General features: G+C 68.0%; 57 protein-coding genes, 2 tRNA genes and 1 riboswitch (2 of these 60 only partly in view). Of the genes, 26 read left to right on the forward strand and 33 right to left on the reverse strand.

Annotation, left to right across the window (positions count from 1 at the left end):
• From nuoG to thiE, 13 genes are all read right to left on the reverse strand, one after another.
• Positions 1–350: the 5' end (the start) of an NADH-quinone oxidoreductase subunit NuoG gene (gene nuoG, locus EDF69_RS11295; RefSeq protein ID WP_132881998.1), read on the reverse strand. It extends 1,651 nt beyond the left edge of the window; the window shows 350 of its 2,001 coding nt (coding positions 1–350); it begins with the start codon at positions 348–350; its stop codon lies beyond the left edge, outside the window.
• Complete coding sequence (gene nuoF, locus EDF69_RS11300; RefSeq protein WP_125960043.1) at positions 350–1,654, reverse strand: NADH-quinone oxidoreductase subunit NuoF; 1,305 nt, start codon at positions 1,652–1,654, stop codon at positions 350–352. The genes nuoG and nuoF overlap by 1 nt, the downstream gene beginning before the upstream one ends.
• A gap of 2 nt (positions 1,655–1,656) precedes the next feature.
• On the reverse strand, positions 1,657–1,827 hold the full coding sequence (locus EDF69_RS11305; RefSeq protein ID WP_165284517.1) for a hypothetical protein: 171 nt from the start codon (positions 1,825–1,827) through the stop codon (positions 1,657–1,659).
• On the reverse strand, positions 1,824–2,501 hold the full coding sequence (locus EDF69_RS11310) for a complex I 24 kDa subunit family protein (protein ID WP_132881997.1): 678 nt from the start codon (positions 2,499–2,501) through the stop codon (positions 1,824–1,826). The genes EDF69_RS11305 and EDF69_RS11310 overlap by 4 nt, the downstream gene beginning before the upstream one ends.
• Positions 2,501–3,733 carry an NADH-quinone oxidoreductase subunit D gene (locus EDF69_RS11315; RefSeq protein WP_132881996.1) on the reverse strand — a complete coding sequence of 411 codons (1,233 nt, stop codon included), beginning with the start codon at positions 3,731–3,733 and terminating at the stop codon, positions 2,501–2,503. The genes EDF69_RS11310 and EDF69_RS11315 overlap by 1 nt, the downstream gene beginning before the upstream one ends.
• Positions 3,733–4,590, reverse strand: a complete 858-nt coding sequence (locus EDF69_RS11320; RefSeq protein WP_132881995.1) for an NADH-quinone oxidoreductase subunit C — start codon at positions 4,588–4,590, stop codon at positions 3,733–3,735. Before EDF69_RS11320 ends, EDF69_RS11315 begins: the two co-directional genes overlap by 1 nt.
• Positions 4,587–5,147 carry a NuoB/complex I 20 kDa subunit family protein gene (locus EDF69_RS11325; protein ID WP_317893264.1) on the reverse strand — a complete coding sequence of 187 codons (561 nt, stop codon included), beginning with the start codon at positions 5,145–5,147 and terminating at the stop codon, positions 4,587–4,589. The genes EDF69_RS11320 and EDF69_RS11325 overlap by 4 nt, the downstream gene beginning before the upstream one ends.
• 2 nt (positions 5,148–5,149) lie before the next feature.
• Complete coding sequence (gene ndhC, locus EDF69_RS11330; RefSeq protein WP_125960149.1) at positions 5,150–5,524, reverse strand: NADH-quinone oxidoreductase subunit A; 375 nt, start codon at positions 5,522–5,524, stop codon at positions 5,150–5,152.
• A gap of 289 nt (positions 5,525–5,813) precedes the next feature.
• Complete coding sequence (locus EDF69_RS11335; RefSeq protein ID WP_125960048.1) at positions 5,814–6,629, reverse strand: inositol monophosphatase family protein; 816 nt, start codon at positions 6,627–6,629, stop codon at positions 5,814–5,816.
• Positions 6,630–6,634: 5 nt separating this feature from the next.
• Complete coding sequence (locus tag EDF69_RS11340) at positions 6,635–7,039, reverse strand: hypothetical protein (protein WP_132881994.1); 405 nt, start codon at positions 7,037–7,039, stop codon at positions 6,635–6,637.
• 18 nt (positions 7,040–7,057) lie between these two features.
• Positions 7,058–7,621, reverse strand: a complete 564-nt coding sequence (efp, locus tag EDF69_RS11345; protein ID WP_125960050.1) for an elongation factor P — start codon at positions 7,619–7,621, stop codon at positions 7,058–7,060.
• Between the two features lie 69 nt (positions 7,622–7,690).
• Complete coding sequence (locus EDF69_RS11350; protein ID WP_132881993.1) at positions 7,691–8,287, reverse strand: M23 family metallopeptidase; 597 nt, start codon at positions 8,285–8,287, stop codon at positions 7,691–7,693.
• Between the two features lie 366 nt (positions 8,288–8,653).
• Positions 8,654–9,358 carry a thiamine phosphate synthase gene (thiE, locus tag EDF69_RS11355; RefSeq protein ID WP_132881992.1) on the reverse strand — a complete coding sequence of 235 codons (705 nt, stop codon included), beginning with the start codon at positions 9,356–9,358 and terminating at the stop codon, positions 8,654–8,656.
• A gap of 28 nt (positions 9,359–9,386) precedes the next feature.
• Here thiE and EDF69_RS11360 point away from each other — a divergent pair, with 28 nt between their 5' ends.
• Entirely contained in the window at positions 9,387–10,106 is a 720-nt protein-coding gene (locus tag EDF69_RS11360; protein WP_339538341.1) for a DUF72 domain-containing protein, read from the forward strand.
• Positions 10,107–10,242: 136 nt separating this feature from the next.
• Here EDF69_RS11360 and EDF69_RS11365 read toward each other — a convergent pair whose 3' ends face one another.
• Both EDF69_RS11365 and EDF69_RS11370 read right to left on the reverse strand, forming a co-directional pair.
• Complete coding sequence (locus EDF69_RS11365) at positions 10,243–10,635, reverse strand: putative quinol monooxygenase (protein WP_132881990.1); 393 nt, start codon at positions 10,633–10,635, stop codon at positions 10,243–10,245.
• Positions 10,635–11,543, reverse strand: a complete 909-nt coding sequence (locus EDF69_RS11370; protein ID WP_132881989.1) for a class I fructose-bisphosphate aldolase — start codon at positions 11,541–11,543, stop codon at positions 10,635–10,637. Before EDF69_RS11370 ends, EDF69_RS11365 begins: the two co-directional genes overlap by 1 nt.
• A gap of 154 nt (positions 11,544–11,697) precedes the next feature.
• On the opposite strand from EDF69_RS11370, the gene EDF69_RS11375 reads away from it, so the two are divergent.
• Positions 11,698–12,177: a vgr related protein gene (locus EDF69_RS11375; RefSeq protein WP_165889946.1), complete on the forward strand. Its 480-nt coding sequence runs from the start codon at positions 11,698–11,700 to the stop codon at positions 12,175–12,177.
• Positions 12,174–12,659: a hypothetical protein gene (locus tag EDF69_RS11380; RefSeq protein WP_132881987.1), complete on the forward strand. Its 486-nt coding sequence runs from the start codon at positions 12,174–12,176 to the stop codon at positions 12,657–12,659. Before EDF69_RS11375 ends, EDF69_RS11380 begins: the two co-directional genes overlap by 4 nt.
• Before the next feature lie 184 nt (positions 12,660–12,843).
• Here the strand turns inward: EDF69_RS11380 and EDF69_RS11385 are convergent, their stop codons facing one another.
• Genes EDF69_RS11385 through tkt form a run of 4 tightly spaced genes read right to left on the reverse strand, consistent with a single transcriptional unit; the run spans position 12,844 to position 17,567 of the window.
• Entirely contained in the window at positions 12,844–14,034 is a 1,191-nt protein-coding gene (locus EDF69_RS11385) for a phosphoglycerate kinase (RefSeq protein WP_132881986.1), read from the reverse strand.
• Positions 14,031–14,537, reverse strand: coding sequence for an MOSC domain-containing protein (locus tag EDF69_RS11390; protein ID WP_132882065.1), 507 nt, complete (start codon positions 14,535–14,537; stop codon positions 14,031–14,033). Before EDF69_RS11390 ends, EDF69_RS11385 begins: the two co-directional genes overlap by 4 nt.
• A 5-nt stretch (positions 14,538–14,542) precedes the next feature.
• Complete coding sequence (gene gap, locus EDF69_RS11395; protein ID WP_132881985.1) at positions 14,543–15,550, reverse strand: type I glyceraldehyde-3-phosphate dehydrogenase; 1,008 nt, start codon at positions 15,548–15,550, stop codon at positions 14,543–14,545.
• 49 nt (positions 15,551–15,599) lie between these two features.
• On the reverse strand, positions 15,600–17,567 hold the full coding sequence (gene tkt, locus EDF69_RS11400) for a transketolase (protein WP_132881984.1): 1,968 nt from the start codon (positions 17,565–17,567) through the stop codon (positions 15,600–15,602).
• 124 nt (positions 17,568–17,691) lie between these two features.
• Between tkt and EDF69_RS11405 the strand changes: the two genes are divergently transcribed.
• The 4 genes from EDF69_RS11405 to EDF69_RS11420 all read left to right on the forward strand — a co-directional run bounded on the left by EDF69_RS11405 (position 17,692) and on the right by EDF69_RS11420 (position 19,174).
• Positions 17,692–17,880 carry a hypothetical protein gene (locus EDF69_RS11405; RefSeq protein WP_132881983.1) on the forward strand — a complete coding sequence of 63 codons (189 nt, stop codon included), beginning with the start codon at positions 17,692–17,694 and terminating at the stop codon, positions 17,878–17,880.
• Complete coding sequence (locus EDF69_RS11410) at positions 17,880–18,230, forward strand: cell division protein ZapA (protein WP_132881982.1); 351 nt, start codon at positions 17,880–17,882, stop codon at positions 18,228–18,230. Before EDF69_RS11405 ends, EDF69_RS11410 begins: the two co-directional genes overlap by 1 nt.
• Before the next feature lie 180 nt (positions 18,231–18,410).
• Positions 18,411–18,965, forward strand: a complete 555-nt coding sequence (locus EDF69_RS11415) for a 5-formyltetrahydrofolate cyclo-ligase (RefSeq protein ID WP_132881981.1) — start codon at positions 18,411–18,413, stop codon at positions 18,963–18,965.
• A complete protein-coding gene (locus EDF69_RS11420) occupies positions 18,965–19,174 on the forward strand; it encodes a DUF2842 domain-containing protein (RefSeq protein WP_132881980.1) in 210 nt (69 codons plus the stop codon). Before EDF69_RS11415 ends, EDF69_RS11420 begins: the two co-directional genes overlap by 1 nt.
• A gap of 228 nt (positions 19,175–19,402) precedes the next feature.
• Here the strand turns inward: EDF69_RS11420 and EDF69_RS11425 are convergent.
• The 5 genes from EDF69_RS11425 to EDF69_RS11445 all read right to left on the reverse strand — a co-directional run bounded on the left by EDF69_RS11425 (position 19,403) and on the right by EDF69_RS11445 (position 22,521).
• Positions 19,403–19,479: transfer RNA gene (locus EDF69_RS11425), tRNA-Asp, on the reverse strand.
• Positions 19,480–19,693: 214 nt separating this feature from the next.
• Positions 19,694–19,770 (reverse strand) — tRNA-Asp (locus tag EDF69_RS11430).
• Positions 19,771–19,791: 21 nt separating this feature from the next.
• The gene (locus EDF69_RS11435; RefSeq protein WP_339538759.1) at positions 19,792–21,009 is read right to left on the reverse strand and encodes an AI-2E family transporter; all 1,218 of its coding nucleotides are present in this window, start codon (positions 21,007–21,009) and stop codon (positions 19,792–19,794) included.
• 454 nt (positions 21,010–21,463) lie between these two features.
• Positions 21,464–22,000: a hypothetical protein gene (locus EDF69_RS11440; protein WP_132881978.1), complete on the reverse strand. Its 537-nt coding sequence runs from the start codon at positions 21,998–22,000 to the stop codon at positions 21,464–21,466.
• A complete protein-coding gene (locus tag EDF69_RS11445) occupies positions 22,000–22,521 on the reverse strand; it encodes a hypothetical protein (protein ID WP_125960151.1) in 522 nt (173 codons plus the stop codon). The genes EDF69_RS11440 and EDF69_RS11445 overlap by 1 nt, the downstream gene beginning before the upstream one ends.
• A 139-nt stretch (positions 22,522–22,660) precedes the next feature.
• Here EDF69_RS11445 and EDF69_RS11450 point away from each other — a divergent pair, with 139 nt between their 5' ends.
• On the forward strand, positions 22,661–23,356 hold the full coding sequence (locus tag EDF69_RS11450) for an HAD family hydrolase (RefSeq protein ID WP_132881977.1): 696 nt from the start codon (positions 22,661–22,663) through the stop codon (positions 23,354–23,356).
• Positions 23,357–23,426: 70 nt separating this feature from the next.
• On the opposite strand, the gene EDF69_RS11455 is transcribed toward EDF69_RS11450, so the two are convergent.
• A complete protein-coding gene (locus EDF69_RS11455; protein ID WP_132881976.1) occupies positions 23,427–25,253 on the reverse strand; it encodes a DUF885 domain-containing protein in 1,827 nt (608 codons plus the stop codon).
• A 33-nt stretch (positions 25,254–25,286) separates the two neighbouring features.
• Here EDF69_RS11455 and EDF69_RS11460 point away from each other — a divergent pair, with 33 nt between their 5' ends.
• A complete protein-coding gene (locus EDF69_RS11460; RefSeq protein WP_132881975.1) occupies positions 25,287–26,090 on the forward strand; it encodes a DUF2490 domain-containing protein in 804 nt (267 codons plus the stop codon).
• 63 nt (positions 26,091–26,153) lie between these two features.
• Here the strand turns inward: EDF69_RS11460 and uvrB are convergent, their stop codons facing one another.
• Entirely contained in the window at positions 26,154–28,346 is a 2,193-nt protein-coding gene (uvrB, locus tag EDF69_RS11465; protein ID WP_132881974.1) for an excinuclease ABC subunit UvrB, read from the reverse strand.
• A 158-nt stretch (positions 28,347–28,504) separates the two neighbouring features.
• On the opposite strand from uvrB, the gene EDF69_RS11470 reads away from it, so the two are divergent.
• The 3 genes from EDF69_RS11470 to EDF69_RS11480 all read left to right on the forward strand — a co-directional run bounded on the left by EDF69_RS11470 (position 28,505) and on the right by EDF69_RS11480 (position 31,567).
• A complete protein-coding gene (locus EDF69_RS11470) occupies positions 28,505–29,317 on the forward strand; it encodes a ferredoxin--NADP reductase (protein ID WP_132881973.1) in 813 nt (270 codons plus the stop codon).
• 166 nt (positions 29,318–29,483) lie between these two features.
• Positions 29,484–29,594: riboswitch (SAM-I-IV-variant riboswitch) on the forward strand.
• Between the two features lie 42 nt (positions 29,595–29,636).
• Positions 29,637–30,701: a threonine aldolase family protein gene (locus EDF69_RS11475; protein ID WP_132881972.1), complete on the forward strand. Its 1,065-nt coding sequence runs from the start codon at positions 29,637–29,639 to the stop codon at positions 30,699–30,701.
• Between the two features lie 98 nt (positions 30,702–30,799).
• A complete protein-coding gene (locus EDF69_RS11480; protein ID WP_125960075.1) occupies positions 30,800–31,567 on the forward strand; it encodes an SDR family NAD(P)-dependent oxidoreductase in 768 nt (255 codons plus the stop codon).
• Between the two features lie 144 nt (positions 31,568–31,711).
• Here EDF69_RS11480 and EDF69_RS11485 read toward each other — a convergent pair whose 3' ends face one another.
• Positions 31,712–33,232 carry a fumarate hydratase gene (locus EDF69_RS11485; RefSeq protein ID WP_132881971.1) on the reverse strand — a complete coding sequence of 507 codons (1,521 nt, stop codon included), beginning with the start codon at positions 33,230–33,232 and terminating at the stop codon, positions 31,712–31,714.
• Positions 33,233–33,348: 116 nt separating this feature from the next.
• Between EDF69_RS11485 and ligA the strand changes: the two genes are divergently transcribed.
• From ligA to EDF69_RS11515, 6 genes are all read left to right on the forward strand, one after another.
• Positions 33,349–35,478, forward strand: coding sequence for an NAD-dependent DNA ligase LigA (gene ligA / locus EDF69_RS11490; protein WP_132881970.1), 2,130 nt, complete (start codon positions 33,349–33,351; stop codon positions 35,476–35,478).
• A 160-nt stretch (positions 35,479–35,638) separates the two neighbouring features.
• Positions 35,639–38,164 (forward strand): TonB-dependent receptor, encoded by a 2,526-nt coding sequence (locus tag EDF69_RS11495; RefSeq protein ID WP_132881969.1) that lies wholly within the window; start codon positions 35,639–35,641, stop codon positions 38,162–38,164.
• Between the two features lie 134 nt (positions 38,165–38,298).
• Complete coding sequence (locus tag EDF69_RS11500) at positions 38,299–39,408, forward strand: sensor histidine kinase (RefSeq protein WP_125960079.1); 1,110 nt, start codon at positions 38,299–38,301, stop codon at positions 39,406–39,408.
• Positions 39,405–40,211 carry a LytR/AlgR family response regulator transcription factor gene (locus EDF69_RS11505; protein WP_125960080.1) on the forward strand — a complete coding sequence of 269 codons (807 nt, stop codon included), beginning with the start codon at positions 39,405–39,407 and terminating at the stop codon, positions 40,209–40,211. The genes EDF69_RS11500 and EDF69_RS11505 overlap by 4 nt, the downstream gene beginning before the upstream one ends.
• Before the next feature lie 74 nt (positions 40,212–40,285).
• Positions 40,286–40,747, forward strand: coding sequence for a hypothetical protein (locus EDF69_RS11510; RefSeq protein ID WP_132881968.1), 462 nt, complete (start codon positions 40,286–40,288; stop codon positions 40,745–40,747).
• A complete protein-coding gene (locus tag EDF69_RS11515) occupies positions 40,744–41,049 on the forward strand; it encodes a transcriptional regulator (protein ID WP_132881967.1) in 306 nt (101 codons plus the stop codon). The genes EDF69_RS11510 and EDF69_RS11515 overlap by 4 nt, the downstream gene beginning before the upstream one ends.
• A 35-nt stretch (positions 41,050–41,084) precedes the next feature.
• Here the strand turns inward: EDF69_RS11515 and EDF69_RS11520 are convergent, their stop codons facing one another.
• The 4 genes from EDF69_RS11520 to EDF69_RS11535 form a co-directional block, all read right to left on the reverse strand.
• Positions 41,085–41,363, reverse strand: a complete 279-nt coding sequence (locus EDF69_RS11520) for a DUF3297 family protein (RefSeq protein ID WP_132881966.1) — start codon at positions 41,361–41,363, stop codon at positions 41,085–41,087.
• 91 nt (positions 41,364–41,454) lie between these two features.
• Positions 41,455–41,886, reverse strand: a complete 432-nt coding sequence (locus EDF69_RS11525) for a hypothetical protein (protein WP_132881965.1) — start codon at positions 41,884–41,886, stop codon at positions 41,455–41,457.
• Between the two features lie 204 nt (positions 41,887–42,090).
• Entirely contained in the window at positions 42,091–43,929 is a 1,839-nt protein-coding gene (gene typA / locus EDF69_RS11530; protein ID WP_125960085.1) for a translational GTPase TypA, read from the reverse strand.
• A gap of 81 nt (positions 43,930–44,010) precedes the next feature.
• Positions 44,011–44,964: a hypothetical protein gene (locus tag EDF69_RS11535; RefSeq protein ID WP_132881964.1), complete on the reverse strand. Its 954-nt coding sequence runs from the start codon at positions 44,962–44,964 to the stop codon at positions 44,011–44,013.
• A gap of 91 nt (positions 44,965–45,055) precedes the next feature.
• Between EDF69_RS11535 and EDF69_RS11540 the strand changes: the two genes are divergently transcribed.
• The 4 genes from EDF69_RS11540 (at position 45,056) to EDF69_RS11555 (ending at position 48,752) form a co-directional block, all read left to right on the forward strand.
• A complete protein-coding gene (locus tag EDF69_RS11540) occupies positions 45,056–46,249 on the forward strand; it encodes a toxic anion resistance protein (protein ID WP_132881963.1) in 1,194 nt (397 codons plus the stop codon).
• Between the two features lie 9 nt (positions 46,250–46,258).
• Entirely contained in the window at positions 46,259–46,969 is a 711-nt protein-coding gene (locus tag EDF69_RS11545; protein ID WP_132881962.1) for a hypothetical protein, read from the forward strand.
• A gap of 65 nt (positions 46,970–47,034) precedes the next feature.
• Positions 47,035–47,454, forward strand: a complete 420-nt coding sequence (locus EDF69_RS11550; protein ID WP_132881961.1) for a VOC family protein — start codon at positions 47,035–47,037, stop codon at positions 47,452–47,454.
• A gap of 59 nt (positions 47,455–47,513) precedes the next feature.
• Positions 47,514–48,752 (forward strand): MFS transporter, encoded by a 1,239-nt coding sequence (locus EDF69_RS11555; protein ID WP_339538358.1) that lies wholly within the window; start codon positions 47,514–47,516, stop codon positions 48,750–48,752.
• A 196-nt stretch (positions 48,753–48,948) separates the two neighbouring features.
• Here the strand turns inward: EDF69_RS11555 and EDF69_RS11560 are convergent, their stop codons facing one another.
• Positions 48,949–50,697 carry a class I adenylate-forming enzyme family protein gene (locus tag EDF69_RS11560; protein WP_339538360.1) on the reverse strand — a complete coding sequence of 583 codons (1,749 nt, stop codon included), beginning with the start codon at positions 50,695–50,697 and terminating at the stop codon, positions 48,949–48,951.
• Positions 50,698–50,811: 114 nt separating this feature from the next.
• Here EDF69_RS11560 and EDF69_RS11565 point away from each other — a divergent pair, with 114 nt between their 5' ends.
• On the forward strand, positions 50,812–51,681 hold the full coding sequence (locus EDF69_RS11565) for an acyl-CoA thioesterase (RefSeq protein WP_132881959.1): 870 nt from the start codon (positions 50,812–50,814) through the stop codon (positions 51,679–51,681).
• Positions 51,682–51,895: 214 nt separating this feature from the next.
• On the opposite strand, the gene EDF69_RS11570 is transcribed toward EDF69_RS11565, so the two are convergent.
• A complete protein-coding gene (locus EDF69_RS11570; RefSeq protein ID WP_132881958.1) occupies positions 51,896–52,897 on the reverse strand; it encodes a phosphotransferase family protein in 1,002 nt (333 codons plus the stop codon).
• Between the two features lie 205 nt (positions 52,898–53,102).
• Between EDF69_RS11570 and EDF69_RS11575 the strand changes: the two genes are divergently transcribed.
• From EDF69_RS11575 to EDF69_RS11585, 3 genes are all read left to right on the forward strand, one after another.
• Complete coding sequence (locus EDF69_RS11575; RefSeq protein WP_132881957.1) at positions 53,103–53,798, forward strand: glutathione S-transferase N-terminal domain-containing protein; 696 nt, start codon at positions 53,103–53,105, stop codon at positions 53,796–53,798.
• Between the two features lie 121 nt (positions 53,799–53,919).
• Positions 53,920–54,453, forward strand: coding sequence for an EF-hand domain-containing protein (locus EDF69_RS11580; RefSeq protein ID WP_132881956.1), 534 nt, complete (start codon positions 53,920–53,922; stop codon positions 54,451–54,453).
• A gap of 83 nt (positions 54,454–54,536) precedes the next feature.
• Positions 54,537–55,110 carry the 5' portion of a response regulator gene (locus tag EDF69_RS11585; RefSeq protein ID WP_132881955.1) on the forward strand. It continues 146 nt past the right edge of the window, so only the first 574 of its 720 coding nucleotides appear in the window; the start codon lies at positions 54,537–54,539; its stop codon lies beyond the right edge, outside the window.

The following is a 55,110-nucleotide window of genomic DNA, read 5'->3' on the forward strand; positions in this document are numbered from 1 at the left end:
TAGGCGACCGACTGGTCCTGCAGGTCGCACTCGCCACCCTGATCGCAGATCGGGCAGTCGAGCGGATGGTTGATGAGCAGGAACTCCATCACGCCTTCGCGCGCGGCCTTCACCATTGCGCTGTCGGTGCGGACTTCCTGGCCGTCGGCGGCCGGAAGCGCACACGACGCCTGCGGCTTGGGCGGCCCGGGCTTCACCTCGACGAGGCACATGCGGCAGTTGCCGGCGATCGACAGGCGTTCGTGGTAGCAGAAGCGCGGGATTTCCTTGCCCGCGATCTCGCACGCCTGGAGCACCGTGGCGCCCTGGGGGACCTCTACTTCGATCCCGTCTACTTTGAGCTTCGGCATTACTCGGCAGCTTCCATCATCGGTTCCAGCCCGCCGCCGCGCTTCTCGAGGATGCGGCGTTCGATTTCGGGGCGGAAGTGTCGGATCAAGCCCTGGATCGGCCATGCCGCCGCGTCGCCGAGCGCGCAGATGGTATGGCCTTCGACCTGCTTGGTGACCTGTTGCAGCGTGTCGATCTCGGAAATGTCGGCGTCGCCGGTGCGTAGCCGCTCCATCACGCGCCACATCCAGCCCGTGCCCTCACGGCAGGGCGTGCACTGGCCGCAGCTCTCGTGCTTGTAGAAGTACGACAGGCGGCTGATCGCGCGGACGATGTCGGTGGACTTGTCCATGACGATGATCGCCGCGGTGCCGAGGCCCGAGCCGAGCGCCTTCAGGCCATCGAAGTCCATCGGCGCGTCCATGATCTGCGCCGCCGGCACCAGCGGCACGGACGAGCCGCCCGGGATCACCGCGAGCAGATTGTCCCACCCGCCGCGGATGCCGCCGCAATGCGTCTCGATCAGTTCGCGGAAGGAGATCGACATCGCCTCCTCCACCACGCACGGACGGTTCACATGGCCGCTGATCTGGAAGAGCTTGGTGCCCTTGTTGTTCTCGTTGCCGAAGCTGGAGAACCACTCGGGACCGCGCCGCAGGATCGTCGGCGCGACCGCGATCGACTCCACGTTGTTGACCGTGGTCGGGCAGCCATAGAGACCGGCCCCTGCCGGGAACGGCGGCTTCAGGCGCGGCTGGCCCTTCTTGCCTTCCAGACTTTCCAGCATCGCGGTCTCTTCGCCGCAGATGTAGGCGCCGGCGCCGCGGTGCACGAAGACGTCGAAGTCATAGCCCGAGCCGCAGGCGTTCTTGCCGACCAGGCCGCGGGCGTACGCCTCGGCCACGGCTGCGAACAGCGTCTCTGCCTCACGGATATATTCGCCGCGGATGTAGATGTAGGCGGCGCGCGCGCGCATCGCGAAGCCCGCGACCAGCGCGCCCTCGATCAGCTTGTGCGGATCGTGGCGGATGATCTCGCGGTCCTTGCACGAGCCGGGCTCGGACTCGTCGGCGTTGATGACCAGGAAGCTCGGCCGTTCCGGCGTCGGGTTCTTGGGCATGAAGCTCCACTTCATGCCGGTCGGGAAGCCTGCGCCCCCGCGCCCGCGCAGGCCCGACGCCTTGATGCGATCGATGATCACATCCGGGCCGAGCTGGAGCAGCGCCTTGGTGTTGTCCCAGTCGCCGCGCTTGATCGCTGCGTCCAGGTTCCACGGCTGGAAGCCGTAGACGTTGGTGAAGATACGGTCCTTGTCCGCGAGCACGGTCAGCGCCCCTTCCCGATAAGCTTTTCGGCCAGCAAATAGGCCACAACCGCCACGCCGATCGCGATCAGGACGCCGATCAGCTTCAGCGCCCCCACGAACAGCTGCAACAGCACCCAGAGCGCCACGAACCCGACGAGGATCGCCAGGATCAGGGATCCCAGCGCCTTCACGCCGCCGAACCCCATTCGCCGCGATAGTCGTGGTTCTCAGTCACCATCGCCTGGAGCGAGGTCGGCCCGCCTTCCGGCGCGCTCGCCTGACGCTCGATCTGCGGACCGGGCTTCGGGGTCTCACCCCGGGCCAGCGCGTCCAGGATCGCGACGGTCTTGTCGTAGTCGAGATCTTCGAAGTTATCGTCGTTGATCTGGACCATCGGCGCGTTGGCGCAGGTGCCCAGGCACTCGACCTCGGTCAGCGTGAACAGGCCGTCCGGCGTGGTCTTGCCCTTGGCGAGGCCGCGGTTCTTGCAGGCCGCGAGCACGTCGTCCGACCCGCGCAGCATGCACGGCGTCGTGCCGCAGACCTGCACATGGTAGCGGCCGACGGGCGCCAGGTTGAACATGGTGTAGAAGGTCGCGACCTCGAACACGCGGATATAGGCGACGCCGATCTCGCGCGCGACGAACTCGATCACCGGGACCGGCAGCCAGCCCCGGGTGTTCGTCTCCTCGCCGACCTGGCGCTGCGCCAGGTCGAGGAACGGGATCGAGGCCGACTGCTCGCGGCCCGCCGGATAGCGCGACAGGATCTCGCGCGCCTTTTCAGCGTTCTTCTCGTTCCACGCGAAACTGCCCCAGCGTGCGCGGGTCTCTGCCTCGTCCGGGATATGGGGTGCGTCAGCCATCAGCGGTCACATTCACCAAAAACAATGTCCATCGCGCCCAGGATGGCGGTCGTGTCGGCGAGCATGTGCCCCTTCGACATGAAGTCCATCGCCTGGAGGTGGCTGAACGCGGTCGGGCGGATCTTGCACCGGTACGGCTTGTTGGTGCCGTCGGAGACCAGATACACGCCGAACTCGCCCTTGGGGCTCTCGGTCGCGACATAGACTTCGCCGGCGGGCACGTGGAAGCCCTCGGTGAAATATTTGAAGTGGTGGATGAGCGCTTCCATCGAGCGCTTCATCTCGCCACGCTTCGGCGGCGCGACCTTACGGTCGAGGCTGAGCGTCGGGCCTTCCGGCATTTCGGCCAGGCACTGCTTCATGATGCGCGCCGATTGGCGCACCTCTTCCACGCGGACCATGAACCGGTCGTAGCAGTCGCCCCGCGTGCCGACCGGCACGTCGAAGTTCATGCGACCGTAGACGTCATAGGGCTGCGACTTGCGCAGATCCCACGGCAGGCCCGCGGCGCGGATCATCGGACCCGAGAAGCCCCACTTGAGGGCGTCTTCGCGGCTGACGATCGCGATGTCGACGTTGCGCTGCTTGAAGATGCGGTTTTCAGCCACCAGGCTGATCGCATCCTCGAAAAGGCGCGGCAGGCGGGTGTCTAGCCACTCGGCGATGTCGGTCAGGAGCTTCAGCGGCACGTCCTGGCGCACGCCGCCGGGGCGGAAATAGTTCGCATGCATGCGCGCGCCCGAGGCACGCTCATAGAAGTTCATGCAGTCTTCGCGCAGCTCGAACAGCCACAGGTTGGGCGTCATCGCGCCCACGTCCATGATGTGCGAACCGAGGTTCAGCATGTGGTTCTTGATGCGGGTCAGCTCCGCGAAGAACACGCGGAGGTACTGCGCACGCAGCGGCACCTCGAGGTCGAGCAGCTTCTCGATCGCGAGCACATAGCTGTGCTCCATGCACATCGGCGAGCAGTAATCGAGCCGGTCGAAGTACGGGATCGACTGCAGATAGGTCTTGTGCTCGATGAACTTTTCAGTCCCGCGATGCAGCAGGCCGACGTGCGGGTCGACCCGCTCGACGATCTCGCCGTCGAGCTCCATCACGAGACGCAGCACGCCGTGCGCGGCCGGGTGCTGGGGCCCGAAGTTGATCGTGTAGTTCTGGATCTCGACATCGCCGGTCGACGTATGATCGTCGGCGCGATGGTCGAGCTGGTCGAGATACTCAGCCATTACTGGTTCTGCCCTTCGCCCTTGGACGGAATCACATCCGGATCCTTGGGCTTTTCCTCCGGCTTGTTGCCCGGATCGGACTTGCCGACGCCGGTCTGCGCGGGAGAGTCGGTGACCTTCGCCTCCGGCGCGTTCGGCGGCGAATCCTTCTTGTCGTCGTCGGCGCGGCGCACCTGCTCGGCCGTCACCGGCGAGGGCGCCCCCTTGGCCTGCGGCAGCGCCGCCTTGTGCTCGCCCGCAGGTGCCGCCTTCTCGTCACCCGGAAGGACGTATTCGGCGCCTTCCCACGGGCTCATGAAGTCGAAGCTGCGGAAGTCCTGCGCCAGCTGCACCGGCTCATAGACCACGCGCTTGGCGGCTTCGGAATAACGCACCTCGGCGAAGCCGGAGAGCGGGAAGTCCTTGCGCTGCGGGTGGCCGCGGAAGCCATAGTCCGTCAGGATGCGGCGCAGGTCGAGGTTGCCCCCGAAGATCACGCCGTACATGTCGAACACTTCGCGCTCGAGCCAGCCCGCGACGGGCCAGATGCCCGTCACCGACGGCACCGGCTGCACCTCGTCGGTGCGCACGCGCACGCGGAGGCGGTGGTTCCGGGTGACCGAGAGCAGGTGGTAGCAGACGTCGAACCGCTCGACGCGCGAGGGATAGTCGACGCCGGCGATTTCCATCAGCTGCTGATATTCGAGGCCCGACGTGTCGCGCAGCGCGATCATCGCCGGCACGAGCTGGTCGCGCTCGACCAGCAGCGTCACTTCGCCGACGAGATCCTGCGCCTCGAGCAGCGCCGCGCCCAGGGCCGCGGTCGCCGTCTCGATGACGCCGTCGTTGGCGGCATAGGCAGGTGCGGGCGCCCTCACCGTTCGATGCTCCCCGAACGGCGGATCTTCCGCTGCAGCTGCATGACGCCGTAGAGCAGCGCCTCTGCGGTCGGCGGGCAGCCAGGGACGTAGATGTCCACGGGCACCACGCGATCGCAGCCGCGCACGACGCTGTAGCTATAGTGGTAATAGCCGCCGCCGTTGGCGCACGATCCCATCGAGATCACGTACTTCGGCTCCGACATCTGGTCGTACACGCGGCGCAGCGCCGGGGCCATCTTGTTGCACAAGGTGCCCGCGACGATCATCACGTCCGACTGGCGCGGGGATGCGCGCGGAGCCGCGCCGAAGCGCTCCATGTCATAGCGCGGCATGTTGACGTGGATCATTTCGACCGCGCAGCATGCGAGGCCAAAGGTCATCCACCACAAGCTGCCGGTGCGTGCCCAATGGAACAGGTCTTCGGTCGAGGTGACAAGGAAACCCTTGTCGGTCAGCTCGCCGTTCAGGTCGTCGAAGAAGCGCTGGTCCGGCGCGACGTGCGCGCCGGGGGCCAGGGCGTTCTGCTCACCGAAAGCGGCAGGCGACGGGTTCAGTTCTACTCCCAATCCAACGCTCCCATCTTCCACGCGTACACGAGGCCCAGCGCCAGTTCGCCGATGAAGATCATCATGGAGATCCATGCCGTCCAACCGAGGTCGAACACCGACACTGCCCAGGGATATAGGAACGCCGCCTCCAGATCGAAGACGATGAAGAGGATCGCCACCAGATAAAAGCGGACGTCGTACTGACTGCGCGAGTCCTCGAACGCGGGGAAACCGCACTCATATTCCGAGAGCTTCTCGGCATTGGGCTTGTCCGCGCCGGTGAGGCGCGAAACGAGGATCGGCAGCGCCACGAAGGCACCGGACAGGAGAAGCGCGATCCCAAGGAAAATCAGGATCGGCAGATATTGCGATAGGTCGACCAAGGTCATCTCGCGGTTGCGGAATGCTGAGGGGCTTCTAGGCGCATGACCCGGAGGCATCAAGGCGCAAACCCCTTGAGAATCGCTCGCAATTAGGCTCTGCTATGCGCTGGAACCCGCTTGCCGCGGCCACGCGCGGCGCCGCCCGCGGCCAAGCGGCGCGGACGGTGCGGAGCGGGACAAGATTTGTAACGAAACGCGGCGTCAGCCTGCCCTGCAACCGGACGGCGGGACGAATCGCACAGGGGCCGCGAGGAGGCGGCGGAACGCACGAGGTTCCGCCGCGATCCGGTCAGCGCAGGGCGCCTGCGACCAGCTTGTGAAGGCGCGAGTGAAGCGCGTCGTTGGCGGCCAGCACTTCGCGCTTGATGAAGGCGCGGTCAGCACCCTTGAAGTCGGTCACGAAGCCGCCGGCCTCACGCACCAGCAGGATGCCGGCGGCGATGTCCCAGGGCTGGAGGCCGGATTCCCAATAGCCGTCGAAGCGGCCGGCAGCGACCCAGGCCAGGTCGAGCGCGGCGGAACCGAAGCGGCGGATGCCGGCGACCTCGGGTGCGACCGCACCGAAGATGCGGCTCCACTCGGCGAAATTGCCGTGGCCCATGAAGGGAATGCCGGTCGCGATCAGCGACTCGGTCAGGTCGCGGCGTGCCGAGACGCGCAGCCGCTGGTCCTGGTGCCAGGCGCCCCGGCCCTTTTCGGCCCAGAAGCTCTCGTCCGTGATCGGCTGATAGACGAGCGCGGTGGTGATTTCCGGCTGGCCGCCGGCGCCGTTCGGCTCCTCGACCGCGATCGAAATCGCGAAGTGCGGGATGCCGTGGAGGAAGTTGCTGGTGCCGTCGAGCGGATCGATGATCCAGCGCGGCTTGGTGGGATCGCCTTCGATCTTGCCGCCTTCTTCCAACAGGAAGCCCCAGTCGGGACGCGCCTTGCGCAGTTCCTCGACCAGCGTCTGTTCGGCGCGCTTGTCGGCGACCGAGACGAAATCGGCCGGGCCCTTGCGGCTGACCTGGAGGTTCTGGACCTCGCCGAAGTCGCGACGCAGGCGGGGCCCCGCCTTGCGCGCGGCGCGCTCCATGACCGTGAAGAGGCCGGAATGTGCAACCATGATGTTTAGCGTCCCTGGGGCTTCTTGGCAGCCGGCGCGGCGCCGGGAGGCGCTTCGCGCACGCCGCACACGGCCGCGACCGCCGAGAGGCGATCGGTCGTGTTGGACGCGTTCAGCTTGTCCTTGTTCTTGTTGAGCATCTCGGTCGTGCGCAGGCTGATCTCGGCCAGCGGCGCGCGATAGATGCAGGCGAAGAGCGCGCTCTTCACCTGTTCGGGCACCTTGTCCGACTGGAGCCCGCCGATCATCGCAGCAAGCGTCTTGGAAGCGTTCTCCACCTCCTCGCGGGAGGGCTGGCCGGCGGCAGGCTTGGCAGCCGCGGGCTTGGCACCGCTCTTCGCCTTTTGCGCCGAGGCGCCGGGGCTCAGGACCAGGGCGGCCGCGGCCGCGAGGGGGAGGAGAAGCTTCATACGCGTTACTCTCGTTGCTCAGTCCGCGCGGCGGACGTAGGTCTGCTCGTACACGTCAACCACGATGCGGGTTCCGCTGGCGATGTGCGGCGGCACCATGACGCGCACGCCATTGTCCAGCACGGCCGGCTTGTAGGACGACGAGGCGGTCTGCCCCTTCACCACCGCGTCCGCCTCGACGATCGTGGCTTCGATCGTATCGGGCAGCTGAACGCTGATCGCTTCCTCGTCGTAGAGTTCCATCACGACGTCCATGCCATCCTGAAGGAAGGCGGCTGCGTCGCCCAGGAGGTCGCGCGGGAGCGAAACCTGGTCATAGGTTTCCTTGTCCATGAAGACGAGCATGTCGCCTTCCGGGTACAGGAACTGGAAGTCCTTGGTGTCGAGGCGCACGCGCTCCACCGTCTCTGCCGAGCGGAAGCGGACGTTGTTCTTGCGGCCGTCGCGCAGGTTCTTGAGTTCCACCTGCATGTAGGCGCCGCCCTTGCCAGGCTGGGTGTGCTGGATCTTCACCGCACGCCAGATGCCGCCTTCATATTCGATGATGTTGCCGGGACGGATGTCGACGCCGCTGATCTTCATGCTGGAACCTGTGGTGGAAAGAGCCAAGGGCCGGCGACGCAAGTCGCCCGGGCCACGATGCGCGCGGCTTTAGCCGCCGCCACCGGTTCCGGCAAGCAGCGGATAGGGGTTGAGCGGCGTGCCCTGGTGCCAGCGCTCGCCCGGCGCCATGTGCTTCACCGCGAAGTGGAGGTGGGGACCGTCCGGGCTGGCGTTGCCGGTGGAGCCGACGGTGCCGATCCCCTGCCCCCGGCGCACCAGCTGCCCTTCCTGCAAGCCGGGGGCATAGGCGTCGAGGTGCGCGTAATAGTCGACGTGCGCGCCATCGGCGGTGCGGATGTAGATGGTGTGACCGCCAGCGGCGCTGTCGAACAGCTTCTCGATGCGGCCCCCGCGGGCGGCGAGCACGGGCGTGCCGCGGGGCGCCATGATGTCGATCGCCTGGTGCTCGCGCGCGCCGCCGTCGCGGCTCTGGTCCCACGTGTCGACGAGCTGATCGGGCGCGATGCCGGCAACGGGGACGATGAGGCCGGCGGCGTTGGGACGCAGCCGCGCGGCGGGCGGCGCGGCCGCGGGAGCGGATGCCACGCCGGGTGGCGGTGGGGTGCTGCCGGGCGACAGCATCAGGATGAACGCGCCGCCCGCGAGCACCAGCAGCAGCAGGATCGACCAGCCGAGGCGGTTCATGGCTGGCGTGCCCGCCGGTTGGTGGTGCCGCCGATTGCTGTCCGACCCATCGCGCGCTCCGAGGATGTTTCGGGTGGAGAACGTTCGAGGGGGCGGTGGTATCCCGCGGCGGCGGTGTCGCGAGTTTCACGGGCGCCTTCCCAACTGGGCCCCGGCCTTCGCCGGGGTACAGGAGGGTTGTGCCGCCCCCCCCCCCCACTCCCGGCGTATCCCCGCGCAGGCGGAACTTCTGCGAAACAGGGGCCGCCGTCCTTTGGTCACACCCGTATTCCTGCGCAGGCAGGAATCCGGGGCCAGGCAGAGCAACGACGTGCGGTGCTTGGGACCCTGGGCTCCTGCCTTCGCAGGAGCACGGGAACGTGAAGCCTAGCGCGTCTTCCCCTTGGCGAGCAGTTCGGTGAAGGCGCGGACGGCGGCGGCTTCGTCGCCGTTCCAGACCGAGCCGCTTACCGCCAGGAAATCGGCGCCGGCGTCGATCAGCGGCTGCGCATTGTCCGGCGTGATGCCGCCGATCGCGACGCAGGGCAGCTCGAACAGCGTCGTCCACCAGGACAGGATCGCCGGCTCCGCGCGGTGGCGGACTTCCTTGGTGGTGGTAGGATAGAAGCTGCCGAAGGCGACATAGTCGGCTCCCGCCTCCCCCGCCCCCATCGCCAGGTGGCGGCTGTCGTGGCAGGTCACGCCGATCTGCACCGACGGGCCGAGCGCGGCGCGGGCCTCGCGCGGGTCGCCGTCCTCCTGGCCGAGATGGACGCCGTCCGCCCCCAGCCGCTTGGCGAGGCTGACGCTGTCGTTGACGATGAACGCGACTTCGCGATCGGCGCAGAGGCGCTGGAGCGGTTCGGCGAGGCGCGCGGCGGCGTGCTGGTCCATGTCCTTCACGCGGAACTGGAAGGCTGCGACCGGACCTGCATCGAGCGCGCGGGCGAGCCGGTCCGGGAAGGTGCCCGACACGTCGAGCGGCGAGATGAGGTAGAGCTGGGTAGCCGGCCGGCGATTGTGGGCCTCGAATTGATCCGCGAAGCCTTCCAGCGCGTTGTCGGCTTCGAGGTCATCTTCGGGATCGTGCATGGAAAGCTCCGGGTTTGCGGCAGTTCGGGTGGGGTGTTCCGGTTGGATCTACCCGCATTGGCGTGGCCGCTTCTACCCCGAGAAGCTGGCGGTCAAGCGCTGGTTCGCCTTCTATGCCGAGCATTTCGAGACGGTGGAGATCAACAACAGCTTCTACCGGCTGCCGAAACCCGAAACGTTCGACGGCTGGGCGGCACAGGCGCCGCCGGGCTTTCGCTATGCGGTAAAGGCCAATCGCTTCCTGACCCAGGCCAAGAAGCTGAAGGATTGCGAGGAGCCGATGGCGCGGATGATGCCGGCGTTCCGGCATCTGGGGGAGACGCTCGGGCCGGTGCTGTACCAGCTGCCACCGCGGTTCAAGCTCAACCTGGAGCGACTGGAGGCGTTCCTAGAACTCGCGCCAAAAGACGTCGTCAACGTCTTCGAATTCCGGGAGAAGAGCTGGTACGACGACCGGGTGTTCGCGCTGCTGGAGCGATACGGGGCGAGTTTCTGTGCGCACGACATGCCCGGGTCCGACAGCCCGGACCTGGCGGTCGGGCTGGTCGCCTATGTGCGCTTTCATGGTGGCGAGGGGAAATACTGGGGGCGCTATTCAGACGAGGCGCTGCTGCGCTGGACGGACTGGATGATGGCGCAGGCGGGCGCCGGGCGCGAAGTGTGGGCGTATTTCAACAATGATGCCGAGGCGCATGCCATTCATGATGCGCTGACGTTGAAGGCGATGCTGCGACAGGCCGGGCGGTAGCCGGCAGGCGGTAAACATCACCCCTTGGTACCCCGGCGGAGGCCGGCGCCTAGTTGGGGGCGGCTCGCGAGATGCGGAGAGGTTTCCCAACTGGGCCCCGGCCTTCGCCGGGGTACCGGTGCGGGTACGGGTACCGTCAGGCGCCGGCGAGGAAGCTGCCGGGGACCGGGCGGGTCTCGGCGCTGAGGTCGAAGCCGGCGATCAGGGGGCGACCCTTGGCGATCGCGTCCCGGACGGCCGGGAGCTTCAGCGAGGCAGTGTGGCTTTCCTTGGCGTCCCAGAGTTCGGTGATCCAGATCGCGTCCGGATCGCCCGCATCCTCGGCGATCAGATACGCCAGGCAGCCCGGCATCGCGTCGGTGCCGCTGGCGAGGATGGCGACGAGCTCGGCGCGGGTGCCGGGCCTTGCCTTGATCTTGCCGATCATGCCGAAACCTGCGGTCGTGCCTGCCATCGCCACCTCTCCGTTGAGAAGGCGCCCGCCGACCAGCGCGAGCGCGAGCCCGGCCAGCAGCGGGCGCCGCTCCATCAGTCCTGACCCTGATAGATGCCGATGATCTTGTCGAGCATCGCCAGCGCCTCGTCGCGCGGACGCTGGAAGGTGTTGCGGCCAATGATCGAGCCGTTGCCGCCGCCGTCGCGGATGTCGCGTGCGTCCTGGTAGACGGCGTCGGCACCCTTGGCGGCGCCGCCCGAGAAGACGACGATGCGGCGGCCGTTGAAGCAGCTCTTCACGACATGGGCAACGCGCTTGGCCTGGGTGGAAGCGTCGAAGCCCTCATAGACCTTCTTGGCTTCCTTCTGCTCGATATGGTCGGTCGGCAGCTTCACCTTGATGATGTGCGCGCCGAGCAGCGCCGCCATGTGCGCCGCATAGGCGCCCACGTCGAGCGCCAGTTCACCTTCCTTCGACAGGGTGCCGCCACGTGGATAGGACCAGATCACGGTGGCGATGCCGACCGACTTGGCCTGGGCCGAAAGCTCGCGGATCTCCTCCATCATGTCGAACACGTCGTCGGCGCCCGGATAGATGGTGAAGCCGATCGCCGAGCAGCCGAGGCGGAGCGCGTCGTCGACGCCGCCGGTCACCGCCTGGTTGATGCCGGTCGCCCAGCTGTTGGAGGAGTTGACCTTCAGGATGGTCGGGATCTGCCCGGCGAAGGTGCCGGCGCCCGCCTCCAGCATGCCGAGCGGCGCCGCATAGGCCGAGAGGCCGGCGTCGATCGCGAGCTGGAAGTGGTAGTGCGGGTCGTATGCCGGCTCGTTGACCGCGAAGCTGCGCGCAGGGCCGTGCTCGAAGCCCTGGTCGACGGGCAGGATGACCAGCTTGCCGGTGCCGCCCAGCCGACCCTGCATCAGGATGCGGGCGAGGTTCGCCTTCACGCCGGGATTGTCGGACTCGTAGTTCGCGAGAATTTCTCTGACGATCGGCGTCATTCTGGAGGTCTCCCATGCTGCTGGTTCGCTGCGGCTGTTACCGCTTGCCTGACTTCGTTAGGCGGGCACCGCCGGCCCCACAAGGGCAGCCCGGCCATGGGAGCGCTCACTTCGTCGCGGTGCAACAAACTCGGGCTCGACGCGTATGTCCGGGATGCCTGAACGGCCCCCTGCGACCCCGCGCCACCGCCCGTTGAGCCCCGGCGAGACAGCCATGCTGCGCGGCGTGTTCGGCGAGGGCATCGACTATGCCCGCGTGCGCATCCACCCGCGAAAATGGTGGTTCGTGTTTCCGGGCAACCGGCCGATGGCGCCCAATGGGCATGCCTATTTTCCCGGCGACAGCCATGTTCCCGATTTCGCCGCGCCGGGCGTGCCGCTATGGCGCAAGGCGAGCTTCGTGCACGAGGGGACCCACCTCTACCAATGGTATGGGCTGAAGCAGTGGGTGTGGGTGCGCGGGCCGTTCCAGCGCAATTACGACTATCGGCTGGAGCCGGGGAAACCCTTCACCGCCTATGGGCTGGAGCAGATGGGGATGATCGCCCAGCATTATTTCACGCTGGCGAACGGCGGCCGCATCCCCCTGCCCTATACGCTGGCGGACTATGCCCCGCTGCTGCCGCTGGCATGAGGCGGCCGCTGCTGGCGCTGGCCGTCGTGCTGGCGGGATGCTCGAGCCAGAGCGCCGACGATCCGGACTGGCATTCGAGCAAGCGCGCGACCGACCTGGTCGTGGAGGAAGCCCTTGCGGCCGAGCCGCCGGACTATGCGCGGGCAATCACCGCGATCGAGCGATCCGGGCGGCCGAGTGCGACGGTGGCGCTGGAGGCGGGCAATCTGATCGTTGCCGGGCATCGCGAAGTGCAGCCGGAGCGACGGCCGGCGGCGACGCTGGACCAGGGACTGTCGCTGCTCGAACGGGCTGCGAACGGTCGCGGCGAAGCGGCTGATATCGCGCCACAACATCTGCGGCTCTGGTTCGAGCGCGGGGTCGGCAGCGGCGTGTACCAGGCGATGCCGCCGCGGCCCGAGCTGGCGCGATGCTGGCGGGCGGTGGAGGACCGGGAGATGCGCGCGGCGGCGTGTATCGCGATGCGGGGTGGCGGGCGGTAGGGGCCGGGCGCGCCGCGAAGTGTTCCGTGCTCCCGCGGAGGCGGGAGCCCAGGGTACAAAGGGCTACGCGCCGTTGGTCTGCTTGGCCCTGGATCCCCGCCTGCGCGGGGATACGGGATGTGAGCCGCGGGACGTGGCGTTCGGGACCCTGGGCCCCGGCCTTCGCCGGGGTACGAGTTCCGCGTTAGCGCGCCAGGGCGGCGACGCCGGGGAGTTCGCGGCCTTCCATCCACTCCAGGAAGGCGCCGCCTGCGGTGGAGACGAAGGTGAAGGCGCCCGCCGCGCCGGCCTGGTTGAGGGCTGCGACCGTGTCGCCGCCGCCGGCGACCGACACGAGCGAGCCGTCGCTGGTGAGCGCGGCGGCCGTCTTGGCGAGCGACACCGTCGCGGCATCGAACGGCGGCGTCTCGAACGCGCCGAGCGGGCCGTTCCAAACAAGCGTGCGGCAGTTCTTGAGCACGTCGCCCAGCGCCTCGACCGCGGCGGGGCCGACGTCGAGGATCATCTCGTCGGCGGCGACCTCGTGGACGTTGACGGTGCGCGTCGGCGGGTTCGGCCGGAATTCGGTCGCGACCACCACGTCGTACGGCAGGTGGATGGTGCAGCCGGCCTTGTCAGCGGCGTCGAAGATTTCCTCGGCGGTGCCGGTGAGATCGTGCTCGCACAGGCTCTTGCCGACGTTCACGCCGCGCGCGGCGAGGAAGGTGTTGGCCATGCCGCCGCCGATGATGAGGTGGTCGACCTGCCCGACCAAATGCTTGAGCACGTCGAGCTTGGTCGAGACCTTGGCGCCGCCCACGACCGCCGCGACCGGATGCTCGGGGTTGCCGAGCGCCTTGTCGAGCGCGTCGAGCTCGGCTTCCATCTGGCGGCCGGCGAACGCCGGCAGCTTGTGTGCGAGGCCCGCCGTCGAGGCATGGGCGCGGTGCGCGGCGGAGAAGGCATCGTTGACGTAGAGGTCGCCAAGCGCCGCGAGGCGATCGACCACGGCGGGATCGTTCTTTTCCTCGCCGCCGAAGAAGCGGGTGTTTTCCAGCAGCGCGATGTCGCCCGGCTGGAGCGTGGCGACCGCGTCGGCTGCGCCCTCCCAGTCGATGTAGCGGACCGGGCGGCCGAGCACTTGGCCGAACGGGATCGCCAGCTGGGCGGTGGAGAATTCCGGGCTCGGCACGCCCTTGGGACGACCGAAGTGGGCGAGCACCAGCACGATGGCGCCGCGATCGGCGAGTTCGGTGACGGTGGAGATCGCCGCGCGCAGACGGGTGGCGTCGGTGACGTGGCCGTCGGCCATCGGCACGTTCAGATCCTCACGGACCAGCACGCGCTTGCCCGCGATGTCACCCATGTCGTCCAGGGTCTTGAAATTGCGTGTCATGTCTCGATCCTGATTGTGTCGCCCACGGCGATCGTTCCGCCCGCCAGCACGCGCGTGCAGGCCCCGCCGCGCCAGTCCGGCAACAGCGCCTCGAAGAGCCCCGGCACCAGCGCGTCCATGCGCTGGCACGGGTCGCATTCACAGGTGATTTCCAGCACCACGTCGGCGCCGATGCGCAGCCGCGTGCCGGGCACCTGCGGCACGTCGAACCCGTCGACCAGCAGGTTGGCGCGACGTTCCTGCCACGGGAGGGCTCGGCCGACCGCGGCAGTGGCCGCTTCCCAGTCGCCGCGCTCCATCAGCGTCACCTGGCGCTTGCCGGTGCCGCCGGGCTTGCGCCGGCCGCGGTGGTCGCCGGCGATGCCGGCTTCCACGCTGACGTCGGCGCGGTCGAGCACCTCCATGGGTGCCCGTACAAAGGCGTGGCGCGCGATGCCGGCGATCGTGCCGACCCGCGCGCCCGCTTGCCCGTCCTCTCCGGCATCCGCCAGCGCGACGGGCATCGACATCAGCCGAACTTGGCCATCGCGCAGGCGGTGTCGACCATGCGGTTGGAGAAGCCCCACTCGTTGTCGTACCAGCTGACGACGCGCACCAGCTTGCCGTCGATCACCGCCGTCTCCAGGCTGTCGACGGTCGAAGACGCCGGCGTGTGGACGATGTCGATCGAGACGAGCGGCTCGTCCGAATAGACCAGGATGCCCTTGAGCGGGCCCTCTTCCGACGCCGCCTTCAGGATGGCGTTGACCTCTTCCTTGGTCGTGTCGCGCTTCGGCGTGAAGGTCAGGTCGACGAGGCTGCCGTCCGGCACCGGCACGCGCACCGACGAACCGTCGAGCTTGCCCTTGAGCTCCGGAAGCACCTCACCCACCGCGCGGGCAGCGCCCGTGGTCGTCGGGATGATCGACATGGCGGCCGCACGCGCGCGACGCAGGTCCTTGTGGATCTGGTCCAGGATCTTCTGGTCGTTGGTGTAGGCGTGGATCGTGGTCATCAGGCCACGCTCGATCCCGATCGAGTCGTTCAGCACCTTGGCAACCGGCGCCAGGCAGTTGGTGGTGCACGATGCGTTGGAGACGATCGTGTGGCCGGCCTCCAGCTTGTCGTGGTTGACGCCATAGACGACGGTAAGATCGACGTTCTTGCCAGGAGCCGAGATCAGCACCTTCTTGGCGCCGCCATCGATGTGCTTCTGCGCGCTGTCGCGATCGGTGAAGAAGCCGGTGCACTCGAGCACCAGTTCGACGCCGTTTTCGCCGTGCGGCAGGTTTGCAGGATCGCGCTCTGCCGTCACCTTGATGCGCTTGCCGTCGATCACGAGGTCGTTGCCGTCGGCCGAGACTTCACCCGGATAGCGGCCGTGGATGCTGTCGCGGCTGAACAGCCAGGCGTTGGACTTGGCGTCCGACAGGTCGTTGATGGTGACCAGTTCGAGGCCGCAGTCCGGGCGCTCCAGAATGGCCCGCGCAACCAGGCGGCCGATGCGCCCGAACCCGTTGATCGCTACCTTCGTCATGTTGCCGATCCTTTCACTTGGATGGTCCATGCCCGCGTTGCCGCGAGCCTCAATTCTCGAGCGCAGCCGCAACCTTGGTGGCGATCGCGTCCGCGGTCAGTCCGAAATATTCGTAGAGCTTGGGCGCCGGGCCGGAGGCGCCGAACCGGTCGATGCCGAAGCGCAGGCCGTCGAGGCCCGTGTAGCGTTCCCAGCCCATGGTGGTGCCCGCCTCGATCGAGACGATCAGCGCGTCCGCCGGTAGCACATCGCGACGATAGTCGGCAGGCTGTGCATCGAAGCGCGACCAGCAGGGCATGGACACCACATCGGCACCGATACCCTGCGCTTCAAGCTGCGCGCGGGCAGAAACCGCGAGTTCGACCTCGGAGCCGGTGGCGACGAGCACCACGCGGCGCGGCGCCTCGGCCGCGACCAGGCGGTACGCACCCTTGGCGCACAGGTTCTCCGAGGCGTCGGTGCGCAGCTGCGGCAGGTTCTGGCGCGACAGCGCGAGCAGCGACGGGCCGGTCGCGTCCTGAAGCGACAATTCCCAGCACTCGGCCGTCTCGATCGTGTCGCACGGGCGATAGACGTCGAGGTTGGGGATCAGCCGCAGGCTGTTGAGGTGCTCGATCGGCTGGTGGGTCGGGCCGTCCTCACCGAGGCCGATGGAATCATGCGTCATGACATAGATGACGCGCGCGTTCTGGAGCGCCGACAGGCGGATCGCCGGGCGGGCATAGTCCGCGAACACCAGGAAGGTGCCGCCGAACGGGATGATGCCGCCGTGGAGCGCCAAACCGTTCATCGCCGCGGCCATGCCGAACTCGCGGATGCCGTAATAGACATAGCGGCCGGCATAGTCGTCGCGGTTGAGCGGCTGCAGCGCCTTGGTCTTGGTGTTGTTCGAGCCGGTGAGATCGGCGGAGCCGCCGACGGTTTCCGGCAGCTGCTCGGTGATGGTGCCGAGCACCAGTTCCGACGCCTTGCGGGTCGCGAGCTTCTGCGGATTGGCCAGCAGGCCGTCGAGGTAGGGCTTGAGCGTGAAGCCCTCGGTCAGCTCGCCGGTCATGCGGCGGCGGAAGGTCGCGCCTTGCGAATCGGCGTCGCACCGCGCCTCCCAGGCGAGGCGAACGTCGCGGCTGCGGACGCCGGCGGCGGCCCAGGTTTCTGCGATCTCCTCCGGCACCTCGAACGCCTCGGGCTCCCAGCCCATGGCGAGGCGCGTCTTGGCGACGATGTCGGGGCCGAGCGCTGCGCCGTGGACGGCGCTGGTGCCTTCCTTGCCGGGCGCGCCCTTGCCGATGATGGTGCGGCACGCGATCAGCGACGGACGCGGATCGGCGATGGCTTCGTCGATCGCGCGGCAGATGTCGGCGGGGTCATGGCCGTCGCAGGCGACGGTGTGCCAGCCGGTCGCGGCATAGCGCGCGGCGACATCCTCGCTCGACGACAGCTCGACCGCGCCGTCGATGGTGATGCGGTTGTCGTCCCACAGCACGATCATGCGGCCGAGGCCGAGGTGGCCGGCAAGGCCGATCGCCTCGTGGTTGATGCCTTCCATCAGGCAGCCGTCACCGGCGATCACCCAGGTGCGGTGGTCGACCAGGTCATCGCCAAAGGTGGCGTTGAGGTGGCGCTCGGCGAGCGCGAGGCCGACGGCGGTAGCCAGGCCCTGGCCGAGCGGGCCGGTGGTGGTCTCGATGCCCGGGAGCTCAAAGTTTTCGGGGTGGCCGGCGCACGGGCTGTGCAGCTGGCGGAAGTTCTTGATGTCGTCGATGGTCGGGCGCGCATGGCCGGTCAGGTGCAGCAGTGCATAGATCAGCATCGAGCCATGGCCGGCCGACAGCACGAAGCGGTCGCGGTCCGGCCATTTGGGATCGGCGGCATCGAACTTGAGGTAGCGGGTCCACAGCACCGTCGCCACGTCCGCCATGCCCATCGGCATGCCCGGGTGCCCGGAGTTGGCGGCCTCCACCGCATCCATCGCAAGCGCACGAATCGCGTTGGCGAGCAGGGTATCCGAGGCGGCCATGAGTCATCCTTGTGACGGCGCGGTCCCCCTTGACCGCGTATGCCCGCCTTTGGGGCGGCGACCCGCCTTCGTCAACCGGCGAGCCGTGCTTGCGGCGGCCGGTCACCCCTCCTATCCGGGAACCATGGACCAGCCCCAAGCGAACCCAGGCCTCGCCCGCATTGACGCCGCGCTCCGGCGGATCGAAGCGGCTGCGCGCGCCCGTGCGGCTGCGGCCGAATCGCTCGAGCAGCGGCACGCGGCGCTGCGGGCCAGCATGGCGGAAGCGATCACCGCGCTGGACCAGGTAATCGCGGGCCAGGGCGACGACTGATGGCGCAGGTCAGCTTCACCATCGCGAATCGCTCCCACAGCGTCGCCTGCCGCGACGGCGAGGAGCCGCACCTGCTGGCCCTGGTCGAGCGGCTGCAGCGGCATGCGCCGGCAGCGATGCGGGCCTCGGCGGGGACCTCGGCGGAGCGGACGCTGCTGCTGATCGCGCTGATGCTGGCGGACGAGCTGGACGAGCGCGACCGGACGCCTGCCACGCCACCCGCCGCACCTGCGCCCGAGCCGGCAGCACCGGTGCAGGAGCCGGAGCTGCCGCAGGACCTGCTCGACGAAATCGCCGAACGGCTGGAAGCCGTCGCGGCAGCCCTTGAGGATCACGGCCACGTCGCCTAAGTTGGTCCACGGCGGGCACTGCCCGGTACGAGCCTTCATTATCCCTGAGGCTATTCATCATCCATGGGGGCTGTCCCTGCGCAGATCCTGGTCTGACGTACATGGTCCCCACCTGACGTACTGGGCGTCAGTGGATATCGCGGCCAACGGCCACGGCGGTCCCGCCACCCGCTCCCCCCGATGACGCTCGACAAAAAAGCCCTGCGCGCCCAGCTGCGCGCCGCTCGCGACGGGTTCTTTGCCGAGCACCGCCCGCGGCTGGCCGTGCCGGAGCTGCTGCGCGCGCGGCTGGCGCCGGGCGTGGTGGTCGCAAGCTATCTGCCGGTCGGAAGCGAGGCGGACCCCGCCCCGCTGGTCGACGCGGCACGAGAGGCTGGCTGCGTGCTGGCGCTCGCCTGGGTAGCGGACCGCGCGACGCCGATGGAGTTCCTGCGCTGGGACGCGGACACCGCGATCGAGGCAGGCCCGATGGGGCTGCGCCAGCCGTCCCGCAGCGCGCCCGTGGTGGTGCCGGACGTGATCCTGGCGCCCTTGGTGGGGTTCGATGCGACGCTCAACCGGCTGGGCCAGGGCGCCGGCTTCTACGACCGCGCGTTCGTGCAGCATGACGCGGCCTGGCGGCTGGGGCTCGCCTGGTCGGTGCAGCAGGTGCCCGAGCTTCCCGCCGATCCCTGGGACGTGCCGCTGCACGCCATCCTGACAGAGCAGGCGCTGCACCTGGCGGAGCAACGTTGATGCAACCGACCTGGCGCAAACCCGTGGGGATGCTCGGTATCCTGGCGTTCATCCTGTTCTGGCTGGTCGCGGTCGCGAGCCTGTCGCCGTGGATCGGCGCCCTGCCCGCGCTCGTGCAGATGCTGGTCTATGGCTTGGCCGGGGTGGCGTGGATCGCGCCGCTGAAGCCGGCGCTGCGGTGGATGGAGACGGGGCGCTGGCGGCGTTGAGCGCGGGCTGATTGCAAGCCGCGTACCCCGGCGGAGGCCGGAGCCCAGTTGCGATGTCTCCTGAGATCGCGCGCTGCCCTACCCAGCCGTGCCCAACTGGGCCCCGGCCTTCGCCGGGGTACGATCGTGAGGCTCTGACAGTCGCCGTCAGCGGGATCAGGCAAATCGTCGATGTGGGAGTGTTCGCAAGCGGCGGATCCTGCCATCGGCGGTTCAAGACCGCTGCAATGGCGCGAGTGACGGGGCTCGAACCCGCGACCTCCGGCGTGACAGGCCGGCGCTCTAACCAACTGAGCTACACCCGCTCGCTTGCGAGGAGGCGGGCTCTAGGCGAGCGATCGGGACCTGTCAAAGCCAGAATTGGCCGATCTCGCGATTTTCGCAAAAAAGTTTCGGAGGCGTATCGAAAGGCCGCAATGCCCGCGCAGACGAGTGCCTGTGAGGTCGATGTCGCGATGTCCCAGGGAGAGTTTCGCAAGCGGCGGATCAGCCATCGGCGGCTCTACGAAACCGCTGCAATGGCGCGAGTGACGGGGCTCGAACCCGCGACCTCCGGCGTGACAGGCCGGCGCTCTAACCAACTGAGCTACACCCGCTCGCTTGCGAGGAGGCGGCCTCTAAGCGAGGGCCCCGGACCTGTCAACCGCCTTCCCATCGGGTTTTTCGCCGGCCGACGCGTTCCCGGCCTGAACCGGGGTGCCGGGCGGTGCGACGTCATTCACGAGCGTGCCGTGCTCGAACAGGAAGCCCGCGATGTCGGGCTTGCCGGCCGCCTTCACGACCGTCTGGATGATGATGAGCAGCGGCACCGCGAGCAGCGCGCCGGGTGTCCCCCAGACCCATCCCCAGAAGCTGAGCGCCACCAGGATCATGAGCGGGCTGATGGTCAGGCGATGGCCGACGATCAGCGGGGTGACGACGTTCGCCTCCACCAGATGCGCGCCGACCATGATCGCGGCCGGCAGCAGCGCCCACCAGACGTCGGTGAAGGTCATGAGCCCGCCCAGCGCCAGCAGCGCCGCCGACAGGATGGGGCCGAAATAGGGAATGTAGTTGAGCACGGCGACGATGCCGCCCCACATGAGCGGCGTCGGCATCCCCACGAACCACAGGGCACCCGCCACCAGCAGCCCCAGCGTGAGGTTGATGAAGGAGATGGTGCCCAGATAGGCGGAGGTGAAGTCGACCACGTCCTGGATCACCCGCGCCGTCGCCATCGCGCCACCAAAGCTGGTGCGGCTGGTGATCGCCGAGCGCCTGAGCCGCGTCCAGCCGGCCAGGAAGAAGTAGATCACCAGGATCGCGAAGAACATCTCGATCAGCGCGGAGGGCGCCGTGCTGGCGGTGAAATCGAGCAGCGACGCCGGGCGCTCGGCCGTGGTGCCGGTCTGCCGGACGGGCGTGTTCGCGACGTTGGCAAGCAGTTCGTTCACGAACCGCTCCAGGTTGGAATAAAAGTCGATCAGCGGCGCGATGTTCTGCTGCACGCGCTCGATCCGCTCGGGCAGGATCTCCGCCCAGCCCCAGGCCGGCAGCACGATCGAGGCGATCGCGCCGTTGGCGACGACCAGGAACAGGAGCACGCACACGAAGGCGGCGAGCGGGGCTGGCAGCCGGCGGCGCTCCAGCCACTCGAGCAGCGGCACCAGCGCGATCGCGATGACGATGGCGGCGGTGAGCGGCAGGAAGAAGCGCGACCCCGCTTTCAGGGCGAACGGCAGGGCGAGGACCAGGCCGGCCCCCGCGATCAGGGTGAGCGCGGCGAGCAGGCGGTCGCGGCGCAGCTCTTCCTTGGGGGCGCCCTCCGCCGCTTCGGGCAGCGCCGGTTCGACCACGGTCGTGGCGGAAGAAGGGGCGGGAACGGATTCGGCGATACCGAAATGGTCCAAGTGCGGATGTCCTTTCGGTCGCACCGTAGCGGCTTTCCCGACGCGTGTAATCCCGTCCCGCTCGAAGCGTGCGCCGTAGATATGAAAGAGGCCGCCGAGCCCCCGCAGGGGCCCGACGACCTCAAGCATGGTCAGCGGCCGGAAGCTCCAGCCCGGGAGACCATGCGAACCGCGTTACGACGCCCGGTCATGCGACCGGGCCGCCGTTCAGCGGCGCGTCTCCCGAACGAACTGAACCGACCCCACTGCTGAACCATGAGACATCGGATCACCTCCTTTCGCTAGTTGAGCTAGAGCGTGACCGCTGCTGCGATCACGACCCGAATGTGTGACACCGCGCCCCTGCAAACAAGTCTTGTAATGCGCGGCAGATTCAACGACCTTCTTCCGCCTGCCCGGGTCAGCGGCCGCGACACGCGCGGATCACCGCAGCGATCGCGGGATCGGCCGGGACGGCAAGGACCGGCCCCTCCCCCAGCGACACCCCGATCGGACCCTTCACCTTCTGCAGCGCGGCGAGGAAGCGATCGTCGATGCTGGCGTGTGCCTCCACCTTGCGGCCGCTTGCGACCACCGGATAGGAGGCCGCGGCCATGCCCGTCACGATCCGCAGCATGGTGCCCGCCTCGACAGTGCCGCTGCGCAGGAAGACGAGCTGGCGGCGTGGGGAGTCGCAGCGGAGCGCAAAGGCCCCCGTGCCGCCCGCGTCCACGAAACGGGCGTTGCCCTTGCCCGTGTGCCATTGCCCCGAGGCGGGTGCGACACCGGCCAGCTCGGGCGCGGGCAACTCGCCCGGCGCAAGCGTGCCGACGTCGATCGGGACGGGCGCGGGCGTCGGCTTGGGAGCGGCTTGCTGCGTGGGGCTGGGCGCGGGTGCGGGCTGCTCGTCGGAACAACCCGCCAGCGCGAGCGCGAGCAGCCCTGCCCGCCACCCCATCACCCGCGGCAATCCTCCGTCAGGCGCAGCACCTCGGCCCAGGCAGGCACGACCAATGCCGCCTGGCCGGGCAGCTCCACGATGAAACGGCCGCGGCTGAAGCCCATCGCATCGAGCAACGGGTCCTGCGCGGGAAGCGCGGCGGCGACCGTCCCCGCCCCCGCCGTCACCGGAAGGGTCCGCGCGGTGCTGGAGGTGCGGATCGTCAGCGCGGCGCCGGGCGCGGCGGCACCCGTGCGGGTTAGCGTCACCTGGCGGCGCGCGCGGTCACAGCGAAGCGTCAGCACGGGTGCGGCGCCGGGGGTGCCGAAGGAGGCAACCGAGCCCTGCCCGTCCTGCGCATAGCGCCAGTCGCCGCGGGTGACCGGCCAGTCGCGCCAATCCCCCACCGGCGGCGGCGCCGGCGGTGCGACGGGCGCAGCGGCGACCGGCGCGGGCGGCGGAGGGGCCGGCGGCGGTTCGGAGGGACGGACGCACTGGGTCAGGACCAGCAGGGGCAGGATGAGGACGACGCGACGCATGTCCGGCTTATGGGGGAAGCCGGCGGACGGCTCAACCACCCCTCCCTTCTCCGCGCGGCGAGCGGTTCGCCGCAGATGCGGTTGGCCCCGTTCGTCCGATGCATGGCGTGGGCCGGCCCGGTTGCGCTATCCGGACGCCATGACGATCAAGCTCATCTGCCTCGATGCCGACGACACGCTGTGGCACAACATGCGGCACTTCCACGCGACCGAAGCGGCGCTGCTCGCGCTCATCGAGCCGTTCGCGGCCCGCGACATCGCCCGCGAGCGGCTGAACGCCTGCGAGGCGCGCAACCTGAAGCTCTATGGCTATGGGGCCAAGGGCTTCACACTGTCGATGATCGAGACGGCGATCGAATTGGCCGACGACCCGCTGCCCAAGGCGGTGATCGCCGAAATCCTGGCGGCGGGACGCGCGTTGCTGTCCCACCCGGTCGAGCTGTTCGAGGGGATCGCCGACACGCTGGAACAGCTGGCAGACCGAGGCCGGCTGGTGCTGGTGACCAAGGGCGACCTGCTCCACCAGGAAGCGAAGCTCGCCGCATCGGGACTCGGCGAGCGGTTCAGCGGGATCGAGATCGTCAGCGACAAGACGGCGGACACCTTCCGGCGGCTGTTCGCCCGGGAGGGCGTCGCGCCGGAGGAGGCGGTGATGGCCGGCGATTCGCTGCGGTCCGACATCAACCCGGCGCTGGACGCCGGCGCCTGGGCAGCGTTCATCCCGCAGGAGGGCGCCTGGTCGCACGAGCACGCACAGCTGCCCGCCGAGCACCCGCGCTTTTGCCAGCTGCGAACCCTCGCAGAACTGCCGGGGTGGATCGACGCGATCTCCTAGCTCGGCCGCGTCCCGGGCGGGAGCGGCATCACGGCAGCGCCGTTGCCGATTCCGCGCCGGGACGTTCGCCTCAACCGCGCTTGGAGGCGATCCAGCGGTCGATCTTCTGCTCCAGGATGTTCATCGGCAGCGAGCCCGTCATCAGCACCTGCGCGTGGAATTCCTTGAGATCGAACTTCGCACCCAGCGCCTGCTCGGCCCTGGCGCGCAGTTCCAGGATCTTGAGCTGGCCGATCTTGTAGGAGAGCGCCTGGCCCGGCATCGCGATGTAGCGCTCGACCTCGCTGGTGGCGTCGGTGCGGCCCATCGAGCTGTTGTCGAGCATGTACTTGATCGCCTGGTCTCGGGTCCAACCCTTGGCATGGATGCCGCTGTCGACGACCAGCCGCATCGCGCGCAGCATCTCGTCGTTCAAGCCACCGAAGCGCTGGTAGGGATCGGTCTCCATGCCGAGCTCGTCCCACAGCGTCTCGGCATAGAGCGCCCAGCCCTCGACATAGGCGGTGTTGCCGCCGAAGCGCATGAAATTGGGAAGCTCGGCATTCTCCTGCGCAAGGCTGATCTGGAAGTGATGCCCGGGCGCGCCCTCGTGCAGGTACAGCGTCTCCTGCCCCCAGGTGGAGCGGGAGGGCAGGTCGTACGTGTTGTAGTAGAAGGTGCCGGGACGCGATCCGTCCGGCGCGCCCTGCATATAGGAGCCGCCGGCGTCGGTCTTTTCGCGATAGTCGGGCACCGGGCGGATCTCGAGCGGGGTCTTGGGCAGCGTCGAGAAGAGCTCGCCCACGCGGGCGTCCACCCGCTTGCCGATCGCATAATATTCGTCGCGCAGCGCCTGCTTGCTGGCGGGACGGAAGCGGGGAGCGGTGCGCAGGAATTCGAAGAAGGCCGGCAGCGTGCCCTTGAAGCCAACCTGGGTCTTCACCGCCTCCATCTCGCGGTGGATGCGCGCCACTTCGCTCAACCCCAGCTTGTGGACGTCGTCGGCCGACAGCGGCAGCGTCGTGTTCTGTTCGATCAGGAAGGCGTAGAGCTTTGGCCCGCCCTTCATGTGGACGAGGCCGACGCCCTCGCGGGCAGCCGGCAGATATTCCTTGGCCAGGAAGACGCGCAGGCGCTGATAGGCCGGGCGGATCTCGTCGCGGATCACCGCGGCGGTCTCGGTACGAAGCCGCGCCTGGTCGGCGACAGGGATACCGGCCGGGAATGCCTTGAGCGGTGCGTAGAAGGTCGAACCCTCGACACCCTGCGCGAGTTGCAGGTCGAGCTGGTCGATCACGTTGCGCACCACCAGCTTGGGCTGGACGACGCCTGCGGCCATGCCCTGGCGAAAGCGATCGATCGAGGCGTCGAGGATCTGGGCATAGCGGTGGTGACGGCTGATGCTGTCCTGATAATCCTTCACCGTCTTGAACGGCGCCGCGCTCTGGCCGGACGCGAGGTCGGGATAGAAGGTGTGGATGCCGGTGAAATGGTCGATCGGGCGGACCACGTTCAGCGACAGGATGTCGGGGCTGAGCGCGCGCAGCCCGAGTTCGCCCTGCCATTTGAACACGTCATAGGCGAGCTGGTCCGTCGGCGAGAGCGCGGCCCGGTTGATGCGGCGCAGCGCCGCCAGGTCCCGCTCGCCGGCCGCCCGCTCCGCGTCGAAATAGGCGTCGCTGATCATGTCGCCGAGCTGGTCGGCATAGCGCATGTCGCCGCGGAACAGCGCGTTGAGCGGATTGCGGCGGAGATTGTCCTCGTCGCTCTGCTTGAACAGCGCGTGGAGGGCCGTGGCGGCGTCCACGGGCGCAGCCTCGGGCGCGGCCACGGAAGGCGGCGAAGAGGCAAGCGGCGGAGTCGTGGCGCAGCCTGCCAGAAGCGCCGCGGCCGAAGCGGCGAGAAGTCGAACGCGCAAGTGGATCCCCCCAAATACAACTGTGTTGCAGGGATGCAGCACCGCACCGGCCGAGGCAAGCGCCGTTCGGAGACCGGCCGCCTCCGGCGAGCGCCGCAGCTGTTCATCCCCGTTGTCCGCGACACGCTTTGGGCGCAGAGGGGCAGTGCCGAGACCGGCAGGAGGCCCGAATTGCGTTTTTCCGTTGCCCTGGCGCTTGCGTTGGCGGCCACTGCCACTCCGGCGGTGGCGCAGGAGCACGACGCGCAGCTGTGGCTGACGGCGAACGCCTCCACCGAGTTGCGCGAAGGGCTCAAGCTGGAGTTGGAGACCAACCAGCGGTTCAGCGATGACAGCGGCGAATTGTACGAAAGCCAGTATCTCGCCGCACTCACAGCCCAGGTCGCGACGGGGGTCACCTTGACCGGCGGGCTGAACCGTGTGGTCCGGCCGCGTGACGGCAAAGTTCAGAACACCGAATGGCGGCCGCGCCAGCAGATCGGGTTCGCGATCGCAAAGCTGGGTTCAGGTCAGCTGGCGGGTCGCGTTCGCCTGGAGCAACGCTTCCGAAGCGACGACAGCGAGACGGGGCACCGGGTTCGTCCCGAAATCACCTATACCCTGCCCGTCTACCGCGACGTCAAACTGCGTCTGGCGCACGAAAGCTACTTCAACCTCAACAGCACCGGCTTCCAGGACCGGGGACATGAGCGGATGCGCAACTGGGCCATCGCGACCGTGCCGGTCACGAAGAACCTCAGCGCGCAGCTCGGCTACATGAACCAGTATCGCTTCAACGACGAGGACCCGGACGTCATGGAGCACGGGCTGATGACGGCTCTGTACGTGACGTTCTGACGAGAAGGCGGGCGCGCGGCCATCGCGTCGCCTGCGCACCGCCCCTCCCGCGCCGCAGCCCGGCTATGCCCGCCGGTGGCTCATGCGGGTCTTCTGCTGCTTGCCGTAGCGGGTCTTGCGCGTACCCGGCTTGCCCTCGTTGGAGCGGCCCATCATCGGCGCCTTGTGCTCCGCGACGGGCAGGCCGAGTTCCTCGTTCTCCAGGCTGCGGATCTCGTCGCGCAGACGCCCGGCTTCCTCGAACTCCAGGTTCGCGGCGGCCTCGCGCATCTTCTTTTCCAGGCTCTCGATGTACGACCGCAGGTTGTGGCCGACCATGTGCGGCCGTTCCTCGTCGATCTCGACCGTGACCTGATCCTTGGACGCGACATGGGCGATGATGTCGCCGATGTTGCGCTTGATCGTGGTCGGGGTGATGCCGTGCTCGAGGTTGTACGCCTTTTGCTTTTCGCGGCGGCGATCGGTCTCGGCGATCGCGCGCTCCATGCTGCCGGTCATGCGATCGGCGTAGAGGATCACGCGGCCTTCGACGTTGCGCGCGGCGCGGCCGATCGTCTGGATGAGCGAGGTTTCGGAGCGCAAGAAGCCCTCCTTGTCGGCGTCCAGGATCGCGACCAGCCCGCATTCGGGGATGTCGAGACCTTCGCGCAGCAGGTTGATGCCGACCAGCACGTCGTAGACGCCCATGCGCAGATCGCGGATCAGCTCGATGCGCTCCAGCGTCTCGACGTCGGAGTGCATGTAGCGGACCTTCAGACCCGCCTCGTGCATGAACTCGGTCAGGTCCTCGGCCATGCGCTTGGTGAGGGTCGTCACCAGCGTGCGATATCCGGCCTGCGCCGTCTTCTTGGCTTCGTGGATCAGGTCGTCGACCTGTTCCTCGACCGGCTTGATCTCGATCGGCGGGTCGATGAGGCCGGTGGGGCGGATGACCTGCTCGGAGAAGACGCCGCCGGTCTGCTCCAGCTCCCAGCCGCCCGGGGTTGCCGAGACGCAGACGGTCTGCGGGCGCATCGCGTCCCACTCGTTGAACCGCAGTGGCCGATTGTCGATGCACGACGGCAGGCGGAAGCCATATTCGGCGAGCGTGATCTTCCGCCGGTGGTCGCCGCGGGCCATGCCGTTGACCTGGCCGATGGTCTGGTGGCTCTCGTCCACGAACAGCAACGCATTTTCGGGAAGATACTCGAACAGCGTGGGCGGCGGCTCGCCGGGAAGACGACCGGTGAGGAAGCGCGAATAGTTCTCGATGCCGGCGCAGCTGCCGGTGGCGGCAATCATTTCCAGATCGAAGTTGGTGCGCTGCTCCAGCCGCTGGGCCTCCAGCAGCTTGCCTTCGATGTGGAGTTCCTTCAGCCGCTCGGCCAGCTCATGCTTGATCGCCTCGCTCGCCTGCTTGAGCGTGGGTCCGGGCGTGACATAGTGCGAATTGGCGTAGACGCGCACCGAGTTGAGTTCGGCGACCTTCTTGCCGGTCAGCGGATCGAATTCGGTGATCGCCTCGATCTCGTCGCCGAAGAAGGTGATGCGCCAGGCGCTGTCCTCATAGTGCGACGGAAACAGCTCCAGGCTGTCGCCGCGCACGCGAAAGGCGCCGCGCTGGAAGGCGGCGTCGTTGCGCTTGTACTGGAGGGCGACGAGCTTGCGCACGATCTCGCGCTGGTCGACCATCTGCCCTTTCTTGAGGTCGAAGATCATCGCCGAATAGGTCTCGACCGAGCCGATGCCGTAGAGGCACGACACCGACGCGACGATGATGACGTCGTCGCGTTCGAGCAGCGAGCGCGTGGCCGAGTGGCGCATGCGGTCGATCGCCTCGTTCACCGAGCTTTCCTTCTCGATGTAGGTGTCCGACCGCGGCACGTACGCCTCGGGCTGGTAATAGTCGTAGTAGCTGACGAAATACTCGACCGCGTTGTCGGGGAAGAAGCTCTTGAACTCGCCATAGAGCTGCGCGGCCAGGATCTTGTTCGGCGCCAGGATCAAGGCCGGACGCTGGAGCGCCTCGATCGTCTTGGCCATGGTGAAGGTCTTGCCCGAGCCGGTGACACCCAGAAGCACCTGGTCGCGCTCGCCCGCCTGTGCGGCGGCCACGAGTTCCGCGATCGCGGTCGGCTGGTCGCCCGAGGCTTCATATTCCGAGACGAGCTTGAACGGCTTGCCGCCCTCCACCTTGGGCGGGCGTGCCGGCCGGTGGGGCACGAACGAGGGGCCGGTTTCCGGCTCGGCAAGGCTGGTGCGGATCTGGATCGCCATAGGTCGCCAATATGGGGACGCGGTGAAGCAGCGGCAACGCGGGGCACAAGCTTTGCTTTGGTTGACCGGGCGCCGTGCAGCCCATAGTGCGATGCCCTCGCAACAAGCCCAGGCAAGACGAACCGCGCCTGTCCAGACGCGGCTGAAGGAAGAAGTGCATGACCGACGTCCGCGAACCCGTGCTCATTCCGGAATCCAAGGCGTTCCTGAACGCCAAGGTGCTGTGGGTCCGCCATTGGAACGACCGGCTGTTCTCGTTCGCGGTCGAGCGGCCTTCGAGCTTCCGCTTCCGTTCTGGCGAGTTCGTGATGATCGGGCTGCCGGGCGAGACCAAGCCGATCATGCGCGCCTATTCGATCGCCAGCCCGCATTATGCCGAGGAGCTGGAGTTCCTGTCGATCAAGGTCGAGGACGGTCCCCTCACCTCCAAGCTCCAGCTGATCCAGCCGGGCGACGAAGTGTATCTGGGCAAGAAGCCGACCGGCACGCTCGTCACCGACGCGCTGACCGGCGGCAAGCGGCTGTTCTTCTTCTCGACCGGCACCGGCCTGGCGCCTTTCCTGAGCCTGGCGCGCGACCCGGACGTTTATTCCATGTTCGACCAGGTGATCCTGGTGCATTCGGTGCGCCAGGTGAGCGACCTCGCCTATCATGACGAGCTGGCGTCGCGGCTGGCGGACGACCCGCTGGTCTCGGAAGAGGCGCAGGCGCAGTTCCACTATATCCCGACGGTGACCCGCGAAGCGTTCCGCAACACGGGCCGCATCAACGACCTGATCGAGAGCGCCGCGCTGTTCGGTGAGCCGGTGCAGGGCCCGAAGAAGCTGGATCCGGAGACGGACCGCATCATGCTGTGCGGCAGCATGGCGATGATCCGCGACTTTGCCGCGATGCTGGAGGGCATGGGCTTCGTCGAGGGTTCCAACGCGGCGCCCGGCCAGTTCGTGATCGAGCGCGCCTTCGTCGATTGATCGAACCCGACCCCGCGCTTTCTTCACCGTGCTCCTGCGCAGGCAGGAGCCCAGGGCCAAGCAGAACAGCTGCTAGCGCATGATACTCTGGGCTCCCGCCTGCGCGGGAGCACGAAGCGGTGGCGCTCGCCCATCTTGCCGCGGCGCAGCGAGCTTGCTAGAGGCGCGCCAGCATCGAGAGTCGGGGCGACCCCGACACCAACCTGCTCCCGAGCAAGGTGGTGCCTTCGCGCTTCGCGGGAAGGGATGTGGCCGGTCGGCAAACCACGGGACCCAAGCCACGCGTCGCACCGACTCTCCAACGAGGTACGACAAAGGCATGATCCAAGAACCCCAGCAGTTCGCCAGCGACAACTACGCCGGCATTTGTCCCGCGGCATGGGCGGCGATGGACGAGGCCAATCGCGGCTATGTGCCCGCCTATGGCGAGGACCCGTGGACGCAGCGTGCCTCCGATTCGTTCCGCAGCCTGTTCGAGACGGACTGCGAGGTGTTCTTCGCGTTCAACGGCACCGCGGCCAATTCGCTGGCGCTGGCGGCGCTGTGCCAATCCTACCATAGCGTGATCTGCTCCTCCTCCGCGCACGTCGAGACGGACGAGTGCGGCGCGCCGGAGTTCTTTTCCAACGGCTCCAAGCTGCTGGTCGCGCAGACCGAGGGCGGCAAGCTGACGCCCGAGGCCGTGCGCGCGCTCGCGACCGGGCGCTCCGACATCCACTTTCCCAAGCCGCGCGCGGTGACGATCACCCAGCCGACCGAGACCGGGCAGGTGTATTCGCTGGAAGAGATTCGGGCGCTGTCCGCGACCTGCCGCGAGCTGGGCCTGCGGCTGCACATGGACGGCGCGCGCTTCGCCAACGCCTGCGCGGCGCTCGGCTGCTCGCCGGCCGACATGACGTGGCGCTCGGGCGTCGACGTGCTGTGCTTCGGCGGCACCAAGAACGGCATGGCGGCCGGCGAGGCGATCCTGTTCTTCGACCATGTCCTCGCCATCGACTTCGACTATCGCTGCAAGCAGGCGGGGCAGCTTGCCTCCAAGATGCGCTTCCTGGCCGCGCCCTGGGTGGGCATGCTGGAGAGCGGCGTGTGGCTGAGCAACGCCGCGCACGGAAACGAGTGCGCGCGGCAGCTGGCAACGGCGATCGCCGACCTGCCGGGCATCGAGCCGATGTTCCCGGTCGAGGCGAACGCCGTGTTCCTGCGCGCACCGGAGGCGGTGCTGGAGGGGCTGCGTGCGCGGGGCTGGCGCTTCTATACCTTCATCGGCGGCGGCGCGCGCTTCATGTTCGCGTGGGATGCGGACCTCTCCCGGGTCGACGCCCTCGCCCGGGACCTGCGCGCGGCGGTGACGGAAGCGAACCGCGGCGAGACGCTCGCCGCCTGAGAGGCGCCGAAGCGCCCGCGGGGTGCGGCGCCGTGGGGGAACCGCGCCGCATCCTCGTCCATTGCAGAAATCCTGGCATGCAACGGACGAGGTCTACCATGACGGATGCACGCAGTTTCGAAAACAAGGTCGCGATCATCACGGGAGCCGCAGGCGCCATCGGTGCCGAGACGGCAGTACTCATGGCCGAACGCGGCGCAAAGATCGTCGCGGTGGACATCGCCGGCGCCAATGTCGACGTGCTGAAGGAACGGATCGACGCGGATCGGCTGGTGATCGTGGAGGCGGACGTCAGCGACGAAGCGTCGGTGCGCAACTATGTCGAGGAAGCGAAGCGGGCGTTCGGCGGCCGCATCGACGTCTTCTTCAACAATGCGGGGATCGAGGGGCCGGTGAAGCCGATCGGCGACTATCCGTTGGACGCCTTCAAGAAGGTGATGGCCGTCAATGTCGACGGCGTGTTCCTGGGGCTGAAATACGTGCTGCCGGTGATGCTGGAACAGGGCGGCGGCGCGATCGTCAACTCGTCCAGCGTGGCAGGGCTGAGCGGATCGCCGGGGACCTCCGCCTATAACGCCAGCAAGCATGCGGTGCTGGGGCTGACCCGCGTGGCGGCGATGGAGGTCGCCGACAAGAACATCCGGGTGAACTGCATCAACCCCGGCCCGATCCACAGCCGCATGATGGATTCGCTGGACGAAGGCAGCAAGGGTTCGGAAGCCGAGCGCGCCAAGGCGCTGCCGGCGAAACGCTATGGGCGCCCCGAAGAGGTGGCGCAGCTGGTCGCGTTCCTCGCGTCCGACGCGGCGGGGTACATCAACGGCGCCTATCACCCCATCGATGGCGGCCTGCACGCGTCGACGTAATCGCCCTGCGTTCCTGGGCTCCTGCGCAGGCAGGAGCCCAGGGTTTCGCGATAACCGTCGTTGCTCTGCTTGGCCCTGGATCCCTGCCTGCGCAGGGATACGGGAGCCATGAGGACGGGGCGGCCCCTTCCCGCCTGACCGGCGTCAGGCGTTTTCGAGCAGGCGTTCCTTGGCGATCTTCTCGCGCCAGACGAGCGGCGCGAGCGTGTGGACGTTCTGCCCCTCCGCATCCACGGCCACGGTGACGGGGAAGTCCTGCACCTCGAACTCGTAGATCGCCTCCATGCCGAGGTCCTCGAAGCCGACGACCTTCGAACCCTTGATCGCGCGGGCGACCAGATAGGCCGCGCCGCCGACCGCCATCAGATAGGCGCTCTTGTTCTCGCGGATGGCGTCCGTCGCGGCCGGACCGCGCTCGGCCTTGCCGACCATCGCGAGCAGGCCCTGGTCGAGCATCATGCGCGTGAACTTGTCCATGCGGGTGGCAGTGGTGGGGCCGGCGGGGCCGACCACTTCCTCGCCGACCGGATCGACCGGGCCGACATAGTAGATCACCCGGCCCTTGAACTCGACAGGCAGCTCCTCGCCGCGGGCAAGCATGTCGGCGATGCGCTTATGCGCGGCGTCGCGGCCGGTGAGCATCTTCCCGTTGAGCAACAGGCGGTCGCCATGCTTCCACGACTGCACCACTTCCGGAGTTAGCGTATCGAGGTCGACGCGCTTCGCCTCGGCCGAGGGCTTCCACTCGACCTTGGGCCACTCGTCGAGCTTCGGCGCCTCCAGATAGACCGGGCCCGAACCGTCGAGGGTGAAGTGCGCGTGGCGGGTGGCGGCGCAGTTCGGGATCATCGCCACGGGCTTGGACGCGGCATGGGTCGGCCAGTCGAGGATCTTGATGTCGAGGATGGTGGACAAGCCGCCCAGCCCCTGCGCGCCGATGCCGAGCGCGTTGACCTTGTCGAACAGCTCGATGCGCAGCGCCTCGATGTCGTTCTGCGGCCCGCGCTGCTTGAGCTGCGCCATGTCGATCGCGCCCATCAGCGATTCCTTGGCGAGCAGCATCGCCTTTTCGGCGGTGCCGCCGATGCCGATGCCGAGCATGCCCGGCGGGCACCAGCCAGCACCCATCTGCGGGACCATCTCCAGCACCCAGTCGACGATCGAATCGCTGGGGTTCATCATCTTGAACTTGGTCTTGTTCTCCGAGCCGCCGCCCTTGGCCGCGACGTCGACCGACACCCGGTTCCCAGGCACCATCTCGACGTGCATCACACTCGGCGTGTTGTCGCGGGTGTTGCGGCGGGTGAAGGCGGGATCGGCCAGGATCGAGGCGCGCAGCTTGTTCTCCGGGTGGAGATAAGCACGGCGCACGCCCTCATCGACCACTTCCTGGAGCGAGCGGTTCGACTGGAGGCGGCAGTCCTGACCCCACTTCACGAACACGGTGACGATGCCGGTATCCTGGCAGATCGGGCGATGCCCCTCCGCGCACATGCGGCTGTTGGTGAGGATCTGCGCGATGGCGTCCTTGGCGGCGGGGCTCTGCTCGGCCTCATAAGCCTGGCCCAGCGCGCGGATGTAATCCATGGGGTGGTAGTAGCTGATGAACTGGAGGGCGTCGGCGACGCTTTCGATCAGGTCGGCTTCGGTGATGATGGTGGTCATTGCGGGTCCATGTTGGGTTTGGGCCCCTATGCAACATGGGGGCGGCCACGAAAACCGCTGTCGCATCGACGTGCGCGCGCCTTGATCGGCGCGGCGGCCGTGCGTACCGACCGGGCATGGACCCGCTGCCCCAGACCGACCAGGACGCCGCCCAGGAGCTCGCCGCGCTCTCCGCGGAGATCGCGCGCCACAACCAGCTCTATCACGACGCCGATGCGCCGGAGATCAGCGACGCGGACTATGACGCGCTGGTCCGCCGCAATGCCGCGATCGAGGCCGCCTTCCCGCACCTGGTGCTGAGCGACTCGGCGGCGCGTCAGGTGGGTGCGACGCCGACCGGGCACTTGGCCAAGGTGGCGCATGCGCGGCCAATGCTGAGCCTGGACAATGCTTTTACGGACGAGGAAGTCGCGGACTTCGTCGGGCGCGTGCGGCGGTTCCTGGCGCTGGGTGGCGATGCGCCGGTGGTGCTGACCGCCGAGCCCAAGATCGACGGGCTTTCCTGTTCGCTCCGCTATGAGGACCGGCGGCTGGTGCGCGCGCTGACCCGCGGCGACGGCGCCGTGGGTGAGGACGTGACGGCGAACGTCCGCACCATCGCCGACATTCCCGAGACTCTGCCCGAGGACGCGCCCGAACTCTTCGAGGTGCGCGGCGAGGTCTATATGGAGAAGGCGGCGTTCGCCGCGCTGAACGCACGGCTGCTGGCCGAGGCGGTCGATCCCGCCAAGGCGCGACAGTTCGCGAACCCGCGCAACGCGGCCGCCGGATCGCTGCGCCAGAAGGATGCGGGGGTGACCGCCACCCGCCCCTTGCGGTTCCTGATGCACGGGTGGGGCGAGACCAGCAGCCTGCCGGGCGAGACCCAGGCTGCCGTGGTGGCGGCGATCGCCGGCTGGGGCTTCCCCGTCGCCGACAGCTTCGCGCTGACCCCGACGCTGGAGGACGCGCTGGGAGTGTATCGGGCGATCGAGGCGCAGCGTGCGGACCTGCCGTTCGACATCGACGGCGTGGTCTACAAGGTCGACCGGCTCGACTGGCAGGCGCGGCTCGGCCAGGTCGGGCGCGCGCCGCGCTGGGCGCTGGCGCACAAGTTCCCGGCCGAGCGCGCGCAGACGACGCTGGAGCGGATCGACATCCAGGTCGGCCGTACGGGCAAGCTGACGCCGGTCGCGCGGCTGGAGGCGGTGACGGTCGGCGGCGTGGTCGTCACCAACGCGACGCTGCACAACGCCGACGAGATCGCGCGACTGGGCGTGCGGCCGGGCGACCGCGTGGTGCTGCAACGCGCCGGCGACGTGATCCCGCAGATCGTCGAGAACCTGACCCGCGACGTGGCGCGCGAGCCTTGGGCGTTCCCCACCCACTGCCCTGAGTGCGGCTCCGATGCGGTGGCCGAAGAAGGCGAGGTCGACATTCGCTGCACCGGCGGCCTCATCTGCCCGGCGCAGCGGGTCGAGCGCTTCAAGCACTTCGCCAGCCGTGGCGCGCTCGACATCGAGGGGCTGGGCGCGACCACGATCGAGGCGTTCGTGCGCGACGGGCTGCTGCATTCGCCGGCGGACATCTTTCGCCTGAAGGACCGGCGCGCCGACATCCTGGCGCGCGAACGCTGGGCGGAGATCTCGGTCGACAACCTGCTGGCCGCGATCGAGGCAAAGCGGGAACCCGACCCCGTGCGGCTGCTGTTCGGCCTCGGCATCCGCCACATCGGCATCGTAACCGCGCGCGACCTGCTCAAACGCTATGCCACCCTGCCCGCGATTCAGCTGCTGGCCGACGAGATCATCGCGTTGCGCCAGGGCATGGCGCCCGTGGTCGGCGAGAGCGACCAGAAGTTCCAGGCGCGCGTCGACAAGGCCATCGCCGAGCACATCGGCGTCGAGAACGTCGGCGCGGCGGTGGGCCACGCGCTCGCCGACTTCTTCGCAGAACCGCACAACCGGGATCTTTGGGCGGACTTGCTGGGCGAAGTATCGCCGCCCGCCTTCGTGCCGGAGATTCGCGACTCGGAAGTAACCGGCCTCACCGTGGTGTTCACCGGAACGCTGGAGACGATGTCGCGCGACGAGGCGAAGGCGCAGGCGGAGGCGCTGGGCGCGCGCGTCGCAGGGTCCGTGTCCGCCAAGACCGGGCTGGTCGTCGCCGGTGCGAACGCCGGCTCCAAGCTCAAGAAGGCCGCGGAATTGGGGGTCCGCGTGGTAAACGAGCGCGAGTGGGCGCAAATCGTTACGACAGCAGGCTAATTTCCGGGGAACCGCCAAGTGTGGCGTTTGTGCAACGCAGCAAAAAGCTTTTGGTTCCCCCTCCCCTCATTGTCACAAAGTCGACATATCAAGCGCCCACGGGGCGGCCAGACGGTGAACGGGCACCGCGTCTGAGCATCCGCTCACGATAGGGGAACACATGCGTACGAAGCTTTTTGCAGGCGTGGCTTTTGCCGCGCTGGTCATTCCGGCTGCCGCAATGGCGCAGTCGACTGCATCGCAGGAGTTTAACGAGGGTAGCGAAGTCGTCGTCACGGGCCGGGCCGATCGCACGATCGGGGGCGTGGACCTTCCGAACCAGCCCAAGGCGCAGGTGGTCCTCGACAGCGAGATCATCCAGCGGCAGCGTCCGGGCCAGACGATCAACGACGTCATCAACCTGGTTCCGGGTGTCAGCTTCCAGAACAACGACCCCTATGGTTCGTCGGGCGGTGGCTTCCGCATCCGCGGCTTCGACTCGTCGCGCATTTCGCAGACGCTGGACGGCATTCCGCTGAACGACAGCGGCAACTATGCCATCTACACCAACCAGCAGGTCGACAGCGAGATCATCGACAACGTCAGCGTCAACCTGGGCGCGACCGACGTCGACAGCCCGACTGCCTCGGCCGTCGGCGGCACCGTGAACCTGCGCACCCGCGTCCCCGGCGACGAGCTGGGCGCGATGTTCACCGCTTCCTATGGTGAGTACGACTATCACCGCGTGTTCGGCATGATCGACACCGGCGACATCACCGGCATGGGCACCAAGGCGTTCGCCTCGGCCTCGTGGGTTTCGTACGACAACCCGTTCAACAACTACGGCCGCATCAAGAAGCAGCAGTACAACGCTCGCATCTACCAGGATCTGGGCGGCAACGGCGACTTCATCTCGATCGCAGGCCACTACAACCAGGCTCGCAACAACTTCTTCGGTTCGGGTCCGCTGCGTGGCGATCCCGGCCGCGAGACCGGCACCGGCAGCGGCAACCGCTTCCCGACCAGCTTCGACGAAGCCAGCTACGACGTTCCGGTGTGCAGCACCGACACGCCGGAGACCGGCGTGGTCGATTCGACGAACAGCTGCGGCACCCAGTATGACCGCCGCTACAACCCGTCGAACACCGGCAACATCCGTGGTTCGTCGCGCTTCACGCTCGCCGATGGCCTGACCCTGACGGTTGATCCCAGCTATCAGTACACCAAGGCGAACGGCGGCGGCACGGTGACGGGCCGCGAGGGCGTCCGCACCATCAACGGCGTCAACTACACGGGCTTCATCGGCGGCCAGTACTACTTCGGCCGTGACCTGAACTTCGACGGCGACGTACTCGACACCTGCAGCACCAGCGGCGCGGCATGCGCCAGCAGCAACGCCAACGGCGTCACCCTGCTCGCTCCGAGCCAGACCGTGACCAACCGGTACATGGTGATCTCGAACCTGGTGTATCAGATCAACGACGCACACCGCGTCCGCTTGTCCTACACCTACGATCGCGCGCGCCATCGTCAGACCGGCGAGACCGGCTTCCTGTACAGCAACGGCGAACCGTTCGACGTGTTCCCGATCAACGACCCGATCACGGACCTCAACGGCAACGTCGTTCAGAAGCGTGATCGCAAGTCGTACGCGATCCTGAACCAGGTGTCGGGCCAGTACCGCGGCGAGTTCCTCGAGAACAACCTCGTCCTCGACCTCGGCCTGCGCGTGCCGTTCTTCAAGCGCGACCTGAACCAGAACTGCTTCACCACGGCAGCCAACGGCAACGTCGACTGCGTCGCCTCGGACAACGCCTCCGGCTATGCGGCGGCCAACCCGAACTATGCGGCACCGCGCTCGCGTGATTACACGTACAACCGTGCGCTTCCGAACGTCGGCCTGACCTACAACATCACGCCGCAGGCGAGCATCTTCGCCAGCTACGCGAAGGGCCTCTCGGTCCCGGGCACCGACACGCTGTACAGCGCGCTGTACTTCGCCGATGGCACGGAAGGGGCCGATCCGGCACCGGAAACCACGGACAGCTTCGACCTCGGTCTGCGCTACCGCTCCGGCATCGTCACGGCGCAGCTGGGCGGCTATTACATCAAGTTCAAGAACCGCATCGCGACCGCGTTCGATGCCGAGCTTGGTGAAAGCGTCTCGCGCAACATCGGCAAGGTCGACCGCTACGGCTTCGACGGCAGCATCTCGGTGCAGCCGATCCGCGAGATCACGGCCTATGTCTTCGGTTCGTACCTGAACTCGGAGATCCAGGACGATGTGCAGACCGGTGCGAACACCTTCCTGCCGACCGCCGGCAAGCAGGAGTCGGGCCTGTCGAAGTGGAGCTTCGGTGGTCGCCTGCAGGGTACCCTGGGCCCGGTCGAGCTCGGCGCACAGGTCAAGTACACCGGACCGCGCTACATCAACGACATCAACGAGCCGTTGGTGCAGACGATCTCGGGCGTGGTGACCGATGTCTTCCCGGCAAAGGTGGACGGCTACACGCTGGTCGACCTCGACGCCCGCTTCTCGCTGGCCCAGTTCGGTCTGGACAAGACCTTCTTCCAGCTGAACGTGTCGAACCTCTTCAACGAGTTCTACGTCGGCTACATCAGCGGCAGCTCGAACAACACGAGCGTTCCGTTCGTGCAGTTCGGTGCTCCCCGCGCCGTCAGCGGCTCGATCGTGATCGGCTTCTAAGCCCTCGATCCGAACGCGACCTAACAGCAGGCCGCCGTTCCCCACCCGGGGAGCGGCGGTTTTGCTTTTTGGCGGGGGGTGTGGTTCCCGCGCCCCTTCCCCGCGAAGTTGACCCGCAGTAAGGCGGCGGCACGATGGCTGCCGTGTCTTCCCTGTTCTCGCGCCCGTTCTTCGAAGAGAAGAGCCGCGCCTTCTGGATCCTGCAGGCCGCGGGATGGAGCGGCTATCTGCTGCTGCGCACCGTCTCCACGGTATTCAATGCGCCCAGCCTCAAGGTGGTGCTGGGCGTCATCGTGGAATCCATCGTCGGTTATTGCCTGACGCTGCTGATGTCGGTGCTCTACGGCAGCTATCGGCGCCTGCCCCGGATGTGGGCGATCATCTGCACGCTGCTGACGCTGTTCGCGGCCACGCTGCTCTATGCGATCATCGAGACCTATACCTTCTCGCTCTCGCGCGCCAACGCGCCGTCGACGGCGGTGCTGGACCTCTCGCTGCTGCCGGGGCTGTTGTTCCTCACCTTCACGGTGCTGGCCGGCTGGTCCGCCCTCTATTTCGGCATCAACTTCTACCTGATCGTCGAGCAGCAGACCCGCACCATGCAGGCGCTGGAGAACCAGGCGTCGTCGGCGCAGCTGGCGATGCTGCGCTATCAGCTGAACCCGCACTTCCTGTTCAACACGCTCAACTCGATCTCCACGCTGGTGCTGCTCAAGCACACCGAGCGCGCCAACATCATGCTGTCGCGGCTCGCCTCGTTCCTGCGCTACACGCTCGCCAACGAGCCGACCGCGCATGTGACGCTGTCGCAGGAGGTGGAGACGCTGAAGCTCTACCTCGACATCGAGAAGATGCGCTTCGAGGAGCGGCTGCAGATGCGGTTCGACATCGACCCGCGGGTGGCGAACGCCCGGCTGCCCTCGCTGCTGCTCCAGCCGCTGGTCGAAAACGCCATCAAATACGCGGTCACCCCGAAGGAAGAGGGTGCCGAGATCGCGGTTACGGCTCGGCTCGCCGGGGAACGGGTGCAGATTGGCGTTTCGGATACCGGCCCGGGCTTGAACGAGGCGTCGCGCAGGCCGACCTTGTCGACCGGCGTGGGACTGGCAAACATCCGGGAGCGACTGGCGCAGGCATATGGTGAAGACCATCGCCTCGACACGCGGTCGATTCCGGGCAGCGGGTTCAGCGTCGAGATCGAAATTCCGTTCCAGGTCGAGGAACGCACGCGAGAGGCTGCATGACCATCCGTACCATATTAGTCGACGACGAGCCGCTGGCCATCCAGGGGCTGGAACTGCGCCTGCAGGCGCATGAAGACGTCGAAATCGTCGACAAGTGCGTCAACGGCCGCGAGGCCATCCGCTCGATCAAGACCCACAAGCCCGACCTCGTGTTCCTCGACATCCAGATGCCCGGCTTCGACGGATTCTCCGTCGTCCAGGGACTGATGGAGGTGGAGCCGCCGCTGGTGGTGTTCGTGACCGCCTATTCCGACCACGCCCTGCGCGCGTTCGAGGCCCAGGCGGTGGATTACCTCATGAAGCCGGTGGACGACGCCCGCCTGGCCGACACGCTCGACCGCGTGCGCCAGCGGCTCAACGAGAAGCGCGGCCAGGCCGAGGTCGACCGGCTGAAGGAAGTGCTCGCCGAGGTGGCCCCGGAAGCGGCCGAGACGCTGTCGGACGGCGGCGACGGCGGCGCGCACAATGCCAATCGGTTCGAGAAGCTCATCAACATCAAGGATCGCGGGCAGATCTTCCGCGTGGACGTCGACACGATCGAGCGCATCGACGCGGCCGGCGACTATATGTGCATCTACACCGGCGACAACACGCTGATCCTGCGCGAGACGATGAAGGACCTGGAGAAGCGGCTCGATCCGCGCCGGTTCCAGCGCGTGCATCGCTCCACCATCGTCAACCTGGACCTGGTGAAGCAGGTGAAGCCGCATACCAACGGCGAATGCTTCCTGGTGCTGGATTCCGGCGCCCAGGTGAAGGTGAGCCGCAGCTATCGCGACGTGGTGGCGCGCTTCGTCCACTGAGTTCCGCGCGCGGCGTCACTTGACGATGTGGAAAGTCAGTGCCACTTTCCACATCGGAAAGTGGAGAAACGCTGATGCCGCACCCTGAGTCGCCTGATTCCGCCAGCGCCGCGCTGGCGCTTGCCGCCACCAATCGCGCGCGCTCCCGCATGGCCGCCGGCGATCTTGGTACCAGCTGGTACGCGCCCCTCTATGGCGTCGCGATCGGGGCGCTGATCGCCAGCTACGCACTTCCCGAGCACCTGATCTCGATTGGGGTGGCGGTGAGCATTGTTGGCATGGCGCTGCTGTTCCGGTTCTGGAAGCGGCGCACCGGGCTTTCGGTGAACGGGTATCGCGCCGGCAGCACCCGCCCGACCGTGATCGCATTCGCGGTGCTGATGCTGGGCATGCTGATGGCCGGCGTCGTGCTCCGCTTCCGCCTGGGGGTCGTGTGGGCACCGCTGCCGCTGGGGGTGATCGGCGGGGTCGTGGCGACGCTCGCGAGCCGGCGCTTCGACCGGATCTGGCGCGAAGAACTGGCGGCGCCGCTGTGAGCGCGATCCCGGGCTATGATGCGGTGCTGAACGCCCCCGTGCGCCTGCAGGTCTGCGCGCTGCTGATCGAGGCGGAGGAGGTGGAGTTCGCCCGCATCCGGGAAGCCATCGGCATCAGCGAATCCGTGCTGTCCAAGCACGCGGCGCAGCTGGATGCGGCAGGCTATGTCCGGCTGCGCAAGGCCAGCATGGGGGGGCGGCAACGAACCTGGCTGGCGCTGACGACGCCTGGCAAGCAGGCGTTTCGAACGCATGTGGCCGCACTCACACGGCTGGCCGCGATGGCCGAGGCGGCGGAGTAGCGCGCGGGCATAGCGACCCGCGCGCCCAGGATCGGTCAGCCCTGCTCGGCTTCGCCGGCCGCTGCCTCGTCCTCGGTGCCGGTCTGGAACCAGGCTTCCACCGGGCCGACCAGCTTGATCGTGAGCGGCTGGCCGTGGCGGTCGACCTTCTTGCCCAGGCCGACGCGGATCCAGCCCTCGGAAATCGAATATTCCTCGACGTCGCGGCGCTCCACGCCCTTGAAGCGGATGCCGACGCCGCGCTCCAGCGCCTCGCGGTCGAAATGCGGGCTGCGCGGGTTGATCGAAAGGTGGTCGGGGGGTGTATCGCTCATGCGCGGCCGCATGGCGCAAAACCGCGTCCGCGCCAACAAAAAAAGGGCGGCGCGTGGCCCCTGCCCGCGCCGCGCTCCGGGCGTGGCAGCGTCAGTTGCAGACGCGCACGCGCACCGGATAGCCGTAGTAGGGATCGAAGCGCTGCTCGTCCCAGCACTGGCGGTGATCGCGATAGCGATAGGCGTAATAGCCGTCGGCGGGATAATAGCCCCGCTCGCGATAGTAGCGGTCGTCATAGTCATAGGCGTAGCCGCGGTCGCGGTAGTAGCGATCGCGGTACCGGCGGTCGTTGGCGCTGGATGCGAGCGCTGCGCCCAGCACCACGCCGACGACACCGGCCGCAATCGCCGGACCGGCCGAGCTGCGCCCGCGATAGCCGCGATAGCCGGGGTAGTAGCCGTGGTAGCCGCCGTGCGGGTAATAGCCGCCGCGGTAGCGCTGGGCCTCTGCAGGCGCCGACGCGGTCAGCGCAGTGGCGGCAAGCGCGACGCCCAGCCCGGCCTTCTTCAACAAGGATTTCATCTCCGAACTCCTCCTCTCTTCTCGCGTCCGGGCGTGACGGAGATCACGCAACGGGCACGACAGGCAGGCAGTAGCGCGGATGCGCTGAACCGGGGGGTAACCCGTTGTTCAGCCAGGGTTTAGTCGGACAGCAAAGAGGCGCCGGATGCTGGTGCATCCGACGCCTCTTGCGTTGGTTCGCAGATCGCGAAGGCTAGGCCGGGATCAGGCCGCCTTCGAACGCGACATGCGCTTGCGCACGTTGGGGTCGAGGAAGCGCTTGCGCAGCCGGATGTTCTTCGGCGTGACTTCCACCATCTCATCGTCGTCGATGTAGGCGATCGCCTGCTCCAGCGTCATCTTCTTCGGCGGGGTCAGGCGGATGGCATCGTCCTTGCCGCCCGATGCGCGGAAGTTGGTCAGCTGCTTCGCCTTCATCGGGTTGACCTCGAGGTCATCCGTCTTGGCGTTCTCGCCGATGATCATGCCCTCGTAGAGGGCCTCGCCGTGGCCAACGAACAGGATGCCGCGGTCCTCGAGCGGGCCGAGCGCATAGCCCTGGGCCTCGCCGGCGCCGTTGGAGATGAGCACGCCGTTCTTGCGGCCCTCGATGGTGCCCTTGAAGGGGCCATAGCGCTCGAACAGGCGGTTCATGATGCCGGTGCCGCGCGTGTCCGACAGGAACTCGCCGTGGTAGCCGATGAGGCCACGCGACGGTGCCGAGAAGGTGATGCGGGTCTTGCCGCCACCCGACGGACGCATGTCCGTCATCTCGGCCTTGCGCTGGTTCATCTTGTCGACGACCGTGCCCGAGAACTCGTCGTCCACGTCGATCACCACCGTCTCGTACGGCTCGGTCTTGGCGCCGTTCTCGTCGGTGCCGAACAGCACGCGCGGACGACTGATGCCGAGCTCGAAGCCCTCGCGGCGCATCGTCTCGATCAGCACGCCCAGCTGAAGCTCGCCGCGGCCGGCGACTTCGAAGCTGTCCTTGTCCTCGCTCTCGGTGACCTTGATCGCGACGTTGGACTCCGCTTCGCGCTCCAGGCGATCGCGGATCATGCGGCTGGTGACCTTCGAACCCTCACGGCCCGCCATCGGCGAGTCGTTGACGGCGAAGCGCATCGACAGCGTCGGCGGATCGATCGGCTGCGCCTGGATCGCCTCGGTGACGGTCGTGTCGCAGATCGTGTTCGACACGGTTGCGACGGCGAGACCGGCGAGCGAGATGATGTCGCCAGCCTTCGCCTCTTCGGTGGGCACACGCTCCAGACCCTGGAAGGTCATGATCTTGGACGCGCGGCCGGTCTCGATCACGTTGCCCGCCATGTCGAGCGCGTGGATCGGCTGGTTGAGCTTCACCGTGCCGGACTGGACGCGACCGGTGAGGATGCGGCCGAGGAAGTTGTCGCGATCGAGCAGCGTCACCAGGAAGCTGAACGGCGCGTCGACGTCGAGGTTCGGCGCCGGCACGTGGCTGACGATCTTCTCGAACAGCGGGATCAGCGTGCCTTCGCGCGCGTCGGGGTTGTCCGAGGCATAGCCGTTGCGGCCCGACGCGTAGAGCACCGGGAAGTCGAGCTGCTCGTCGGTCGCGTCGAGCGAGACGAACAGGTCGAAGACCTCGTCCAGCACTTCCTGCACGCGGCTGTCCGAACGGTCGATCTTGTTGACGACGACGATCGGCTTGAGGCCGAGCTTCAGCGCCTTCCCGGTCACGAACTTCGTCTGCGGCATCGCGCCTTCCGACGAATCGACCAGCAGGATCACGCCGTCGACCATCGAGAGGATGCGCTCCACCTCACCGCCGAAGTCGGCGTGGCCGGGCGTGTCGACGATGTTGATGCGGACCGGCTCGCCGCCGCCCGGAGGCGCCCATTCGACCGAGGTCGGCTTGGCGAGAATGGTGATCCCGCGCTCCTTCTCGAGGTCGTTCGAGTCCATCGCGCGCTCTTCCACGCGCTGGTTGTCGCGGAAGGTGCCCGACTGGCGGAACAGCTGGTCGACAAGGGTGGTTTTGCCATGATCGACGTGCGCGATGATGGCGATGTTGCGCAGGCTCATTCAATTTCCCGGAAAGTGGCCGACGCAGTGCGCGGGCGGTTTCGGCGCGGCCCTTAGCTTATTTCCTGCGCCGCGGAAAGGTCATTCGACGAAGCGGCCGCCGTCGAGCACGGCCAGCGGATCGGAAATCGTCAACATCTCTTCCAGCGCGCGGCGCTTGTCGGGCTGGCGTGCATACCAGCGCTCCCAGATCCGTTGCCCCATCCAATATCCGGCCTCGCCAGGCCAGCCCTCGGGCGCGCTGCCGTAGTTCCCGACCCAGCGATGCATCGCGACCTCCGCGGGCGAGCCGCGCGCCGGATCGCCCTTGGTGTCGGCGGTGGTCGCCAGGTCGGCCTTGAGCATCTGCCAGAGCGCGGCCTCGCGGGCGCTGCCCCAGGCCGCGCGCTTGGGGTCCATCTCGGTTCCGGTCGCCAGCGCGGCGATGAAGTCGGCCGCGCCCTCGGCCAGCACGGCGCGTAGCAGCGGTCCGCCAGGCGACGGCTCGTCGCCGTCCCGCTGCAACGCGTGGACGGTCTCGTGCGCATAGAATTGCCGGAGCACGGCGCGCAGTGCCTCGGGACTGCCGGAGATCCTGCACAGCGTCTCCAGTCCGAGCACCTGCATGTCCGGCGCTGCGGTTCCGCCGGAATTGTCGGCCCCCACCACCAGGTAGATGCGGGGAAGTGGGCGGTCCGGAAACAGGGCACTCAGCGCGAGATAGGTGGCGCGAAGCTCCGGCGTTGTGGCCTTGACGACCGGCAGGCATTCCCGAACCGCTTCGGTATAGAGGCCGCGCTTGGCGGCGACGGTGCGCGCCAGATGGGCGGCATCGCGGATGCGACCGGGGGTGAACACCCGCACGCCTTCGCTGGCGCCGTCCAGATAGTCGCGCTGGATCTGCTCGGCCGTCAGCGGGCCCTCCGTGCGCGCGAGCAACGCCGCGAAGCGGTCGGCATCGCCGGTCTCGATTTCCGCAGTCAGCGGGTCGACGGCAGGCGGCGGAACCTCCACTTGGCCAAGCACAAGCGCGGCCCCGATCAGCAACTCCAGCAATGTACCCCCCTGCGACGCGTGTTATTTGCCTGATACACTTGCACGGCCGCGGCAAGCAACTATCCTCAAGGGACCAAGCACAGGAGACGATATGGCGACGCAGGTGGCGGAACAGGAGCTGAAACTCGAAGCGCCGGATCCCGTGCCCGCCGTGACGCCTGCCAAGGCTGCCGGGCTGGTGCCGGTGGACGACAAGAAGAAGTCGGAGCTGGAGACCCGCGTCGACAGCTTCATCGAGGACCTGATCGCACAGGACGTGAACTCGCCCGAGTTCGGCAAGCGGGTGGACGCGATCACCAACATGGGCGCGCGCGAGATCCGCGAGGCGGCGGGCCAGTCGAACCGCTTCCTGGACCGGCCGGTGAAGGCGATGGACCGCGAGAACGGCGTCGGTGCCGACCTCGCCCAGCTGCGCCGCACGATCGAGGACCTCGATCCCGGCAAGCAGGGCAACCTGCTGGCGCCCAAGAAGCTGTTCGGCATCCTGCCGTTCGGCAACAAGATGCGCGACTATTTCGACAGCTATAAGAGCTCGCAGACCCACATCGCGCAGATCCTCAAGAGCCTGCAGTCCGGCAAGGACGAGCTGCTGATGGACAATGCCGCGATCGACGTGGAGCGGCAGAACCTGTGGGCGGCGATGGGCCGGCTGGAGCAGATGATCTATCTCTCCAAGGAGATGGATCGCAAGCTGGAGGACCGGGCCAACGACCTGGACCATAGCGATCCCGCCAAGGCCAAGGCGATCCGCGAGACCGCGCTGTTCTATGTCCGCCAGCGTACCCAGGATTTGCTCACCCAGATGGCGGTGACGGTGCAGGGCTATCTGGCGCTGGACCTGGTCAAGAAGAACAATGTCGAGCTGGTGAAGGGCGTCGATCGCGCCTCCACCACCACGGTCGGCGCGCTGCGCACGGCGGTGACGGTGGCGCAGGCGCTCACCAACCAGAAGCTGGTGCTCGAACAGATCACCGCGCTCAACACCACGACCGCGAACATCATCGATTCGACGGGCAAGCTGCTCAAGTCGCAGACCGCGCAGATCCACGAGCAGGCGGCGGCCTCCACCATCCCGGTCGAGACGCTGCAGCGCGCGTTCCAGAACATCTACGACACGATGGACGCGATCGACGTGTTCAAGCTGAAGGCGCTCGACAGCATGAAGACGACGGTCAACACGCTGTCGAACGAAGTCGAGCGGTCGAAGGGCTATATCGCCCGGGCGGAAGGTGCCGCGCAGAACGCGGGTGGCGGCGGCGAGACCTTCAAGCTCGAGGCGCTGTAAGGAACCCCTATGCAGAGCGAAGTCGACCACCAGATTGCCCGATCGACCGAAGTGCTGGAGCGATCGCGCGACCGTTATCGCGGCGGTGCGCAGCGCGTGAAGCGCAGGCGCGAGGCCGAGGTGCTGCGGCGGCTGGGCCGCATCGCCGCGGCCGACCTCGCGATCCTGATCGGGGCGCTGGTAGTCGGCTGGTTCGTACCGCTGGGGATCGGCGGGGCGATGCTGGTGATGGCGCTGCTGATCGCCGCCACCGCGCTGTTCGCGATCTTCCCGGTGGTGAAGGCGGCCACGCCCGAGACGTTCGCGACGGCGCCGCTGAAGGCGCTGCCGCAGCAGACCGAGCGCTGGCTCGAGACGCAGCGCCCCGCCCTGCCCGCGCCGGCACGTACGCTCACCGACTCAATCGGCGTGCGGCTCGATACGCTCAGCCAGCAGCTGGGCGCGCTCGACGAGCGCGAGCCCGCGGCGGCCGAGGTGCGCAAGCTGGTCGGCGAACAGCTGCCCGAGCTGGTGCGCGGCTACCAGCGCGTGCCCGAGCCGCTGCGCCGGGTGGAGCGCAACGGCCGCACCCCGGACGACCAGCTGGTCGAGGGGCTGAAGCTGATCGACGAGGAGATCGCCGACATGAGCCGGCAGCTGGCGCAGGGCGACCTGGACAGCCTGGCGACGCGCAACCGCTACCTCCAGATCAAATATCGCGACGACGAGACGCTGGCGTAGCAGGCCGGCAGAGGCGTAGCATCGCGTCCGAGACGGGCCTGCGCCCGCTTTCGAGGAGAGTCGCGATGACGGTGCGTCCTGCCTTGATCCCGGTGCTGCGCTATGCCGATGCGCCGCATGCGATCGACTTCCTGTGCGCGGCCTTTGGCTTCGTGCGCCATGCCGTCTACAGCGACGCGGACACCTCCCGAGTGGACCATGCCGAGCTGGTTTGGGCGGGGCAGATGATCCTGGTGTCGTCTGCAATCGACACGCCCTTTGCACAGGCGGCGCGCATGCGCACGGCTGCCGAGGCGGGCTGCGTGACCCAGTCGCTCTACCTGGTGGTGGACGATGTGGACGGCCATGCCGCGACGGCGGCGGCAGCGGGCGCCGAGGTCTTCCTGCCGCCCGAGGACCAGCCCTATGGGGGCCGCAGCTACAGCGCCCGCGATCCCGAGGGGAACGCCTGGACGTTTGGCAGCTACGATCCCTATGCGGGCTGAGGTCGGCTGATCCGCAGCGCGGGTTGGACAGAGGGGCCGGGCCTGCCCACATGGCGGGCGTGACCGATACCGTTCTTCTGGAAGCGCCCGACACCGACCCGCCCCGCCAGCCGCAATGGACGGCATATGGGACGCGCGCCTACCGCCGCATCAGCCTGGCGCTGTTCCTGGCCGGGTTCGCCACCTTTTCGCTGATCTACTGCGTGCAGCCGCTGCTGCCGGAGTTCGCGCGCGACTTCGGCGTGGCGCCGGGGATTGCATCGCTGGCGCTGTCGCTGACCACCGGCTTGCTGGCGCTGGCGATCTTCGTCGCGGGCGCCTTTTCGCAGATGGTGCCGCGGCGTGGGCTGATGTTCGTGTCGATGGCAGGCGCAGCCGTGCTCAACCTTGCCGCGGCGCTGACGCCGAGCTTCTCCCTGCTGCTCGCGGCGCGTGCGCTGGTAGGGCTCGTGCTGGGTGGCGTGCCGGCGGTGGCGATGGCCTATCTGGCCGAGGAGATCGAGCCGGCCCACCTGGGGCGTGCCATGGGCCTCTACGTCGCGGGCACGGCGTTCGGCGGCATGGCGGGGCGCGTCGGCATGGGCCTGGCGACCGACCTGACCAGCTGGCGCGGGGCGATGGGGCTGTTGGGGGCACTCGACCTGGCGGCGGCGGTGGGTTTCGTGCTGCTGCTGCCGGCGTCGCGCAACTTCGCGGTGGTGCGGGGCTTCGACCTTCGCTTTCACCTTCGGACGTGGCGGGCGCATCTGCGCGACCCCCGGCTGATGCGGCTGTTCACCCTCGCCTTCCTGCTGATGAGCGTGTTCGTGGCGCTGTTCAACTATGCCGGGTTCCGGCTGGCAGCAGCACCCTATCACCTGGGGCAGACGGCGAGCAGCATGATCTTCCTGACCTATGCGCTGGGCATGGTCGCCTCCTCCAGCGCGGGGCGGCTCGCCGACCGGCATGGCCGGGCGCGCACGCTGGGCGTGGGGCTGGCGCTGCTGCTCGCCGGGATCGCGCTCACCCTGTCGGCGAGCCTGGTGTGGATCGTGGCCGGCATCACGCTGCTGACGATCGGCTTCTTCATCGGCCATTCGGTGGCGAGCGGCTGGGTCGGGCGGGTAGCGCAGGGCGCGAAGGGGCATGCGGCGTCGCTGTACCTGCTGTTCTACTATGTCGGGTCGAGCGTAACGGGGACGCTGGGCGGCTGGTTCTGGGAGCATGGCGGATGGCATGCGCTTGCGGCGCTGACGGCGGTGCTGACGCTGCTAGGGTTTTGGGTGCTGGTGTCGCTGGCGCGGTCTAGCCGGGCGTAGGCACGCCCGAACCGGGCGGGGTCGTTGCTCCTTAGCTGCCGAGGCCATCCCGACTGGGCCCCGGCCTTCGCCGGGGTACGAGATCGAAGATTGAGGTGCTTCCAAGCTGCGGTGCTCCCGCGGAGGCGGGAACCTCGGGTCGCGGACAACCGCATTCCTGACCCTGGGCTCCTGCCTGCGCAGGAGCACGGTGGTGTCAGGAGCCGGGGGCGAACATCTCCCGGAGCGTTTGCTTCAGGATCTTGCCGTTGGGGTTGCGGGGCAGCGTCGCCTCGACGAAGCGGATCGCGACCGGCACCTTGAAGGCCGCGAGGCGCGCGCCGACCCAGGCTTGCAGCTCGGCCTCGTCGGCCTGCGTACCCGGCGCGAGATGGACGACGGCGGCCGGCTGTTCGCCGAGCGTGCGGTGGGGGATGCCGATCAGGGCGCAGTCGGTGACCGCCGGGTGCGCGTAGAGCACGTCCTCCACCTCGGCCGCGTAGATGTTCTCGCCGCCGCGGATCACCACGTCCTTCAGGCGATCGACGATGTGGCAGAAGCCGTCCGCGTCCAGGCGGGCGAGATCCCCGGTGCGGACCCAGCCATCGACGAAGCTGGCGGCGGTTTCCTGCGGCCGGTTCCAATAGCCCCGCACCACCATCGGCCCGCGTGCCCAGAGTTCGCCGACTTGGCCGTGCGGAAGCGGCTCGCCGGTTTCAGGGCAGAGGATCTTGAGGTCGGCGGTCGCGACCGGCGGGCCGCAGCTGGTCGGGCGGGCGAGATAGTCCTCCGCCGCATTGCTGGCGACGGTGGCCATGGTCTCGGTCATGCCCCAGCCGTTGCTGGGCATTGCGCCGAATTCCGAGTGGATGCGGCGGGCGAGTTCGGGCGCGGCCGGCGCGCCGCCATAGGCGATGCGGACGAGCGAGGAGAGATCGTGCGCGGGGCGATCGGGGTGCTCGAGCAGCTGCCAGGCGATGGCGGGAACGCCGCCGATCGCCTCGATCCGCTCCCGCTCGATCAGCGCCATGGCGGCGGCAGGGTCCCATCTGCGCATCAGCACGATCGTGCCGCCGGTCGCCAGCGCGATCATCAGGAAGGCACTGCACGCGGTGACGTGGAACAGCGGGATCGGCAGCAGCACCGTCTGCGCCGGCAAGCGCTCCGGCAGCGGCGCCCCGCGCCGCAGCAGCGTGCGGGCGGAGACGAAGGCGGAGGAGAGGATGTTGCTCATCAGGTTGCGGTGGGTGCCGACCGCACCCTTGGGACCCCCGGTGGTGCCGCTGGTATAGAAGATGGTGACGGGATCGTCGGGCGCGACCTCCGCTTCGGGGAACGCAGTCTCGGGAAGGCACGCCCAATCATTCGGGCTGCCGATCAGCGCCTCCAGGAGCTCGGCGTCACCGCCCAGAGGCTCGCGCCAGCCGGAGACGAGCACCGCCTCCAGCGCCGGCAACTTCGCATAGTGGTCGAGCAGCCGTTCGTGGCGGCGCGCGTCGGCGATCAGCAGGCGGGCGCCGGTGTCGGCGAGCGCGAAGGCGAGTTCGCCGCCGGTCCACCAGGCGTTGAGCGGCACGGCGATGGCACCCAGGCTCGCGATCGCCATCAGCGCGATCGGCCATTGCGGGCGGTTGCGCATCGCGATCGCAACCCGGTCGCCCTTGACGATGCCGCGCGCGGAGAGGGCTGCGGCGAGCGTGGCGACCGCGCGATAGCTCGCCTCGAAGGTGACGCGTTCGTCCTTGTGGACCAGGAACAGGCGATCGCCATGGGCGCGGGACGCCTGGGCGAGCGCGGCGAGGCTGCGCGGCGCGTGCTTCCAGGTGCGGGTCGGCACGCCGCGGATCGTCACCGTCTCCATCTCGTACCGCGCGCCGGGTGCGGTGAGCCGCGCCGTCGCCTCCGCGAGGGTGCAGGCGGGCAGGGCCGAGCCCGGCGGCGGTTCGATCGGTTGGTGCGTGGACACGGCGCGGCTTCAAGACCCGGCAGCCGGCGCCGTCAAGCGCGACGGATAAGTGCTTGCCGAATACGTAAAGCATGTGCCTATTGGTACGATCGGATCGAAGGAACGACTATTCCCATGACGTACACCCCGGAACGACTGGTCGAGACGCTGACCGCGCTGCTCGACCTGGAGGAACTGGACACGGACCTGTACCGGGGCGCGCGGCTGCCCGGCGGGCGCGGGCGCGTGTTCGGCGGCCAGGTGATCGGCCAGGCGCTTCAGGCGGCGCAGCAGTCCGTCGACGACAAGATCGCCCACTCGCTCCACGCCTATTTCATGCGTGCAGGCGATGCCGAGCATCCGATCATCTTCCGCGTGACCCGCGACTTCGACGGGCGGAGCTTCGCCACGCGGCGGGTGATGGCGTTGCAGCGCGGGCAGCCGATCCTGGTGCTCGCCGCCTCCTTCCAGCACCAGGAGGAAGGGCTGCACCACCAGGACGCGATGCCGGACGTGCCGCCGCCCGAGGCGTTGGGATCCGAAGCGCAGGTGCAGGCGGAAATGGCAGGCGAGCTGTCGGACCCGGTGCGCAAGTTCCTTGCCCAGCCGCGCCCGATCGAGATGCGGCCGGTGGCGCCGGGCGACTGGCTGCGCTCCGAACCGCGGCCGCCGGTGCAGCACAGCTGGTTCCGCACGGTCGCTCCCCTGCCCGACGACCCGGCGCTGCACCGGGCGGTGCTCGCCTATGCCAGCGACATGCTGCTGCTCGGCACGTCGATGATGCCGCATTCGGTGCGGCTGGGCGACCCGCGCATGCAGACGGCGAGCCTGGACCATGCGTTGTGGCTGCACGAGCCGTTCCGGTTCGACGACTGGCTGCTCTACACGACGGACAGCCCGTGGGCGGGGAACGGGCGCGGGTTCAACCGCGGGCGGATCTTCACGCGTGATGGTCGGCTGGTGGCGAGCGTCGCGCAGGAGGGGCTGATCCGCAAGCGGGGGTGAGGCCGGCCGGCGGGGGCCCGCGCGAGGATGTGCTGGTTCGTGGATCCGCCGTATTTCTGCGAAGGCAGGAATCCAGGGCCAAGCAGACCAACGACTTGCGGTGCTTGGAACCCTGGGCTCCTGCCTTCGCAGGAGCACGGGGGGAAGCGGCCGACATCACTGCCGCCTTGCCAGCTGGGCCGCAGCCTTTGCCGGAGTGGGATGCAGGTCGGGACTATGCGCCGGCGCGCTGAGCGTAGGTCCAGGCGGTGGCCGCGAGGGTCGCGCTATGGCCGGGGGCCTGTTCCTGCTCCAGAAGCGCGAGGCGGAAGAGCGTGTAGGCGAGGTGCCAGTCGAGGGCCGTGCCAGCTTGGCGGCCGCTCGCCTGACAATAGCGCGCCACCATCTCGTCTGCCGACGGGATGCCGCTTTCGGCGCCGGCGAGTTCGTCCAAGCCGGGGTGGAGTTCCGTGCCGCTCACCCAGCGCGCGAGCACATAGGCAAGGTCGATGCGCGGGTCGCCGACGCCGGCCTGGTCCCAGTCGAGCACAGCCGCCACGCGAACGCCCTCCTGCGAGAAAAGGAGGTTCTGGAGACGGAAGTCGCCGTGGACGATCGCGGGCGGCGCACGATCCGGAAGCGCGGCCGGAAGCCAGTCGGCAAGCCGGGCGAGCTTGGGCGTCGCGCGGGCGTGCGGCTTGGCGGTCCAATGGCCGAGCTTGCGGTCGAGCCGACATTCGGTGAAGCCGATCGCGTCCAAGGCGAGCGGCGCCGGGTCGATCGCATGGAGCGCCGCGAGCGCGTCGATCCAAGCATCATAATGTTCCCGGCGATGGGCGGGCGTCATGCCGGGCATGGTCTCGTCCCAGGGGGTGCGGCCCTCCACAAGTTGCATCACGTAGAAGGGCTCGCCGATCACTTCGGCGTCGGTGCAGAGCGCCAGTGGACGCGGCGCAGGGAAGCCGGTCGGCTGCAGCGCCTGGAGCAAGCCGAACTCGCGTTCGAGCGGATGGATCGCGGTTCCCTGCGGCTCTGACGGGCGGCGCCGGAGCACATAAGCGCGCTCGGGCGTGTCGATGCGATAGGTGCGGTTGCGGCGCCCTCCGGCGAAGCGGACATAGGCGAGCGGCCCTTCGAACCCGTCGACCGCCTGCGCCATCCACTCAGCAAGCGCGGCGCCATCGAGGTCGTCGGCCGGGCGGGTCCCCAGCATCTGCGAGGTGTCGTGGGTGGTCATGCGCGCCCTCCGGGCCAGGACCGCAAGGAGGAGCGCTGCGCCCCTGCTGCCGGGCTGCCGTTCGCCATCGCGCTCTCCCCTTGCCGCGCGCGACCGTCACCGCCGCGCCTGGGAACCATACGCGCACGGCCTGTGCGCGTTCCCTCGCCTTGCGCGTGCCAGCCCGCCCGCCCATGTCTCCGCACCGAAACAAGGAGCCCTGCCGATGATCCATCTCCACTATTGGCCGACCCCGAACGGCCACAAGATCACGCTGTTCCTGGAGGAGACCGGCCTCCCCTACACCATCCATCCGGTGAACATCGGCAAGGGCGAGCAGTTCGCGCCCGACTTCCTGAAGATCGCGCCCAACAACCGCATGCCGGCGATCGTCGACGACGAACCGGCGGACGGCGGCGAACCGATCAGCATCTTCGAATCCGGGGCGATCCTGCTTTACCTGGCCGAGAAGACCGGACGCTTCCTGGGGCCGGACCTGCGCACCCGCGTCGAGCAGACGCAATGGCTGATGTGGCAGATGGGCGGGCTCGGCCCGATGCTGGGGCAGAACCATCATTTCAATCGCTATGCGCCAGAGAAGATCCCCTATGCGATCGAGCGCTACCTCAAGGAAACCAACCGCTTGTACGGCGTCCTTGACCGGCGGCTGGAAGGGCGCGCGTTCATCGCGGGCGACTATTCGATCGCGGACATGGCCGCCTATCCCTGGATCGTGCCGCATGAAGCGCAGGGCCAGGACCTGACCGACTTCCCCAACGTCCAGCGCTGGTTCGAGGCGATCCGCACGCGGCCTGCGACCGGACGCGCCTACGCGCTCGGCGAGACGGTGAACGCGAGCAGCGGCGAGATGACGGAGGAAGCGCGCCGCAACCTGTTCGGCCAGACCGCGAAGCGGGACTGAGTGCCGAGACAATTTGCGACAGTTTTCCGGTCGCGCGACATACCGGTGCGACAGGCCGGGCCCAGATAACGAGCCATCGCCGCGGCACCCTGCCCCGGCAAGCAATGCAGAGGCTTTTGCGATGAAGAAGTTCGTAGTTGCGGCAGCGCTGGCCGCCACCATGCTGACCGGCGTCGCCCAGGCGGGCCAGCAGGACACCCCGGCGCCGCGCCGCGCCGGCCCGATGGCCATGATCGACGCCAACAAGGATGGCGTCCTCACCCGCGAGGAGGCGCTGGCAGCCGCCGACGTCCAGTTCGCGCGCATGGACCAGAACAAGGACGGCAAGGTCGACGCGACCGAGATGCGCCCGCCGCATCGTCGTGGCGGCGGAAATGCCCCGGCCGATGGCAAGGCCCCGGCCGGCAAGCCTGCACCGGGCATGCACCGGCGCGGCGGCATGGGCGAGCGGATGCTGGCGCGCGTCGACGCCAACAAGGATGGCGCGATCAGCCGCGAGGAGTTCCGCGCCGCGGCAACCACGCGCTTCGAGCGGATGGACGCCAACCGCGACGGCCGTATCGACGCCGCCGAGCAGAACGCGCTGCGCGAGCGGATGAAGGCGCGCTCGGGCCGTCACGCCCCGCCGGCACCCGCCGAAAGCGCAAACGACTGACATTCCCCGCCGGGCGGTGCCACACCGCCCGGCGCTTTCCGCCCGGCTGTCGCTGGCGCGGGAGTGTGATAGGTCCCCTTTCCATGGCCGATATTCCCCACCTGCTGCTGGTCGACGACGAACGCTCGATCCGGGAGCCGCTTGCCCAGTATCTGAGCAAGCAGGGCTTTCGCGTGACGCAAGCCGGCGACGCCGAGGGCGCACGTGCGCGCATGGCGGCGTACGCGATCGACCTCGTCGTGCTCGACATCATGATGCCGGGCGAGGACGGGCTGTCGCTGTGCCGCCATATCCGCGAGACCAGCGACACCCCGGTGATCCTGCTGACCGCGCGCGCCGAGGAGACCGACCGCATCGTCGGGCTGGAGATGGGCGCCGACGATTATGTGGTGAAGCCGTTCTCGCCGCGCGAGCTGGCGGCACGGATCAAGGTGGTGCTGCGGCGCCTGGCCGCCGGTGGCGTGCGCCAGCATGCGCCGGAAAGCGGCTCCTTCGCCTTTGCCGGCTGGGTGTTGAAGAGCGGAGAGCGCAGCCTGGTCGACCGCGAGGGCGTGTCGGTGCCCCTGTCGACGGGCGAATACAACCTGCTCCACGCGCTGGTGACGCGGCCGCGCCAGGTGCTGACCCGTGACCAGCTGCTCGACCTGACCCAGGGGC

Source organism: Sphingomonas sp. JUb134, from assembly GCF_004341505.2.
Classification (GTDB): Bacteria; Pseudomonadota; Alphaproteobacteria; order Sphingomonadales; family Sphingomonadaceae; genus Sphingomonas.

Excerpts from the sequence above, each read along its gene's own strand:
- EDF69_RS11485 (WP_132881971.1), bottom strand. The coding sequence starts at position 33,232 with ATGACCACCATCATCACCGAAGCCGACCTGATCGAAAGCGTCGCCGAC.
- EDF69_RS11460 (WP_132881975.1), top strand. The coding sequence starts at position 25,287 with ATGCAGCACCGCACCGGCCGAGGCAAGCGCCGTTCGGAGACCGGCCGC.
- EDF69_RS11410 (WP_132881982.1), top strand. The coding sequence starts at position 17,880 with ATGGCGCAGGTCAGCTTCACCATCGCGAATCGCTCCCACAGCGTCGCC.
- EDF69_RS11475 (WP_132881972.1), top strand. The coding sequence starts at position 29,637 with ATGATCCAAGAACCCCAGCAGTTCGCCAGCGACAACTACGCCGGCATT.
- EDF69_RS11570 (WP_132881958.1), bottom strand. The coding sequence starts at position 52,897 with ATGACCACCCACGACACCTCGCAGATGCTGGGGACCCGCCCGGCCGAC.
- typA (WP_125960085.1), bottom strand. The coding sequence starts at position 43,929 with ATGAGCCTGCGCAACATCGCCATCATCGCGCACGTCGATCATGGCAAA.
- EDF69_RS11420 (WP_132881980.1), top strand. The coding sequence starts at position 18,965 with ATGCAACCGACCTGGCGCAAACCCGTGGGGATGCTCGGTATCCTGGCG.
- EDF69_RS11440 (WP_132881978.1), bottom strand. The coding sequence starts at position 22,000 with ATGGGGTGGCGGGCAGGGCTGCTCGCGCTCGCGCTGGCGGGTTGTTCC.
- efp (WP_125960050.1), bottom strand. The coding sequence starts at position 7,621 with ATGAAGATCAGCGGCGTCGACATCCGTCCCGGCAACATCATCGAATAT.
- EDF69_RS11545 (WP_132881962.1), top strand. The coding sequence starts at position 46,259 with ATGCAGAGCGAAGTCGACCACCAGATTGCCCGATCGACCGAAGTGCTG.
- EDF69_RS11565 (WP_132881959.1), top strand. The coding sequence starts at position 50,812 with ATGACGTACACCCCGGAACGACTGGTCGAGACGCTGACCGCGCTGCTC.
- EDF69_RS11315 (WP_132881996.1), bottom strand. The coding sequence starts at position 3,733 with ATGGCTGAGTATCTCGACCAGCTCGACCATCGCGCCGACGATCATACG.
- EDF69_RS11310 (WP_132881997.1), bottom strand. The coding sequence starts at position 2,501 with ATGGCTGACGCACCCCATATCCCGGACGAGGCAGAGACCCGCGCACGC.
- EDF69_RS11540 (WP_132881963.1), top strand. The coding sequence starts at position 45,056 with ATGGCGACGCAGGTGGCGGAACAGGAGCTGAAACTCGAAGCGCCGGAT.
- EDF69_RS11525 (WP_132881965.1), bottom strand. The coding sequence starts at position 41,886 with ATGAAATCCTTGTTGAAGAAGGCCGGGCTGGGCGTCGCGCTTGCCGCC.
- EDF69_RS11415 (WP_132881981.1), top strand. The coding sequence starts at position 18,411 with ATGACGCTCGACAAAAAAGCCCTGCGCGCCCAGCTGCGCGCCGCTCGC.
- EDF69_RS11450 (WP_132881977.1), top strand. The coding sequence starts at position 22,661 with ATGACGATCAAGCTCATCTGCCTCGATGCCGACGACACGCTGTGGCAC.
- EDF69_RS11335 (WP_125960048.1), bottom strand. The coding sequence starts at position 6,629 with ATGGTTGCACATTCCGGCCTCTTCACGGTCATGGAGCGCGCCGCGCGC.
- EDF69_RS11520 (WP_132881966.1), bottom strand. The coding sequence starts at position 41,363 with ATGAGCGATACACCCCCCGACCACCTTTCGATCAACCCGCGCAGCCCG.
- EDF69_RS11370 (WP_132881989.1), bottom strand. The coding sequence starts at position 11,543 with ATGACGCCGATCGTCAGAGAAATTCTCGCGAACTACGAGTCCGACAAT.
- EDF69_RS11495 (WP_132881969.1), top strand. The coding sequence starts at position 35,639 with ATGCGTACGAAGCTTTTTGCAGGCGTGGCTTTTGCCGCGCTGGTCATT.
- EDF69_RS11470 (WP_132881973.1), top strand. The coding sequence starts at position 28,505 with ATGACCGACGTCCGCGAACCCGTGCTCATTCCGGAATCCAAGGCGTTC.
- EDF69_RS11365 (WP_132881990.1), bottom strand. The coding sequence starts at position 10,635 with ATGGAGCGGCGCCCGCTGCTGGCCGGGCTCGCGCTCGCGCTGGTCGGC.
- gap (WP_132881985.1), bottom strand. The coding sequence starts at position 15,550 with ATGACGAAGGTAGCGATCAACGGGTTCGGGCGCATCGGCCGCCTGGTT.
- uvrB (WP_132881974.1), bottom strand. The coding sequence starts at position 28,346 with ATGGCGATCCAGATCCGCACCAGCCTTGCCGAGCCGGAAACCGGCCCC.
- EDF69_RS11390 (WP_132882065.1), bottom strand. The coding sequence starts at position 14,537 with ATGCCCGTCGCGCTGGCGGATGCCGGAGAGGACGGGCAAGCGGGCGCG.
- EDF69_RS11385 (WP_132881986.1), bottom strand. The coding sequence starts at position 14,034 with ATGACACGCAATTTCAAGACCCTGGACGACATGGGTGACATCGCGGGC.
- EDF69_RS11445 (WP_125960151.1), bottom strand. The coding sequence starts at position 22,521 with ATGCGTCGCGTCGTCCTCATCCTGCCCCTGCTGGTCCTGACCCAGTGC.
- EDF69_RS11405 (WP_132881983.1), top strand. The coding sequence starts at position 17,692 with ATGGACCAGCCCCAAGCGAACCCAGGCCTCGCCCGCATTGACGCCGCG.
- EDF69_RS11580 (WP_132881956.1), top strand. The coding sequence starts at position 53,920 with ATGAAGAAGTTCGTAGTTGCGGCAGCGCTGGCCGCCACCATGCTGACC.
- EDF69_RS11375 (WP_165889946.1), top strand. The coding sequence starts at position 11,698 with ATGCCTGAACGGCCCCCTGCGACCCCGCGCCACCGCCCGTTGAGCCCC.
- EDF69_RS11380 (WP_132881987.1), top strand. The coding sequence starts at position 12,174 with ATGAGGCGGCCGCTGCTGGCGCTGGCCGTCGTGCTGGCGGGATGCTCG.
- thiE (WP_132881992.1), bottom strand. The coding sequence starts at position 9,358 with ATGCACGATCCCGAAGATGACCTCGAAGCCGACAACGCGCTGGAAGGC.
- EDF69_RS11340 (WP_132881994.1), bottom strand. The coding sequence starts at position 7,039 with ATGAAGCTTCTCCTCCCCCTCGCGGCCGCGGCCGCCCTGGTCCTGAGC.
- EDF69_RS11480 (WP_125960075.1), top strand. The coding sequence starts at position 30,800 with ATGACGGATGCACGCAGTTTCGAAAACAAGGTCGCGATCATCACGGGA.
- EDF69_RS11505 (WP_125960080.1), top strand. The coding sequence starts at position 39,405 with ATGACCATCCGTACCATATTAGTCGACGACGAGCCGCTGGCCATCCAG.
- EDF69_RS11500 (WP_125960079.1), top strand. The coding sequence starts at position 38,299 with ATGGCTGCCGTGTCTTCCCTGTTCTCGCGCCCGTTCTTCGAAGAGAAG.
- tkt (WP_132881984.1), bottom strand. The coding sequence starts at position 17,567 with ATGGCCGCCTCGGATACCCTGCTCGCCAACGCGATTCGTGCGCTTGCG.
- EDF69_RS11350 (WP_132881993.1), bottom strand. The coding sequence starts at position 8,287 with ATGAACCGCCTCGGCTGGTCGATCCTGCTGCTGCTGGTGCTCGCGGGC.
- ligA (WP_132881970.1), top strand. The coding sequence starts at position 33,349 with ATGGACCCGCTGCCCCAGACCGACCAGGACGCCGCCCAGGAGCTCGCC.
- EDF69_RS11575 (WP_132881957.1), top strand. The coding sequence starts at position 53,103 with ATGATCCATCTCCACTATTGGCCGACCCCGAACGGCCACAAGATCACG.
- EDF69_RS11510 (WP_132881968.1), top strand. The coding sequence starts at position 40,286 with ATGCCGCACCCTGAGTCGCCTGATTCCGCCAGCGCCGCGCTGGCGCTT.
- EDF69_RS11550 (WP_132881961.1), top strand. The coding sequence starts at position 47,035 with ATGACGGTGCGTCCTGCCTTGATCCCGGTGCTGCGCTATGCCGATGCG.